At 38.9% G+C, this 57,671-nt stretch carries 59 protein-coding genes and 1 other annotated feature (2 of these 60 running past the window's edge); of the genes, 2 read left to right on the top strand and 57 right to left on the bottom strand.

Features of this window, described 5'->3' with window-relative positions; genetic code table 11:
• The 12 genes from smc to BANA01_RS03330 all read right to left on the bottom strand — a co-directional run.
• Positions 1-29, bottom strand: the 5' end (the start) of a protein-coding gene (smc, locus tag BANA01_RS03385; protein ID WP_063251647.1) for a chromosome segregation protein SMC. Its footprint begins 3,538 nt before the window's first position; 29 of the gene's 3,567 nt are visible here — the first part of the coding sequence; its start codon is at positions 27-29; its stop codon lies off the left edge, out of view.
• Between the two features lie 64 nt (positions 30-93).
• Positions 94-834 (bottom strand): ribonuclease III, encoded by a 741-nt coding sequence (gene rnc / locus BANA01_RS03380; RefSeq protein WP_063251646.1) that lies wholly within the window; start codon positions 832-834, stop codon positions 94-96.
• 164 nt (positions 835-998) lie between these two features.
• A complete protein-coding gene (gene acpP / locus BANA01_RS03375) occupies positions 999-1,232 on the bottom strand; it encodes an acyl carrier protein (RefSeq protein ID WP_045515275.1) in 234 nt (77 codons plus the stop codon).
• A 69-nt stretch (positions 1,233-1,301) separates the two neighbouring features.
• Positions 1,302-2,045, bottom strand: a complete 744-nt coding sequence (gene fabG / locus BANA01_RS03370; RefSeq protein WP_063251645.1) for a 3-oxoacyl-[acyl-carrier-protein] reductase — start codon at positions 2,043-2,045, stop codon at positions 1,302-1,304.
• Positions 2,042-2,989, bottom strand: coding sequence for an ACP S-malonyltransferase (gene fabD / locus BANA01_RS03365; protein WP_063251644.1), 948 nt, complete (start codon positions 2,987-2,989; stop codon positions 2,042-2,044). The genes fabG and fabD overlap by 4 nt, the downstream gene beginning before the upstream one ends.
• A 14-nt stretch (positions 2,990-3,003) precedes the next feature.
• Positions 3,004-4,008, bottom strand: coding sequence for a phosphate acyltransferase PlsX (gene plsX / locus BANA01_RS03360; RefSeq protein WP_063251643.1), 1,005 nt, complete (start codon positions 4,006-4,008; stop codon positions 3,004-3,006).
• Positions 4,005-4,589 (bottom strand): transcription factor FapR, encoded by a 585-nt coding sequence (fapR, locus tag BANA01_RS03355; protein ID WP_063251642.1) that lies wholly within the window; start codon positions 4,587-4,589, stop codon positions 4,005-4,007. The genes plsX and fapR overlap by 4 nt, the downstream gene beginning before the upstream one ends.
• A gap of 117 nt (positions 4,590-4,706) precedes the next feature.
• Positions 4,707-6,755, bottom strand: a complete 2,049-nt coding sequence (recG, locus tag BANA01_RS03350) for an ATP-dependent DNA helicase RecG (protein ID WP_063251641.1) — start codon at positions 6,753-6,755, stop codon at positions 4,707-4,709.
• Between the two features lies 1 nt (position 6,756).
• Positions 6,757-7,635, bottom strand: coding sequence for an L-serine ammonia-lyase, iron-sulfur-dependent, subunit alpha (gene sdaAA / locus BANA01_RS03345; RefSeq protein WP_063251640.1), 879 nt, complete (start codon positions 7,633-7,635; stop codon positions 6,757-6,759).
• Positions 7,636-7,673: 38 nt separating this feature from the next.
• Complete coding sequence (gene sdaAB / locus BANA01_RS03340; protein WP_063251639.1) at positions 7,674-8,336, bottom strand: L-serine ammonia-lyase, iron-sulfur-dependent subunit beta; 663 nt, start codon at positions 8,334-8,336, stop codon at positions 7,674-7,676.
• 102 nt (positions 8,337-8,438) lie between these two features.
• A complete protein-coding gene (locus BANA01_RS03335; RefSeq protein WP_063251638.1) occupies positions 8,439-10,121 on the bottom strand; it encodes a DAK2 domain-containing protein in 1,683 nt (560 codons plus the stop codon).
• A gap of 36 nt (positions 10,122-10,157) precedes the next feature.
• A complete protein-coding gene (locus BANA01_RS03330; RefSeq protein ID WP_063251637.1) occupies positions 10,158-10,520 on the bottom strand; it encodes an Asp23/Gls24 family envelope stress response protein in 363 nt (120 codons plus the stop codon).
• A gap of 247 nt (positions 10,521-10,767) precedes the next feature.
• On the opposite strand from BANA01_RS03330, the gene rpmB reads away from it, so the two are divergent.
• Positions 10,768-10,956, top strand: a complete 189-nt coding sequence (rpmB, locus tag BANA01_RS03325) for a 50S ribosomal protein L28 (RefSeq protein WP_045515302.1) — start codon at positions 10,768-10,770, stop codon at positions 10,954-10,956.
• Positions 10,957-11,057: 101 nt separating this feature from the next.
• On the opposite strand, the gene spoVM is transcribed toward rpmB, so the two are convergent.
• The 17 genes from spoVM to BANA01_RS03240 all read right to left on the bottom strand — a co-directional run bounded on the left by spoVM (position 11,058) and on the right by BANA01_RS03240 (position 28,830).
• Complete coding sequence (gene spoVM / locus BANA01_RS03320; RefSeq protein WP_035445740.1) at positions 11,058-11,141, bottom strand: stage V sporulation protein SpoVM; 84 nt, start codon at positions 11,139-11,141, stop codon at positions 11,058-11,060.
• A 96-nt stretch (positions 11,142-11,237) separates the two neighbouring features.
• Positions 11,238-11,885, bottom strand: coding sequence for a thiamine diphosphokinase (locus BANA01_RS03315; RefSeq protein WP_063251636.1), 648 nt, complete (start codon positions 11,883-11,885; stop codon positions 11,238-11,240).
• 57 nt (positions 11,886-11,942) lie between these two features.
• Positions 11,943-12,587: a ribulose-phosphate 3-epimerase gene (gene rpe / locus BANA01_RS03310; RefSeq protein WP_063251635.1), complete on the bottom strand. Its 645-nt coding sequence runs from the start codon at positions 12,585-12,587 to the stop codon at positions 11,943-11,945.
• A 1-nt stretch (position 12,588) separates the two neighbouring features.
• The gene (rsgA, locus tag BANA01_RS03305) at positions 12,589-13,470 is read right to left on the bottom strand and encodes a ribosome small subunit-dependent GTPase A (RefSeq protein WP_063251634.1); all 882 of its coding nucleotides are present in this window, start codon (positions 13,468-13,470) and stop codon (positions 12,589-12,591) included.
• Between the two features lie 18 nt (positions 13,471-13,488).
• Entirely contained in the window at positions 13,489-15,456 is a 1,968-nt protein-coding gene (gene pknB, locus BANA01_RS03300; RefSeq protein WP_063251633.1) for a Stk1 family PASTA domain-containing Ser/Thr kinase, read from the bottom strand.
• Positions 15,456-16,208: a Stp1/IreP family PP2C-type Ser/Thr phosphatase gene (locus tag BANA01_RS03295; protein ID WP_063251660.1), complete on the bottom strand. Its 753-nt coding sequence runs from the start codon at positions 16,206-16,208 to the stop codon at positions 15,456-15,458. Before BANA01_RS03295 ends, pknB begins: the two co-directional genes overlap by 1 nt.
• Before the next feature lie 5 nt (positions 16,209-16,213).
• Complete coding sequence (rlmN, locus tag BANA01_RS03290; protein ID WP_063251632.1) at positions 16,214-17,305, bottom strand: dual-specificity RNA methyltransferase RlmN; 1,092 nt, start codon at positions 17,303-17,305, stop codon at positions 16,214-16,216.
• Positions 17,306-17,308: 3 nt separating this feature from the next.
• Entirely contained in the window at positions 17,309-18,658 is a 1,350-nt protein-coding gene (gene rsmB, locus BANA01_RS03285) for a 16S rRNA (cytosine(967)-C(5))-methyltransferase RsmB (RefSeq protein WP_063251631.1), read from the bottom strand.
• A 1-nt stretch (position 18,659) separates the two neighbouring features.
• Positions 18,660-19,604 carry a methionyl-tRNA formyltransferase gene (gene fmt, locus BANA01_RS03280; RefSeq protein WP_063251630.1) on the bottom strand — a complete coding sequence of 315 codons (945 nt, stop codon included), beginning with the start codon at positions 19,602-19,604 and terminating at the stop codon, positions 18,660-18,662.
• On the bottom strand, positions 19,601-20,086 hold the full coding sequence (gene def / locus BANA01_RS03275) for a peptide deformylase (protein WP_063251629.1): 486 nt from the start codon (positions 20,084-20,086) through the stop codon (positions 19,601-19,603). The genes fmt and def overlap by 4 nt, the downstream gene beginning before the upstream one ends.
• A 116-nt stretch (positions 20,087-20,202) precedes the next feature.
• Positions 20,203-22,614, bottom strand: coding sequence for a primosomal protein N' (gene priA / locus BANA01_RS03270; protein ID WP_063251628.1), 2,412 nt, complete (start codon positions 22,612-22,614; stop codon positions 20,203-20,205).
• Entirely contained in the window at positions 22,601-23,821 is a 1,221-nt protein-coding gene (gene coaBC / locus BANA01_RS03265) for a bifunctional phosphopantothenoylcysteine decarboxylase/phosphopantothenate--cysteine ligase CoaBC (RefSeq protein ID WP_063251627.1), read from the bottom strand. Before coaBC ends, priA begins: the two co-directional genes overlap by 14 nt.
• A 140-nt stretch (positions 23,822-23,961) precedes the next feature.
• Positions 23,962-24,207 carry a DNA-directed RNA polymerase subunit omega gene (rpoZ, locus tag BANA01_RS03260; protein WP_063251626.1) on the bottom strand — a complete coding sequence of 82 codons (246 nt, stop codon included), beginning with the start codon at positions 24,205-24,207 and terminating at the stop codon, positions 23,962-23,964.
• A complete protein-coding gene (gene gmk / locus BANA01_RS03255; RefSeq protein ID WP_063251625.1) occupies positions 24,208-24,822 on the bottom strand; it encodes a guanylate kinase in 615 nt (204 codons plus the stop codon). It abuts the gene before it with no gap.
• A gap of 10 nt (positions 24,823-24,832) precedes the next feature.
• Positions 24,833-25,096 carry an extracellular matrix/biofilm regulator RemA gene (gene remA / locus BANA01_RS03250; RefSeq protein ID WP_063251624.1) on the bottom strand — a complete coding sequence of 88 codons (264 nt, stop codon included), beginning with the start codon at positions 25,094-25,096 and terminating at the stop codon, positions 24,833-24,835.
• A 59-nt stretch (positions 25,097-25,155) separates the two neighbouring features.
• On the bottom strand, positions 25,156-26,031 hold the full coding sequence (locus BANA01_RS03245) for a YicC/YloC family endoribonuclease (RefSeq protein ID WP_063251623.1): 876 nt from the start codon (positions 26,029-26,031) through the stop codon (positions 25,156-25,158).
• 120 nt (positions 26,032-26,151) lie between these two features.
• Positions 26,152-28,830, bottom strand: coding sequence for a calcium-translocating P-type ATPase, SERCA-type (locus BANA01_RS03240; protein ID WP_063251622.1), 2,679 nt, complete (start codon positions 28,828-28,830; stop codon positions 26,152-26,154).
• 192 nt (positions 28,831-29,022) lie between these two features.
• Between BANA01_RS03240 and BANA01_RS03235 the strand changes: the two genes are divergently transcribed.
• On the top strand, positions 29,023-30,732 hold the full coding sequence (locus BANA01_RS03235; protein ID WP_063251621.1) for an Rqc2 family fibronectin-binding protein: 1,710 nt from the start codon (positions 29,023-29,025) through the stop codon (positions 30,730-30,732).
• Positions 30,733-30,764: 32 nt separating this feature from the next.
• Here BANA01_RS03235 and pyrE read toward each other — a convergent pair whose 3' ends face one another.
• From pyrE to BANA01_RS03095, 28 genes are all read right to left on the bottom strand, one after another.
• Positions 30,765-31,397: an orotate phosphoribosyltransferase gene (gene pyrE / locus BANA01_RS03230; protein WP_063251620.1), complete on the bottom strand. Its 633-nt coding sequence runs from the start codon at positions 31,395-31,397 to the stop codon at positions 30,765-30,767.
• A complete protein-coding gene (pyrF, locus tag BANA01_RS03225) occupies positions 31,394-32,110 on the bottom strand; it encodes an orotidine-5'-phosphate decarboxylase (protein ID WP_063251619.1) in 717 nt (238 codons plus the stop codon). Before pyrF ends, pyrE begins: the two co-directional genes overlap by 4 nt.
• Positions 32,082-33,023, bottom strand: coding sequence for a dihydroorotate dehydrogenase (locus tag BANA01_RS03220; RefSeq protein WP_063251618.1), 942 nt, complete (start codon positions 33,021-33,023; stop codon positions 32,082-32,084). The genes pyrF and BANA01_RS03220 overlap by 29 nt, the downstream gene beginning before the upstream one ends.
• Entirely contained in the window at positions 33,020-33,793 is a 774-nt protein-coding gene (locus BANA01_RS03215) for a dihydroorotate dehydrogenase electron transfer subunit (RefSeq protein WP_063251617.1), read from the bottom strand. The genes BANA01_RS03220 and BANA01_RS03215 overlap by 4 nt, the downstream gene beginning before the upstream one ends.
• A complete protein-coding gene (carB, locus tag BANA01_RS03210; RefSeq protein WP_063251616.1) occupies positions 33,790-36,996 on the bottom strand; it encodes a carbamoyl-phosphate synthase large subunit in 3,207 nt (1,068 codons plus the stop codon). The genes BANA01_RS03215 and carB overlap by 4 nt, the downstream gene beginning before the upstream one ends.
• Complete coding sequence (locus BANA01_RS03205; protein ID WP_063251615.1) at positions 36,975-38,081, bottom strand: carbamoyl phosphate synthase small subunit; 1,107 nt, start codon at positions 38,079-38,081, stop codon at positions 36,975-36,977. Before BANA01_RS03205 ends, carB begins: the two co-directional genes overlap by 22 nt.
• Positions 38,078-39,367 (bottom strand): dihydroorotase, encoded by a 1,290-nt coding sequence (locus tag BANA01_RS03200; RefSeq protein WP_063251614.1) that lies wholly within the window; start codon positions 39,365-39,367, stop codon positions 38,078-38,080. The genes BANA01_RS03205 and BANA01_RS03200 overlap by 4 nt, the downstream gene beginning before the upstream one ends.
• Entirely contained in the window at positions 39,327-40,268 is a 942-nt protein-coding gene (locus BANA01_RS03195) for an aspartate carbamoyltransferase catalytic subunit (protein ID WP_063251659.1), read from the bottom strand. Before BANA01_RS03195 ends, BANA01_RS03200 begins: the two co-directional genes overlap by 41 nt.
• 158 nt (positions 40,269-40,426) lie before the next feature.
• The gene (locus BANA01_RS03190; RefSeq protein ID WP_063251613.1) at positions 40,427-41,737 is read right to left on the bottom strand and encodes a solute carrier family 23 protein; all 1,311 of its coding nucleotides are present in this window, start codon (positions 41,735-41,737) and stop codon (positions 40,427-40,429) included.
• Positions 41,738-41,903: 166 nt separating this feature from the next.
• Positions 41,904-42,446 carry a bifunctional pyr operon transcriptional regulator/uracil phosphoribosyltransferase PyrR gene (gene pyrR / locus BANA01_RS03185; protein ID WP_063251612.1) on the bottom strand — a complete coding sequence of 181 codons (543 nt, stop codon included), beginning with the start codon at positions 42,444-42,446 and terminating at the stop codon, positions 41,904-41,906.
• A gap of 178 nt (positions 42,447-42,624) precedes the next feature.
• A complete protein-coding gene (locus BANA01_RS03180) occupies positions 42,625-43,536 on the bottom strand; it encodes an RluA family pseudouridine synthase (RefSeq protein WP_063251611.1) in 912 nt (303 codons plus the stop codon).
• The gene (gene lspA, locus BANA01_RS03175; protein WP_063251610.1) at positions 43,508-43,999 is read right to left on the bottom strand and encodes a signal peptidase II; all 492 of its coding nucleotides are present in this window, start codon (positions 43,997-43,999) and stop codon (positions 43,508-43,510) included. Before lspA ends, BANA01_RS03180 begins: the two co-directional genes overlap by 29 nt.
• A 79-nt stretch (positions 44,000-44,078) precedes the next feature.
• A complete protein-coding gene (locus BANA01_RS03170; protein WP_157411708.1) occupies positions 44,079-44,405 on the bottom strand; it encodes a TraR/DksA family transcriptional regulator in 327 nt (108 codons plus the stop codon).
• Positions 44,406-44,521: 116 nt separating this feature from the next.
• Positions 44,522-47,293, bottom strand: a complete 2,772-nt coding sequence (ileS, locus tag BANA01_RS03165) for an isoleucine--tRNA ligase (RefSeq protein WP_063251608.1) — start codon at positions 47,291-47,293, stop codon at positions 44,522-44,524.
• 74 nt (positions 47,294-47,367) lie between these two features.
• Positions 47,368-47,609: a binding site (T-box leader), on the bottom strand.
• Between the two features lie 50 nt (positions 47,610-47,659).
• On the bottom strand, positions 47,660-48,175 hold the full coding sequence (locus tag BANA01_RS03160; RefSeq protein ID WP_063251607.1) for a DivIVA domain-containing protein: 516 nt from the start codon (positions 48,173-48,175) through the stop codon (positions 47,660-47,662).
• Between the two features lie 93 nt (positions 48,176-48,268).
• Positions 48,269-49,042: a YlmH family RNA-binding protein gene (locus tag BANA01_RS03155; protein ID WP_063251606.1), complete on the bottom strand. Its 774-nt coding sequence runs from the start codon at positions 49,040-49,042 to the stop codon at positions 48,269-48,271.
• 29 nt (positions 49,043-49,071) lie between these two features.
• Positions 49,072-49,335: a YggT family protein gene (locus tag BANA01_RS03150; RefSeq protein ID WP_063251605.1), complete on the bottom strand. Its 264-nt coding sequence runs from the start codon at positions 49,333-49,335 to the stop codon at positions 49,072-49,074.
• A gap of 6 nt (positions 49,336-49,341) precedes the next feature.
• A complete protein-coding gene (locus BANA01_RS03145; protein WP_063251604.1) occupies positions 49,342-49,779 on the bottom strand; it encodes a cell division protein SepF in 438 nt (145 codons plus the stop codon).
• Position 49,780: 1 nt separating this feature from the next.
• The gene (locus BANA01_RS03140; protein WP_063251603.1) at positions 49,781-50,467 is read right to left on the bottom strand and encodes a YggS family pyridoxal phosphate-dependent enzyme; all 687 of its coding nucleotides are present in this window, start codon (positions 50,465-50,467) and stop codon (positions 49,781-49,783) included.
• On the bottom strand, positions 50,464-51,288 hold the full coding sequence (gene pgeF, locus BANA01_RS03135) for a peptidoglycan editing factor PgeF (RefSeq protein WP_063251602.1): 825 nt from the start codon (positions 51,286-51,288) through the stop codon (positions 50,464-50,466). The genes BANA01_RS03140 and pgeF overlap by 4 nt, the downstream gene beginning before the upstream one ends.
• Positions 51,289-51,359: 71 nt before the next feature.
• Positions 51,360-51,629, bottom strand: a complete 270-nt coding sequence (locus BANA01_RS03130) for a YlmC/YmxH family sporulation protein (protein WP_063251601.1) — start codon at positions 51,627-51,629, stop codon at positions 51,360-51,362.
• Between the two features lie 196 nt (positions 51,630-51,825).
• Complete coding sequence (gene sigG / locus BANA01_RS03125) at positions 51,826-52,605, bottom strand: RNA polymerase sporulation sigma factor SigG (RefSeq protein ID WP_063251600.1); 780 nt, start codon at positions 52,603-52,605, stop codon at positions 51,826-51,828.
• A 169-nt stretch (positions 52,606-52,774) separates the two neighbouring features.
• Positions 52,775-53,494: an RNA polymerase sporulation sigma factor SigE gene (sigE, locus tag BANA01_RS03120; RefSeq protein ID WP_063251599.1), complete on the bottom strand. Its 720-nt coding sequence runs from the start codon at positions 53,492-53,494 to the stop codon at positions 52,775-52,777.
• A 44-nt stretch (positions 53,495-53,538) separates the two neighbouring features.
• A complete protein-coding gene (gene spoIIGA / locus BANA01_RS03115; protein ID WP_063251598.1) occupies positions 53,539-54,477 on the bottom strand; it encodes a sigma-E processing peptidase SpoIIGA in 939 nt (312 codons plus the stop codon).
• Between the two features lie 237 nt (positions 54,478-54,714).
• On the bottom strand, positions 54,715-55,848 hold the full coding sequence (gene ftsZ, locus BANA01_RS03110) for a cell division protein FtsZ (protein WP_063251597.1): 1,134 nt from the start codon (positions 55,846-55,848) through the stop codon (positions 54,715-54,717).
• 42 nt (positions 55,849-55,890) lie between these two features.
• A complete protein-coding gene (ftsA, locus tag BANA01_RS03105; protein WP_063251596.1) occupies positions 55,891-57,177 on the bottom strand; it encodes a cell division protein FtsA in 1,287 nt (428 codons plus the stop codon).
• A gap of 126 nt (positions 57,178-57,303) precedes the next feature.
• Positions 57,304-57,666: a small basic family protein gene (locus tag BANA01_RS03100; protein WP_063251595.1), complete on the bottom strand. Its 363-nt coding sequence runs from the start codon at positions 57,664-57,666 to the stop codon at positions 57,304-57,306.
• On the bottom strand, positions 57,666-57,671 hold the 3' end of the coding sequence (locus tag BANA01_RS03095; protein WP_063251594.1) for a DUF881 domain-containing protein. 732 nt of this gene lie beyond the right edge of the window; 6 of the gene's 738 nt are visible here — the last part of the coding sequence; its start codon lies beyond the right edge, outside the window; the stop codon is at positions 57,666-57,668. Before BANA01_RS03095 ends, BANA01_RS03100 begins: the two co-directional genes overlap by 1 nt.

Here is a 57,671-nt window from a genome sequence, read left to right as displayed (position 1 = left end):
CCAATGATGTCCAACCGTTTTAAAAACATATCCTTTTCCTCCCTAGAGCTTGGCCGGAATCTTTCCTTAGCTTAGCATTCTATGGTTGTTTTTCTATGATGTTTTAGCCTTTAAGACCTCCAATGCCATTTGGGCGGCATGCTGTTCAGCTTCTTTTTTTGATTTACCTGTACCGATACCTAATTCTTCACCATTTAATGAGACTCTTGAAACAAATTCTTTGCTATGAGCAGGGCCTTTTTCAATTAATACCTTATATTCAATTAAACCGGTCCCATCTCTTTGAATTAGTTCTTGAAGCTGGCTTTTGAAATCCATCACATGAGAAAAAGCACCCTCATTTATTTTAGGGAAGACCACTTTATCTAGAAATCCGTTTACTACCTCAAGTCCTTTATCCAAGTAAAGTGCACCAATAAATGCTTCGAATACATCCGCTAACAGTGCTGGGCGCTCCCTGCCCCCTGTCATTTCTTCACCCTTACCTAACAAGATCAACTTGCCAAAGCTAAGTTCGTTTGCCATGGTTACAAGTGAAGGCTCACAGACAATAGCAGCCCGGAGCTTTGTCAGCTCTCCCTCACTCATCATTGGATATTTTAAGAACAAGAACTTTGAAACCGTTAGTTCTAGTACGGCATCCCCTAAAAATTCAAGCCTTTCATTATCTTCATAAGGCTTTCTGCGATGCTCATTCACATAGGATGAATGAGTAAATGCTTGTTTTAATAGTTTTTCATTTTCAAAATGAATACCGATCCTCGTTTGAAAATCCTTAAATTGATTTTCTTTTGCGCGATTGTTCATTTCTTTTTCCTTACCTTTTCTGCGCATTAAAGTCTCCACCTTGCATATTTTTTACACATACCTATCAATAGTTTAAGTAAAATCAATTCAAAACGCAAAGAAACCTGGCAGTATTTTTTTAAGACTGCCAAGTCTTATAATACAGAAAGAAGCTCCGTTTGAAAACGGAGCTTTTGAAGAAATCCAACGAATTAATTTTTGCTATTTATGTAATTAACAGCATCACCAACTGTGCCGATTTTTTCAGCATCATCGTCAGAAATTTCCATATCAAACTCATCTTCCAATTCCATAACTAGTTCAACTACGTCAAGGGAATCAGCACCAAGATCATCTTTGAATGAAGCTTCAAGTTTAACTTGTGACTCATCTACACCTAAACGGTCAACGATGATTTTTGTTACACGCTCTAATACCTCTGCCATTCTAGTTCACCTCCCCTCAAGCTATTATAAAGTATATCAAAAAAATAATACACATACTTTAATAAAAAATTACATGACCATGCCGCCGTTAATGTGAAGAGTTTGTCCTGTAATGTATGAAGCGTCATCGGAAGCCAAGAATGCTGTCATTTTAGCAATATCCTTAGGCTCACCCAGTCGTGCAAGCGGGATCTGTTTTAACATCTCACCTTTTACTTCATCCGATAATTTATCTGTCATATCGGTTGTAATGAAGCCTGGAGCAATTGCATTTACTGTAATATTACGAGAAGCAAGCTCTTTCGCTGTCGTTTTTGTTAAACCAATAACACCTGATTTTGCGGCAACATAGTTTGCCTGACCTGGATTTCCACTTACACCAACAACTGAGGTGATATTAATAATACGGCCGACACGCTGCTTCATCATTTGACGAGTTACCGCTTTGGTACATAGAAAAACACCTTTGAGATTGATATTAATAACATCATCCCATTCTTCTTCTTTCATTCTCATTAATAAATTATCTTTTGTGATCCCTGCATTATTGACAAGTATATCCAATTTACCAAAGCGATCGACTGTTTCTTTTACCATTGCAGCTACTTCTTCGCTATTGGATACGTCACACTTAATTGCAAATGCTTCTTGACCTAATGCTTTTATTTCATCTACCACTTCATTGGCTTTACCTTCACTGCCAGCATAATTCACGGCGACATTGGCTCCCTGTCTAGCAAGCTCAAGGGCAATTTCTCTGCCAATCCCTCTTGATGCGCCGGTTACTAGGGCAACTTTGCCTTCTAGTGTCATAGATTTTCCTCCTTTAATGCCTCGATAACAGATTGACAGCTTTCCTCATCCGAAATCGAATATGTTTTAACACTGCGGTTAATTTTCTTAATTAACCCTGAAAGTACCTTTCCAGGACCAATTTCAATAAATGTATCAACACCTAAATCAATCATCTTCACAACAGAATCTTCCCATAAAACAGGTGAATAAAGCTGTTCAATTAAATTTTCCTTTATCTCTTCTGCCTTGGTCATTGGATTTGCTGAAACGTTAGCAATTACAGGAATGCCGGCATCTTTCATATCAAGTTCATCTAGAACCTGTCGAAGTTCACTGGCTGCTGGCTTCATTAAAGAAGAGTGGAATGGTCCACTGACCTCCAAAGGAATCGCTCTTTTTGCGCCGGCTTCTTTTGCACTTGCGCTAGCAAGCTCAACCCCTTTTCGAGAACCCGAGATAACAATTTGACCAGGACAATTTAAATTTGCCAGAGAAACTGGGAAACCAGTATCACTAACTTCAGCTGTTACCTTAGATAGAGGTTCACGGTCAAGTCCTAATATGGCTGCCATGGAACCTTCACCATTTGGTACAGCTCCCTCCATAAATTCCCCTCTTTTTCTTACAGCGTAGACACCATCTTCAAAGGTTAAAGCACCAGCTGCTACAAGTGCTGTGTACTCACCAAGACTATGTCCAGCGACAAAATCAGGCTTAATAGCTGCTTTTTGAAATCTTTCTAGAATAGCCAAACTCGTTGTTAATAAGGCCGGCTGTGTATTTACTGTTTTTGTCAATCCTTCTTGAGGTCCCTCAAAAATAAGCTTACTCAATTCAACTGAAAGTCTCTCGTCTGCTTTTTTAAAATATTGCATTACCTCAGGATACTGTTCAGCAAGTGAATGTCCCATACCAACTGTTTGTGAGCCCTGACCAGGAAATACAAACGCGATTTTCCCCATTTCCGCACCCCTTCTTACACTTCTATTTTAGATGTTTTCTCATCTTCAACAGATTTTTTGATGAGACCAACTACATTCTTTTCAACCATTTCCCTCGTTTGACGAATTGCACTAAAAATAGCTTGTCCGTTAGAGGAACCATGTGCTTTGATTACGGGCGCCTTTAAGCCAAATAGGCCTGCACCGCCATACTCTGAATAGTCCAATGTGTTCTTTAAAACTTTGAACTCTGGCTTTAAAACGGCTGCAGCAAGTTTACTTTTAAGACTGCTCATTAACGTAGTTTTTAGCATTTTAAACATGGAAAGTGCTGTACCCTCAACCGTTTTTAATACCATATTCCCAGTGAACCCATCCGTTACAACAACATCTGCTGCACCATCAAGCAAATCCCTGGCCTCTACATTGCCTACAAAATTTACATTTGCATTTTTTAAAAGTTCGAATGCCTGTTTTGTTAGGTCAGTCCCTTTCTTTTCTTCGGTTCCGATATTAAGAAGACCTACTCGCGGCTTCGCTATGCCTCTTACCTTTTCACTATAAATGGATCCCATTATCGCATATTGCAGCAAATGCTCAGGCTTGGCATCTACATTCGCCCCAACATCCAGTAATAGAAAACCCTCTCCACCAATCGTCGGTAAAGTTGGTGTAAGTGCTGGGCGATCAATGCCCTCAATCCTGCCAACTACAAATAATCCTGTAGCCATTAATGCACCTGTATTTCCTGCTGATATACAGGCGTCTGCATTTCCGTCAGCTACTTGCTGTGCAGCTAGTACCATAGAGGCAGTTTTTTTACGGCGAACAGCCCTAACAGGTTCGTCCGTACCAAGGATTACCTCGGATGTATGTAAAATGCTTATACGTTCTTGGTTCGTTAAGTATTCTTTAATTTTTGTTTCATCGCCCACTAGGGTAATATGTATATCTGAAAATGCTTCTACAGCTTTCATCGCACCGATTACGATTTCTTTAGGCGCATGGTCGCCGCCCATTGCATCGATCGCTATTTTCATCTTTTCTCATCCTTTAATGATTTTTCTGAACGGTACATTTCGAATTCGCCTTTAAAGACAAGTTCATTATTAACATAACTTGTTACTTCAACAATTGTTCTGCCAAGGCCGTCGTCTATTTTTAAAACTTTTGCTTTGGCAATCACTCGTTCACCTTGTTTGACAGAACGCTTAAATTGAATATTTGCCTTTGCCGTTAACGCCAATTCATCATTTATTACCGCTACTGCTAGTGAGTTTGCCTGGGCAAAAACATGGTGTCCCCGAGCAATCTTGTTTCGTATAAAAACATGCTCTTCTCTAACATCAAATATTGAAATCGCACTTTGATCGAGTTCAATATCAATTATTTCACCAATTACTTCTTCTAATGGCAGAGACCTGACCTCATCTTCAAATTTTTTCTCAGCAACATACTTTATCCTTTCCCGTAGTTCAGGAATTGATAATTCCAAACGATCTAGGCGAATCGTTTGTACACTAACTTGAAATTTTTCTGCAAGGTCTTCGTCAGTTATAAAAGGATTTTCCTTTATGGTTTCCTTTAGCATTTGTTGGCGTTCTTTTTTTGTTCTTCTCATATCATACACCGTCCGAGCTATTATGACTAGGTACTAATAGTAGTATAAAATTAGAAAAAGCAGATTGCAAGAATAAGTTTTTATTCTTGCAATCTGCTTCCAGGCAGTTTTTGTAAATTAGTCCAATTTTTCTCCTTCTAATACACCGGTGTCTTCTAACTGGTTTCTTAGGTATTGGTACTCGCTTCGTGTCCAGAAGGTTTTTGATTGGATCATTAGTGTTGCGTCATTTCTAGCGGTTTCGAGCGTACGGTAATCATGAACCATGTCTGCAAGCTTAAATTCTGGGACTCCACTTTGTTTTTTACCAAAAAAGTCTCCAGGTCCCCGTAATTCGAGATCCTTTTCACTTAAAACAAATCCGTCATTTGTTTCGGTCATGATTCGCATTCTCTCCTGACCTACTTCTGACTTTGGATCCGCTAATAAAATACAATAAGATTGGTCACTGCCTCGGCCAACCCTTCCGCGTAGCTGATGGAGCTGGGAAAGTCCAAATCTTTCGGCGTCATAGATCACCATCATCGTGGCATTCGGAACATTCACTCCAACTTCTACTACTGTGGTGGAAACTAACACCTGTACCTCATTTGTACTAAATGCCTTCATAATGGTATCTTTTTCATCTGAACTTAACCGCCCATGCATAAGTCCAACCTTATATCGATTTTGAAAATGGTGGGATAGTGTAGTATGAACGTCAATTGCATTTTGAACATCCAGCTTGTCGGATTCTTCAATCAATGGGCAAATCACATAGGCCTGATGACCCTTTATCAATTCCTTTTCGATGAAAGAAAGAACTCGTCCCAACATTTCCGGTTTTGCCCAGTAGGTTTCTATCGCTTTCCTCCCAGCTGGCATTTCATCAATAATCGATACATCCATCTCACCAAAAACGGTTATAGCAAGTGTTCTTGGTATCGGTGTCGCAGTCATGAATAGGACATCAGGATTTTCTCCTTTTTCTCGTAAAACCCTCCGCTGTTCAACCCCAAAGCGATGCTGTTCGTCGGTTATGACAAATCCCAGTCTTTTGAAGGTAACCTCATCTTGTATAAGTGCATGCGTCCCTATTAATATATCTACTGTTCCTTCAGATACATGTTGAAGAATCTCTCTTCTTCTTTTCCCTTTAACCGAACTCGTTAACAATTCACACCTAAGACCGAAGGGTTCTAATAACCCATTAAGCGATTCAGCATGCTGTTCTGCTAGGATTTCCGTTGGTACCATTAATGCTCCTTGGTAGCCAGCCGTAACACTTGCATATAATCCAATCGCTGCAACCACTGTTTTCCCAGAACCAACATCTCCTTGCAGAAGACGATTCATTCTCAAAGGAGATTTTAGGTCGTTAAGGATTTCCGATACAACACGACTCTGTGCATTGGTCAATGGAAAAGGCAATGATTGAATAAATTGCTCTACCTTTGTTTCTAGATATTTTTGCTCAATTCCAGGCGAATGCTCTCGTTCAAATTTCCGTAATGCCTGCATTTTTAATTGAAATAACAAAAATTCCTCATAAACCAAGCGGCGGCGGGCCTGTTTTACGTCCTCTTGATTAACTGGAAAATGCATGGCTCTGAGAGCCTCATTACGGTCTAACAAGCGATATTTTTTCACAAGTGATAAAGGTAAACTTTCCTCGATATATTGACCGAATTGTTGAAAAGCAATTGAAATAAATTTGCGCATTCCCTTGGTCGTGATTTTACCTTTTAGTGAGTATACTGGCTCAAAATCTTTTGTTTTTGTATTTAGTCCAACCTGCATTTCATTAGCAGTAATTGTTTGCCGATGGGCGTCCCATTTACCTGTAACCGTAATGGTTTCATTCATAATAATCTTCGATTTTAAATAAGGCTGATTAAAAAACACAACCTTAATTAAATAGTTTCCAACGAACATTCTAATCATCAGTTTAGATTTCTTCCTGCCATAATATGTAAGAGAAGGCTCACTATGAACCTTCCCTTCTACAGTAATTTTCTCATCATGCTTTACCTCTGAGAGCTCGCGCAGCCGATAATCTTCATACCGGTATGGAAAATACTCTAATAAATCTAAGACTGTATAAATTTTCATTTCTGCTAAACTCTCAGCCGTTTCTTCCCCGATTCCCTTTAAGACTGTAACTGGCTGTTTTAGATATTGATTCACCTTATACGCGCGGAATACCGAAGATCTTAGCCTCGAGTTCACGACCTGTCGGAGTTGCCGCCAACCCTCCCTGTGCGGTTTCTTTTAACGCTGTCGGCATTGATTGTCCGATTTTGTACATGGCATCAATGACTTCATCACATGGAATTCTGCTTGTAATGCCTGCTAAAGCCATATCTGCAGCCACCATCGCATTGGCTGCACCCATTGCATTTCTTTTTACACATGGTACTTCGACAAGGCCCGCAACAGGATCACAGACAAGACCAAGCATATTTTTTAATGTAATGGCCATAGCTTCAGCACATTGCTCTGGAGTGCCGCCTGCCATTTCAACAATAGCGGCTGCGGCCATACCTGAAGCAGAACCAACCTCTGCTTGACAACCGCCTGCTGCACCTGAAATCGAAGCATTGTTCGCAACAACAAAACCAAAAGCTCCTGCTGTAAAAAGAAATGCCACCATTTCCTCTCTAGACGGATTTAGTTTTTCTTTTACTGCAAATAGTGTGCCCGGTACAACACCAGCTGAACCTGCAGTTGGTGTAGCACAAATGGTACCCATTGCTGCATTTACTTCATTCGTAGCAACGGCTTTGCTCACAGCATCAAGTACGGTTTTACCTGAAAGGAAGTTGCCTTTTTCAATATATTTTTGCATAAGGACAGCGTCTCCTCCGGTTAAACCAGAGTGCGATTTTACTCCTTTTATCCCCCGCTCAACCGCTTCTTCCATAACCCTTAAATTACGGTCCATAAAAGCAAGCACTTCCTCCCGGGTACGTCCGGTTACTTCCATTTCTTGCTCAATCATAATTTCAGAGATTTTTTTATTTTTACTAATCGCAAGCTCAACTAACTCTGCAACATTTCGAAACAATTGCCTTCCCCCTTGTTGTTAATATGGTCAACGTCTAGCTAATCCACAATCTTTGTTACCTTCAGAATGTTTGGTAATTGTTCTAATTCTTGAATAACAATTTTATCTATGTTTTGGTCTACTTCAATGGTCATAAGAGCAAGCTTTCCAATTTCTTTTCTTGATACTTCCATATGACCAATATTAATTTCGTATTTTGCCAATACATTCGAAACACTCGCAATGGCACCAAAACGATCATTATGAACCACTAATATTGCTGGATGGTTTCCTGATAATTTCAATTCAAAACCGTTTAACTCGGTTATTTCAATTTTGCCTCCGCCAATCGAGATTCCTACCAGCTCTAATTCGCCTTTATCATCACCGATGATTACTCTCGCTGTATTTGGATGATCCGTAATGGCTTCTTCTTCTATAAATCGAAGTTTAATACCCCGTTCCTTCGCTATATCAATTGCATTTATGATTCTTACGTCATCGGTATCAAAATCTAACAAACCACCAATAATCGCAACATCCGTCCCATGTCCTTTATACGTCTTAGCAAACGAGCCGTATAATGATATATTTGCCCATTTTGGTTCCCTGCCAAATAAACTCCTTGCAACTCTGCCTATTCTGGCAGCACCAGCAGTATGCGAGCTAGATGGCCCAATCATAACGGGTCCAATTATGTCAAACACGCTTCTATATTTCATTCGTCTTCTCCCCCTAGGACAAATAAATCTTTTTCGTTATCCATTTATATTTATAACACAGAAAAAAGAAAAAAGAAGGGTTTCCCCTTCTAATTTTATCACTTATTCAATTGCAAAGATAAATGAATATAATGGTTGTTTTCCATTATGAAGTTCTACTTCTACGTCATCAAAATTCTCTTCTACAAACGCTGTTAGTGCATTAACCTCTTCCTGGGTTACGTCTTCACCATAAATGATGGTTAAAATTTCCGAATCACTATCCACCATCTCAGCAAGCAAATCTTCTGCAACTTTTGCTTTATCCTTGTTTTTTACAACAATTTTACCTTCTGCAATTCCCATGAAATCATCTTTTTCAATTTCTAACCCGTCGATTTGGGTATCGCGAACTGCAAATGTAATTTGACCCGTTTTCACATGCTGCATAGCTTCTGTCATAGCAGCTTCATTCGCCAATACACTTCCAGCTGGATTAAATGCTAAAAGTGCAGATAAACCTTGAGGGACTGTTTTAGACGGGATTACATAAATTTCTTCATCTGATACATCCGCCGCTTGCTGCGCCGCCATAATAATATTTTTATTATTCGGGAGAATAAATACTTTTTTCGCATTCACTTCTTTAACGGCTTTAACAATATCCTCTGTACTCGGATTCATCGTTTGTCCGCCTTCAATAACCGCATGTGCACCGATACTTTTGAATAAGTCAGCAATACCAGAACCCATTGACACAGTAACAATCCCATACTCCTGCTGTTCTTTAGGAACTTGAGGTTTATCAGAAACTAACGGTGTGTGTGTTTCTCCAACAATATTAGAATGCTGCTGTCTCATATTTTCAATTTTAATATTGATTAGGCTTCCGTATCGCTGTCCGTAGCTTAGGCAATCACCAGGCTGTTCAGAATGAATATGTACCTTCACAACCTCGTCATCGGCAATAACTAGTAAGGAATCACCAAGTTTACTAAGATCATTCCTGTAAACCTGTTCGTCAAACGGATGCTTTGCCAGCTTTGCGTCTTCAAACTTGACCATAAATTCTGTGCAATAGCCAAATACAATATCTTCCGTATTTATATGACCTTGAACACTTTTATGATGTTCCGCACTGACCATTTCGTCCATAGAAGGATAGGCTTCAGGCGAATCTGGCAGTTTCTCGCCTTTTAGTTCTGCTAGAAATCCTTCATAAACAAAAACTAGCCCTTGGCCACCGCTATCGACAACTCCAACTTCTTTTAAAACCGGAAGCAGGTCTGGTGTACGCTTTAGCGATGCTTTTGCTTCTTTTAAAACCTCTTCCATTATCTCGATAATATCGTTCGATTTTTGGGAAGCCTGAACACCTCTTTTTGCAGAATCCTTTGCAACCGTTAAAATCGTTCCTTCTACCGGCTTCATTACCGCTTTATAGGCTGTTTCGACACCTGTTTCTAATGCTGCTGCAAATTCTACACCAGAGATCGCTGCTTTGGTTTCAATTGCTTTTGAAAATCCACGAAATAATTGGGAAAGGATAACCCCGGAGTTGCCTCGAGCCCCCATAAGTAAACCCTTTGATAGAGCAACTCCTACCTTACCAATATGTTCCTGGACATTATTTTTTACTTCCTTTGCCCCTGAGGTCATTGATAAATTCATATTCGTTCCAGTATCACCATCGGGCACAGGAAAAACGTTTAATGCATCCACCATTTTCGCATTGGTTCCCAGGTGATTCGCACCTTGAATCACCATTTCTGCAAAACGTTTTCCATCTAAAGCTGTAATAGACACAAACTTTCCTCCTCTACTAGCGGTTCGTTACACCACTTATGGGTTCGTCACACGAACTCCCTGAACGTAAATATTTACCGAGTCAACGGCAAGTCCAACGGTCTTATCAAGTGTGTATTTCACCTTTGATTGCACGTTATGAGCAACCTCGGAAATCTTTGTTCCATAGCTGACAATTATATACATATCAATATGTACTTCTTCATTCTCTTGGCGAACAATAACTCCACGAGTAAAATTCTCTCTTCTTAAAATTTCTGTAAGACCGTCTTTTATTTGGCTCTTTGATGCCATACCGACAATACCATAACAATCGATAGCGGCACCTCCAGCGATGGTGGCGATTACTTCATTTGAAATATCAATTTGTCCGAACTTAGTTTTTAATTCGATGGACATGAATCGTTCCCCCTTTTGGAAATTGCTCCTTGACTAAAGTAATTTTACTATAGTGAAGAAAAATTTGAAAGCGATACTTTCTTCTTATAGTATTTACAAACAATAACATAGCATGTCAAGGTATTTTTCTTGAAAGGTTTATTAATCACTCTTGCATTCAAACTGGTTGTATGATAAATTATTAAAGTATCTTTAGACAATAACGTAAATGCTGTATAAAGCTTTGGGTATTAAGGAGGGAATCATTATGCCACGTAAATGTGTTGTAACTGGAAAGAAAACTACAACTGGTAACGCACGTTCTCACGCTATGAACGCTAACAAGCGTACATGGGGTGCTAACCTACAAAAAGTACGTATTCTTGTTGATGGAAAGCCTAAGCGTGTTTGGGTTTCTACAAGAGCGTTAAGAGCTGGTAAAGTAGAACGCGTTTAATATGTCAGGGCATCCTTCGAGAGGGTGCCCTTTCTTACTATCTTACCCCTATTTCCTCAAAATAAAAAAGCACCCATCAAATAGGTGCTTAAACAGATTCTCTATTCATTCTTTTTAAATGCACCGATCATCGCTCGGACAAGTCCACCTAAAAACTTTGGCAGTTTAATTGTATAAAACTTCATTTATGTCCCTCCTCACCATCTCACACATCTAACATCTCTCGTACGCCCTTACTATTTTATTCAAACGAACGAAATCAGTACCTCAAAAAAATTGTATTAATCATTACTTCTTATCACTAATAATATGCCTTCTGAAAATGAAAAAGTACCATAATCACTAATAAGTTCATTACTAATACATAGTGTAGAGCCGATGGAAATATGACGATTTTCCAATGGATATTTAAAGCCACGAAGAGTGAGACCTTTTATCTCAAGGGTAAGAGGAACAAAAGAAATATACTTTTTATCTACCCTCTTTTCAATTTTATAACGTCCCGGTCCTTTTAATGATAAAATATTTTGATTATCAATAAGAACAATATTTATCTCATGTTCTGCCATCATCGGTTTCACCAGCAAGTGAATATTCGCTAAAAGATGGTCTAATCTCCCTCCAGTCGCTCCAAAAATACGGATGGAAGCAGGCTTTTGTTCTATGGCCCAATTCAAAGCAAGCTCCATATCTGTTTCATTTTTTTCAGGCTTATACCTTTTCAGTTCTTTTACATGATTTTCAATTACCAGTAACTCGTCTTTGGAAACAGAATCGAAGTCGCCAAAAGCAATCGCAGGTGTAATATCCTTATTAATGAGAGTATATACCCCGCGGTCCACACCAACCCAAATGTCATTTTCACTAGTGTATGTATGTAAATTGGGAAGGAACTCTACAGGACCTCCTGCCAAGATATTTATATTCATTTTATGCCCCCTGTTTTTTCTACGCAAAAAGCCAGCATTTAGCCGGCTTTTCACTTTTTATCCTCTTAATAATGAGATGGCTGTTGCGTAGTCCTCTTGATCATAAATAGCAGATCCAGCCACAAGAACGGTAGCCCCTGCCTCTACACAAAGTTTCGCAGTCTCAGGATTTACTCCGCCATCTATTTCGATCTCAATTTCTTTTCCTATTGAGTCTGCCATTTCCTTTACTTTTTTAATTTTAGGCAGAACCTCAGGTATGAATTTTTGGCCCCCGAACCCTGGATTTACGGACATTAACAGCACCATATCAATATCATTCAAAATATGCTGAATGGTTTCAACAGGAGTAGCTGGATTCAAGACCACCCCTGCTTTAATCCCAAATGATTTAATATGATGAATCGTCCGGTGAAGGTGCCGGCATGCTTCAACATGTACTGTAATATAATCTGCTCCAGCTTTAGCAAAATTCTCTATATATTGGTCAGGGTTTTCAATCATTAAATGGACATCTAGAGGAAGCTTTGTCACAGGTCGAATCGCCTCCACAATTAATGGTCCTATCGTAATGTTTGGAACGAAATGACCATCCATAACATCAACATGAATATAGTCAGCCCCAGCCTTTTCAACTGCCATGATTTCATCACCTAATTTAGCAAAATCAGCAGAAAGGATGGAAGGTGCAATTTTCAGCATTTTAATACCTCGGCTTTCTTTCTTTTATTTCTTGAAGGAAATCAACATAATGTTGATAGCGATATTGAGTAATTGTTTGTGTCTCAACCGCTGCTTTCACTGCACATTTAGGCTCACTTATATGTAAACAGGCTCGAAATTTACATTTTTCGCTTTCTCTTGCGATCTCCGGAAAGCAATAGGTTAACTCTTCAGCTTCAATATCGGTGAATTCTAAAGAACTAAATCCCGGTGTATCAGCAATGAGGCCATTACCTATGCTAATTAATTCAACATGCCGGGTGGTGTGCTTTCCCCTGCCTAAATGTGAGGAAATATCGTTGGTTTTCAGTTCAAGTTCAGGTCGCAACACATTCAAAAGTGACGATTTTCCCACACCTGATTGACCTGCAAAAACGGATATTTTATCTTCTACATGCGGAGTTAAACCCTCAATACCCGCTTCTGTTTCAGATGAAGTTAGTAATACTTCATAACCAATATTTCTGTATTGTTCAGCATATTCTTTAATGGCCTCTTTTTCTTTCTCTTTGGTTAAATCCATTTTTGTAATGCAAATAAGTGGTTTAATATGATTATATTCTACAAGGACGAGAAAACGGTCTAATAAAACGGTACTAAAATCAGGTTCGACAGCGGAAAAGACAAGAATGGCCTGATCGACATTTGCAATAGGCGGCCGAACCAGTTCATTCTTCCTTTCCTTAACCTCCATAATATAACCATCACGTTCATTCTCAGCCTGAAAAATGACCTCATCACCGACTAGTGGTGTAATTTTGTTTTTCCGAAAAACACCTCTTCCCCGGCACTGAATCATTACTCCATCGTGCAGTACGTAATAAAAACCACTTAATGCTTTTACAATTTTCCCTTCAGGCATAGCCACACTCCTTGAAGTTTATTCTAACTCTTGATAATTCAACGTTTCTTGTGCAATAACTCTATCGTCAAGTTGAACTCTATAACCGCCTTTTCCATTGAATGGAATTTTCAATGTAATTGGAATTCTGGTTGTTGAAGTAATTTCAAAGTCTTCTGCAGGCTCAGTCATACTATGAGTCATATCCTCGATATAAATAAGGACTCTCTGTTTTTGCCCAGGTATTATAGGGTTGTACTCAATAGTGATATCTCTCGTTACATCTTTTGGCGGTTTTTCTTCCTTGCCTTTTGAAATAACAACAGAAACCTTGTCACCCATTTTCATTTCCGTATTAGGCAGAGGTGACTGAGAAATAATACTTCCCTTCGGAACCAACTCATCAAACTTTTCTTCTGAAATTTCAAATTTAAGTCCAACAGAATCTAAATATTCCTGTGCACCCTTTGTGCTGTATTGTGTTAAGTCTCTTAGGACGATTGGTTCGGGTCCCTTACTTACTTCCAATATTAATATTGTTTCATCAGGTATTATTTCTTGACCTGCTTCAGGTTCTTGGTTAAGAATGGTACCAGCTTCACTTTCATCAAATACTTCAGTAATAGTAATATCTTTAAAGTTCAGCTCATCCAATAAAGGACTTACATCCTTATAGTTTCTTTCAACATAATCTTCTAATTCTATCTTTTCCTTACCAGTACTTACAAATATTTTAACAGAAGTATTCTCTTTTACTGTACTTTCCGCTTCAGGACTGGTTTTTATAACTTTACCCTCTTCGATTTCATCATCAGGTATTTCTTCTTCCTCGCCAGCCTTTAGGCCTGCTGCTTCCAATTTGGCAATGGCTTCATCCAATTCCATCCCGCTGATATCAGGTATGCTTACATCTTTAGGGGATAATAAGTCTGGTAAAACTGTAATAGTGAATAATCCCAGCAATAATAACAATAAAAAGGTTGAAATTAATATAATAGGCCACTTTTTACGTTTTTTCTTGTCTTTCGTTGTATTTACTGAATCTTTTTTGACATTGTCTGAGATTTTATCACTATGTACTAAGGTTTCATCAAGATTTTGCAATGGACGGTCATTCGTTATAATAGGAATCGCTTTAGTTGCTTCATCATCAATAGGAATTACAAATTTAGCTTCATTTATTCTCTCTGAATCAAGTGCAGTCCTTAAATCGTCCTCCATTTCATCTACACTGTTATACCGATGAAAGGAATCCTTGGCAGTCGCCTTTAACACGATATTTTCAACACTTTGGGGGACGTTCGGATTCCACCTTCTTACGGAAGGAGTTTCTGATTGCAAATGTTTTAATGCAATCGAGACTGCAGATTCACCTGAAAAAGGAAGTCTGCCCGTTAATAATTCAAACATGACTATTCCAAGAGAATAAATATCCGATTTCCTATTTGCCATGCCTCCACGTGCTTGTTCTGGTGACAAATAGTGTACCGAACCCAAGACAGAGTTAGTTTGGGTAATACTTGTTGCACTAAGAGCCATCGCAATGCCAAAATCCGTTATTTTCACATTCCCAAAACGATCAACAAGAATATTTTGAGGCTTGATATCCCTGTGGATAATATGATTTTGATGAGCATGAGAAATAGCAGAGGTTAATTGTTTCATAATATCAATTGTTTCTTCAACTTGTAACGGTGAATTGTGTTGTATGTATTGTTTAAGTGTTTGACCTTCAACATATTCCATTACAATAAAATAAAGATCATCCTCTTCTCCCACATCATAAATACTTACGATACTTGGGTGAGCTAAGCTTGTCGCTGATTGTGCTTCCCTGCGAAACCTGCGAATAAATTCCTCATCATTGGCAAAATCAAGGCGAAGCATTTTCACGGCTACATCACGGTCAAGAATCATGTCGTGGGCTAAATAGACATTTGCCATTCCGCCGCCGCCAATCATTTCTAACACCTTATATCGACCGCTTAAACGTTTTCCAATCAACATTATAAACCACCCTCGCTGGTATCAGAAAACTCTACAATTGCTAGTGAAATGTTATCCTCGCCGCCACGCTCATTTGCAATCGAGATTAGCGTATTTGCTTTTCTCTCTAAATCATCTTTGTTCTTTAGAATATCAGCAATTTCGCTTTCACTTACTTTGTTCGAAAGTCCGTCAGAGCATAATAAGAGGTTGTCTCCTTCTTCAAAAGTAATGGTTTTAATATCTATTGATATATTCTGTTCAGTGCCGAGAGCCCTCATAATAACATTTTTTCTAGGATGATGTTCGGCATCCTCTTTCGATATTTGCCCGGTACGAACTAATTCATTCACTAGGGTATGATCTTCAGTCAATTGCTGAAATCCCGATTCATTTAAAATATAACAACGACTGTCTCCAACATGTGCAATGGTTGCAAATATATGTGTGGTAATGACAGCTTCAATCGTTGTACCCATTCCATCACATTCATCGTGACTGTTTGCATGGTCAAATAAAACCCTATTCACTTGAATAATCTTTGATTTTAACCATTCTTCTGCTTGTTCGGCCGTTTGAATCCCTTCGGATTCCTCCCACATCTCTTTTAATGTGGTTAATGTCATGCTGCTGGCAACGTCACCAGCACGGTGACCGCCCATACCATCAGCTACGATGGCAAGGCGCTGCCCGTCTCGATTTAAGAATATACCAACACTATCTTCGTTATTCTTTCGAATTCTCCCTACATCCGTCTTATACACAGCTTTCAACGCTGTCACCTCGTCTCTTCTTTTCGCTCCTTTGCACGAAGTTGTCCACATGCTGCGTCAATGTCGTGACCTTGCTCCCGGCGAATGGTTACATTAATACCACGGTTTTTGAGTGTTTTTTCAAATGCAAAGATTTTATCCTTAGGGGTACGTACATAGTCCCTTTCTGGCACATAATTGACCGGAATTAGATTTACATGGCATTTAAGACCTTTTAATAAGGACGCCAATTCTTCTGCATGTTCAACAGAATCATTAACACCGCCAAAGAGTCCGTATTCAAAACTAATTCGGCGCCCCGTCTTATCGATATAATACCTTACGGATTTCATTAAGTCATCTAGTTTATATGCTCTGTTAATAGGCATTAACCGAGACCTTAATTCAGTGTTAGGCGCATGAAGTGAAATCGCAAAATTAATTTGCATATTTTCATCTGCAAATTGATAAATCTTCGGTACAATACCGCTAGTTGATACTGTTATATGACGTGCACCAATCATCAATCCTTTGTCATGATTGATGATTTTTAGAAACGACATCATATTATCATAATTGTCGAAGGGTTCACCAATTCCCATAATAACAACGGAGCTGACACGCTCGTCTGTTTCGTCAAGAGCTTGCTGCACTGTTACAACCTGCGCAACAATTTCACCCGCTTCTAAATGACGCTTAAGCCCGCCAAGTGTTGAAGCACAGAATGTACAACCAATCCGGCACCCAACTTGCGTTGTTACACACACCGAATTTCCATAATCATGGCGCATTAAAACCGTCTCGATTGAGTATCCATCATGCAATTCAAACAGAAATTTAATGGTACCGTCAGAAGAAGATTGCTTTATAACCGTTTTTAATGTAGTAATCTGAAAATTGTCAGAAAGCTTGTCACGTAAACTTTTTGATAAATTATTCATATCCTCAAACGATGTAATTCTTTTTTTGTAGAGCCAGTCATAAATTTGCTCTGCTCGGAAAGGCTTTTCACCATTATTCGTCAGCCATTCCTTGAGCTCATGTAGCTGCAGGGAATAAATAGAAGTTTTTTTAATGTCCAATGTTGTATTGTTCTCAGTTGTATTTAGTTGTTCCAACTGTTACACCTTCTTTCTTAAGCATGCGATAAAGAATCCGTCAGAGCCAATATCCTGGGGAAGTATTTGTAAAAAACCATCTGTTACCAGGGGTTGGATTGCCTCAGGCATTCTTCCTTTTAATGAAGCATCTATTTCAAATTCAGGATGCTCTTGTAAAAATTTTAAGACTGTAACTTCGTTTTCTTCTTTATCTACTGTACACGTACTGTAGACAAGAATTCCACCTTTTTTCACTAAAGGTGAGACAGAGTTTAATAAATTTTGTTGGATGGTACTTAATTGATAAAGATCCTGTTCTTTTTTTGTATATTTCATGTCAGGTTTCCTTCTCATAACACCCAGCCCTGAACACGGGGCATCAAGAAGAATTCTATCAAAATATTCCTCTTGAAACTGTTCTCCTGCCTTACGTGAATCCATTGCAATTGTCCTTATATTGCCCAAACCTAAACGTTTAGCATTTTCATTAATTAATTTTACTTTATGTTCATGTAAATCAAGCGAGATCACTCCGCCAGTTAGTTTCATTTTTTCAGCAATATGCGTCGTTTTACCGCCAGGAGCGGCACATGCATCCAAAATTATTTCATTTTCATTAGGAGCTAGTGCATAGGCCGCTAGCATTGAACTTTCATCTTGTATCGTAATCATGCCTTTTTTAAATGCCCTTGAAAGTGCCAAATTTCCTTTCAATGCCCTAATGGCTTCGGGTATAATGGGACTTTTTTCAACTAGGAAGCCTTCTTCATCAAGATCCTCGATTACTTCACGGACGCTCGTTTTTGTTAGATTAACTCTTGCTGTCTGCAGTGGTGCCGTTAGATTGACCTCACACATTTCTTTCGTTCTTTCATAACCAAATTGGTCCACCCACCTCTTAACGAGCCATTCTGGGTGGCTCGTTTCAATTGATAGCTTTTCAATTGAATTACTAACCGCTTCTAACGATGGCAGTCCTTCACGCTGAATACTTCTAAGCACACCATTTACCATCCCTGAAATACCTTTGTGACCTCGTTTTTTGGCAATTTCTACCGCTTCAAATATAGCAGCTCTATCTGGAATTTTATCAAGGTATACCATTTGATAGAGGGTTATCCTTAGTAGCTGACGCACCCAATTTTCCAACTTTTTGCTATTTTTAATGAATGGTTTTAGAAAGTAATCTAATGCCATCCGTCTTTGTAATGTTCCATATGTTAACTCAGTTAGTAAACCGATATCAATAGGGGAAATTTTGTTTTTTTCAATGGTACTATTCAATAATAAATTACTATATGATTGGTTCTTTTCAATGTTTTCGAGTAACTCTACCGCTGCTTCACGGACATTTTTCTTTTTATTGGTCATTTTATTCTCCTAGTCTGCTGCCAACTAAGATTTTCGATCCTGCACCTCTGTAAAACTCTTCACATGACATTTTCTTTTTTCCAGATGGCTGCAGTTCTATAATCTTAATTGCAGTGTCATCACCCGTTGATACCGTTATACCATCAGGTTCGTTTTTTATGACTGTCCCAGGCTCCTCTATTTTTGTACCCGCGACCTTTTCTGAACGCCAGATTTTTAACGTTTGACCATCAAGAGTGGTAAAAGCAACTGGCCAGGGGTTTAAGCCACGGATATGATTATAAATTTCTTGGCCGGTTTTGGACCAATCAATCTTTTCCTCATCACGTTTAATATTATAAGCAAATGTTGCTCTCTCATTATCCTGAGGGATAGGTGTTAATTTTCCTTTTAGTAAATTTGGCAAAGTTTCAGATAATAAGTCTGCCCCAGCCTTGCTTAACTTTGTATGAAGGGTTCCCACATTATCTTCTTCGGCAATGTCTACTTCTACTTGAGTTAATATGTCACCTGCATCCAGCTTTTCAACCATATACATAATGGTTATCCCCGTTTTCTTCTTGCCTTGAATGATAGCATAATGTATAGGTGCACCTCCCCTGAGTTCAGGAAGAAGTGAGGCGTGGACGTTAATACAACCATGTGCTGGTGCTTCTAATATTTCTTTCGGAAGTATTTGTCCAAAGGCGGCTGTAATGATTAAATCGGGATTCAAAGAAAGGATTTTTTCCTGTTCCTCTTTTTGGCGAATTTTTTCAGGTTGAAAGACAGGGATTCCATGCTTCAATGCCTCAACTTTGACAGGCGGCGGTGTTAGTACTTTTTTTCTCCCCACCGGTCGATCTGGCTGGGTAACCACACCAATAACCTCATATCCATCATCTATAATTCTTTGCAGCACGGGTACTGAGAAGTCTGGGGTACCCATAAAAACAATCCTCGTCATTCACTTTCTACTCCTTTTAACTCATCTTCTTCGAGATATCGGCTTACCTTTGATGTGAATAATACCCCGTCTAAATGATCAATTTCGTGTTGTATCGCCCTTGCGAGAAATTCATCCGCTTCGAGCGTGTATTTTTTTCCTTTACGGTCAAATGCCTCGATTGTCACATGATTTGGTCTTGTAACTTCACCAAATAGATCTGGGAAGCTTAAACACCCTTCTGGACCGGTTTGCTCTCCTGATGTATGAATAACACGAGGATTAATCATCTCAATCGTCCCTGATTCATCATCAATATCGACGATTGCAATTCGTTCATCTATCCCAATCTGTGGGGCAGCCAGACCAACACCATCGTATTGAATCATAGTGTCATACATATCATCAAGCAATTTAGCAAGCTTTTTGTCAAACTTCTCTACAGGTCTGCATTCTTTTTCAAGTACCTCAGCTGGGTACATAACAATTTTTCGTATAGCCAAAGGTGTTCCTCCATCTAAATCGTAGTTGTCCGATTTTTATCTTTATACGTAATTACTAAACATTTTCACCCAAATCACTATATCATAACCTTGGATATCAAGGATATTTGTGTATCTTACATTAAAATAAATGGGTTTACATCGATAGAAACGAGTAACCCGCTCTTTGGGTCGCTTTGATACTGGTCGAGTATTGCTTTTAACGTTTTAGTAAGCTCCGGTTCACGCTTATATTTTATTAAGCAATGATAGCGGTATCGATTATTAATTCGTGGGATTGGCGACGCCGCTGGCCCTAAAACAACTGCCTGGTTGGAAATACGGGCTCGGACAAATGCAGCAATTTTTTCCGTTGCTGAGACGACAGTCATTAACTCTTCATGACTTATGGTTATTAAGGCCAAATAGTAAAATGGCGGGTAATGATGCGCTTTTCGTATCATCATTTCCCTGTGATAGAAGCGATCATAATCCTGTGTTCCGGCCAGTTCTACACTATAGTGCTCCGGAGTATAAGTTTGGATTACCACTTCCCCGGGTAATTCATGACGTCCCGCCCTGCCGCTGACTTGTGTTAATAGCTGAAAGGTCTTTTCAGAGGAGCGGAAATCCGGTAAATGGAGCATCGTATCTGCTGAAAGGACGCCAACAAGCGTAATATTGGGAAAATCGAGTCCTTTTGCAATCATTTGTGTTCCTAAGAGAATATCTGCTTTTCCTTCATGAAATTCCTTTAACAGTCTTTCATGGGCGCCCTTTTGTCCCGTTGTATCAACATCCATACGAATCACTTTTGCTTCAGGAAGAATTTTACCAAGTTCATCTTCAACCTTTTGCGTTCCCGTCCCAAAATAGCGAATGTAATCACTTGAGCACTCAGGGCACTGGTTCGGTACATAACTCTCAAATCCACAATAATGACATTTCATTTGTTCCTTAACCTTATGATAAGTCAAGGAGATATCACAATTAGGACAATTCATCACATACCCACAATCCCTGCACATAACGAATGATGAGTGACCGCGTTTATTTAGAAATAGTACAGACTGCTCTTTTCTTTCAATTCTATCCTTCAGTAAGTCAAACAACTTTCTTGAGAACATAGATCGATTGCCTTCTCTAAGCTCTTCACGCATATCAATAATTTCTACAGCTGGAAGTGCTCTTTTATTCATTCTGTTTGGCAGAGATAATAATGTGTATACTCCTTTTTGTGCTCTCGCAAATGACTCTAGTGCTGGAGTTGCACTTCCTAAAACAACTGGACAATTATTTTTTTGGGCTCGTTCAATTGCCACATCTCGAGCATGATAGCGTGGCATTTCTTCCTGCTTATAGCTTGTTTCATGTTCCTCATCAATAATGATGATTCCCAAATTCTCAAAAGGAGCAAAGATAGCTGATCTAGCACCTACAACAACTTTAACCTCTTTACGTTGGATCTTCCGCCATTCATCATACTTTTCACCAGCAGACAGTCCGCTGTGCAAAACCGCTACTAAATTTCCAAAACGTCCCTTAAAGCGATTTACCATTTGAGGAGTTAAAGCAATTTCTGGTACAAGTACAATCGCTTCTCTGCCTTTTTCAATGACATTCTGAATGGTTTGTAAGTAAATTTCAGTTTTCCCGCTTCCAGTTACTCCATAAAGTAAAAAAACCTCATGAAGTTTATTTTCAATACTATCTAGAATCGGAACGATTGCCCGCTGCTGGTCCTCCGTCAAGGGCAGCGGCTCGGTACGTGAGAAAGTCCGATTTTCATAGGGATCACGATAAACTTCCATGTTTCGTTCAGCAAGAAATCCCTTTTCAACGAGTGCTTTTACGGTTGACGCAGATATATTTAATAGTGATAATAATTGCCGTAATTCCACCGGATCACTGTGTTCAACAAAGTATTTTAGTACTTCTTTTTGTTTGTCTGCTTTTTGAGTCAGGCTCTTATGCGCTGTTTCCAGATCTGCAGAGGAAATTAGCGGTATTATATACTTTAACTTCTTTTTCTTAAGTCTTTCTTTCACTACATAAATAACTTCTAACAGACCTTTAGCAGCTTCTCTTTGAAGGATTGGAACAAGACCATTCTTTAAGGCGTCATCCCAATTAATCGTTTCTTCATTTTTAAATGCTTCTTGAAGTTTGTCAGGTAATTGATTTGGTTTTACTCCTGCAGAAAGCTTTACTTTCTTTTCATATTTCGCTTTTAAAGCAGCTGGGAGCATTGCCTGGAAGGCATATATCTTAAAGCACAACGTATTTTCAGTCAGCCAATTACCTAGATCTAGTAATTCCTGATTTAAAACAGGTTCTAGATCCATTGGTTCAATAATTTCACGGAGTTTCTTAAATTCTGAATCTGCTTTTATCTCAGTAACAAAACCTTGAATTTTCCTTGGACCGAAGGGGACGATTACCCTCATTCCGGGCTGAATAGTCTCATGCCATTGTGCTGGTATTAAATAATCAAACGCTCTATCGGTTTGTTTTGCAGGCACATCTACAATAACACTAGCGACTTTCATTTGGTTCCAAATCCTTTGGTAATACAACGATTTCTTCGATAATTTTATGTGCAACCTCAAGCTTTGACATTAGAGGTAACTCGATTTTACTTCCGTCACGCTTAAAAAGTGTCACTATGTTTGTATCCCTGCCAAATCCTGCACCTTCTGACTTAACATTATTGGCTACAATCATATCTGCATTTTTGGCCTTTAATTTTTTTACTGCGTACTCTTCGACATTTTCCGTTTCCGCTGCGAATCCAATTAGAACTTGGTTTCTTTTCTTGGCTCCGAGCTCAAATAAAATATCTTTCGTTCTTTCGAGTTCAATCACTTTGTCCCCTGGCTGCTTTTTCATTTTATGTTCATAAGAAACTTTCGGAGTGTAATCAGCAACCGCGGCTGTTTTTATAATAATATCAGCATGATCAAAGTTGTTCATGACTGCATGATACATTTCATCTGCACTCTCAACTTTCACTATATCCACACCCACGGGGGGAGATAAATGAACCGGTCCAGAAACCAAGATTACCTTTGCGCCCTCTTTCTTCGCTGCTTCCGCAAGAGCGTATCCCATTTTTCCTGTAGAATGGTTGGTAATAAAGCGGACGGGGTCAATCCTTTCTCTCGTTGGGCCTGCAGTAATTAAAACGGTTTTCCCTTTTAACTTCAACGAGCTTTTATTTAAAAAATGCTGGTGGATTAATTCAACAATTTTTTCAGGTTCCTCTAAACGTCCCTTGCCTACATAGCCACAAGCTAAATAGCCCTCACTTGGTTCGATAAATCGATAACCATAAGCTGCCAATATCTCTATGTTCTTTTTTACTGCCGGATGGTCATACATATGTACATTCATCGCCGGAGCAATCCATACTGGAGCAGTTGCAGCGAGTAAGGTGGTGGTAATCATATTATCAGCAATGCCATTTGCCAGCTTACCTATCGTATTGGCTGTCGCAGGTGCCACAAGTATTAAATCCGCCCAATCAGCTAAATCAATGTGTGCAATCACACCGGGATTTTTCTCTTCAAATGTATCGGTATACACATCATTTCGGGATAACGCCTGAAAAGTTAACGGGGAAACAAATTTTACTGCAGAGTCACTAAGGATTACTTTTACCTTAGCGCCAGCTTGGACAAGTTTGCTTGTAAGAGCTGCTGCTTTATATACCGCAATTCCACCTGACACACATAATAAAACCTTTTTATCTAACATCTCGTATCCCCCACTTCTCTATTCCACAAATATCTATTCTTTTATTATGCTAGAAACACTTTGTTTTTTCATCTTTTTCAACCGCTTTTCGACAAAAAACAAAAAAAGTCTGACATCCTGCCGTCAGACCTTCTCGTTTACTACTTGCCTATATTACTATCTTTACCGTAGACAGCACCTGTTTCTGATTTTTTGGGAATTCGGTATGTCAGCTCACCGCTGTAGATTTCCTCTAAGGCTTTTCCTACATGTTTATAGGAAACATATTTAGGTAATCTTTCATCATGTGTTTGCTGCATGGAACGAGCACGTTTTGCCGCAACAGAAACTAGTGAGTATTTTGAGTCAATTTTATTAAGTAATGAATCAATCGAAGGATATAACATTTATTCAACCTCCAGTAATTTTTTATATCGGTGTTCTACGCGTTCTCGGCGGCAATGTTCCGCAACAACGATTGCTTTTACACGTTCACATGCCAATTCTACCTGGTCATTTTCCACAACATAATCGTATAATTCCATCATTTCAATTTCTTCACGAGCAGATAACATCCGATTGTTGATTAACTCTTCTGTTTCGGTACCTCTTGTAACAATTCGATTCTTTAACTCGGAAAGACTAGGTGGCATTAAGAAAATAAATAAACCTTCTGGAAATTTTTCTCTAACCTGTCGGGCACCCTTTACTTCAATTTCTAAGAAAACATCTTTCCCGGCGTCTAAGGTCTCTCGTACATAATCTACAGGAGTGCCATAGTAGTTGCCAACAAATTCTGCATACTCTAAAAGTTTACCTTGCTGAATTAATTCTTCGAATTCTTGACGTGACTTAAAAAAATAATCTACTCCATTTACTTCCCCAGGGCGAGGCGCGCGCGTTGTTGCAGATATTGAGTATTCAAAAGCCGTGTCCGGATGGGAAAATATTTCTTTTCTAACCGTTCCTTTTCCGACACCAGATGGACCAGAAAATACGATAAGTAATCCTTTTTCCTGCATTTTCTATATCCTACCCTTCGTCTATAATTTCATCACGGTCGCCCAAACGATGGGCAACCGTTTCAGGTTGTACAGCTGATAAAATAACATGGTCACTATCCATGACTATTACCGCACGTGTACGTCTTCCATATGTAGCATCAATCAAAGAACCCCGATCACGGGCATCTTGGATTATCCTTTTTATCGGAGCTGATTCAGGGCTTACAATTGAAATTATCCGATTGGCAGATACGATATTTCCAAAGCCAATATTAATTAATTTAATCGACATGATTATCATCCAATCATCAATAATATATTTTGGTCGAGTCAACCAGTTTCTAAACACTATTATTCAATATTTTGAACTTGTTCCTTCAGTTTCTCAAGCAAACTTTTTATTTCAACTACTTTTTTAGTAATAGTTGAATCATTTGCTTTTGACCCAATTGTATTCGCTTCCCTATTCATCTCCTGCACAAGAAAATCAAGTTTTCTTCCAATCGGCTCAATCTCGTTTAATGTTTGCTTAAATTGCTGGACGTGACTATTTAACCTTGTCAATTCCTCGTTAATATCAATTTTATCAGAAAAGATTGCCACTTCGGTTAATACACGACTTTCATCAATTTGTCCTTGTACTAATTCCTCAATTCTTTTCATTAAACGTTCTTGATAGGCGGAGACAACTTGAGGAGCGTAATCTTTTAGTTCATCTAAATTTGTATCTAGCTGTAATAAAGAAGTGAGCAAATCCTTTTTTAGCTCTTCTCCTTCGGTAACTCGCATTTGCTTACATAGTAAAACTGCTTCTTCTGTTGCTCTTAGTACTAAATTTTCCAATTCTTCGTTGCCAGCATCATTTTCTTCGATATGTAAAAATTCGTTTCGTGTTAATAAATCCTGAAGTAACACTTTTCCTTCAATATTAAATTTATTACGTGCTTCTTTAATAAACAGGTAGTATTCTTCGAGGAGTTTCCAATCAACCTGAATTTTCCGAGTAACCGCACCTTCCCCTTCTATCATTATATAAACTTCAGCCCTGCCGCGTCGAAGGTGCTGATTCAACTTTTTCTTAATCTTATCTTCTACCTTTAATAACTGCCTCGGCATCCGAACATTTATTTCACAAAAACGATGGTTGACTGTTTTTACTTCCACATTTACAGAAAAAGAGGCAGAGGAAATGCTGCTCCTCCCAAAGCCCGTCATACTTGAAACCATTAAGGACACTCCAATCTTCTGAAGATGAGCGGTTAACCTACTATGTAAAGTATTGTTTTTTTTGAAAACTAACAAAAGGTAATAGAGTCATCTCTACTACCTTTTGGATTATAACACACTTTATTTTGTTTTTCTTAACAAAAATGATCCTGCTAGTAAAAAAGTTGGGATCGAAGATAGTCCGATAATCAAAAGCCAGTCTTTTGCTAAGATTGGTAAGGTGTGAAATATTGGCTGGAATGGCGGGTAGTAAATGACTGCAATCATCAATGCAAGGGATGACACAACCGCCCAAACCAGATATTGGTTCCCAAATGGATTTCTAGATAAAACAGACTTTTCACTTCTACAATCAAACACATGAATGAGCTGCGCTAACACTAGTGTTGCGAATGCAATTGTTTGTGCATATGGTAGATTTTCAGGATTCTGTTTATAGACAATCATAAAGGCTAATAAGGTGACGATTCCAATGAGAAAACCCCTTGAGACCACTTTCCAGCCTAATCCTCGAGAAAATACACCTTCATTAGGGCTGCGCGGTTTACGTTTCATTACATCCTCTTCAGGGCGGTCCAATCCTAATGCCATTGCTGGCAGTCCATCCGTCACTAAATTAACCCAAAGGATTTGAATCGGAACTAACGGCAGTGGCAGTGCTAAGATCATAGCAAACAACATGACCAAAATTTCACCTACATTCGAAGCCAGTAAGTATCGAACAAATTTCCTTATATTTTCATATATATTTCTGCCTTCTTCAATTGCAGACTTGATTGTTGCGAAATTATCATCCAATAGTACAAGTGAAGATGCTTCTTTTGCCACGTCTGTGCCTGTAATCCCCATGGCGACACCAATATCCGCGGCTTTAATAGCCGGTGCATCATTTACACCATCACCTGTCATGGCAACAATATGACCTCTATTTTGTAAAGCCTTAACAATTTTCAATTTATGCTCTGGTGAAACACGAGCAAATACTGAAACATCGTCAACTACTTCCTCAAGTTCCTCAACGGACATGTTTGATAGAGCATTTCCATCTAGAACCATACTCTTTTTCGTTAAAATTCCCAGTTGAGCAGCGATCGCTTTAGCCGTTATTACATGATCGCCGGTGATCATTACCGTTTTTATTCCTGCTTCTTTACATTCTTTTACTGCGTCTTTAACCTCAGGTCTAGGAGGGTCAATCATTCCCTGGACACCAATAAAGGTTAATTTATTTTCCGCTTCCTGTTCGCTAAGGATCATGGTATTGGCAGGTATAGGTTTAAAGGCAATGGCGATCGTTCTTAGGGCTTTTGAAGCAAGGTTATTGATAGCTTCTTGTACTTGGTTTTGGACACTCTGTCCAAGATATTGTGTCTTACCATCCCAAAGGATGGATTCACTCTTACCTATAATTACATCCGGAGCCCCTTTTGTTACTATAAAATTCCTGCCCTGCTTGTCTTTAACATGCATACTCATCATTTTTCTCGCAGAATCAAACGGGAATTCCTTTACAATGGTAAATTCATCTAATAAATTTGTACGGTCTAATCCCGCTTTCATCGCACTAACAAGCAACGCACCTTCTGTAGGATCTCCGTCAAGAATGTAATCTTCATCTTTGATTACTAGTTCTGAATGGTTACAGATCATCCCGAAGATGAGCATTTGCTGCAAGGCTTTTTCATCTTTTGGATGAACAACCGTATTATCACGGTAAAAATCACCTCGCGGCTGATAGCCGACACCATCGACTGTCCAAGTGTTACCTCCGCTCCATAAATGGGTAACAGTCATTTTGTTTTGTGTCATAGTACCTGTTTTATCAGAACAAATAACCGACGCACAGCCGAGTGTTTCTACTGCCGGCAGCTTTCTAACTATTGCATTTTTCTTAATCATTTTTTGAACTCCAAGAGACAATGCAACCGTAACAATGGCCGGTAATCCCTCAGGAATTGCTGCAACTGCAAGAGATACACCGGCTAGGAACATTTCATATAGTTCGTGTCCCTGTAAGACTCCAACCGCAACCACAAGCACGGTTAAAACTAAAGCGACTGTAATCAAAATTTTTCCCAACTGCTCTAAACGGCGCTGCAGCGGAGTTTCCTGCGTTTCTGCATTTTGGAGTAAGTCGGCAATTTGCCCCATCGCGGTTTTCATTCCTGTACCAATAACGACTCCTACACCACTCCCCCTAGTAATCATCGTGCCCATGAAGGCTATGTTCTCCATGTCACCAATCCCTGGGTTAATTGTCTTTAAAGGATCTATATGCTTAGATACCGGCACGGACTCTCCAGTAAGTGCGGACTCTTCGATTTCTAAACTTCTAGATTCAATAATCCGTACATCGGCACCTATTCTATCTCCGCTTGAAAACTTAATAATATCTCCGGGGACAATCTCTTTAGAAGGGATTTTCACCCATTGTCCTTCCCGTAAAACAGAAACCTGTGGAGCGGATAATTCCTTTAGTGCCTGCAAGGATTTCTCAGCTCTTCTTTCCTGATAGAATCCAAGGATACCGTTAATAATGACAATAGCAATAATCGCAACGGCATCAATATATTCACCAAGCAAACCCGATAAAAGCGTAGCTGCAAGAAGTACCAGCACCATAAAATCTTTAAACTGACTAAAAAACAAGAGCAAAGCAGATTGCTTTTCCCCTTCTTGCAATTCATTATGCCCATGCTGAGCTATTCGTTTCTTTACTGCTTCTGGTGATAACCCAGACGAAAAGTCGGTATCTAAGACCTTTTCTACTTGATTTATCTCCATCTCATGGAATTTCATCCGACCATCTCACTTCCCCCTAGTTTTCTTAGACATTACTCTAAAGACAGCTTATTCAGCCTCGTCCAAAAAAATGCTATGATAATTTAGACGAGTTATGAGAACTGCATGAACAAGATAAAATAAGACATACTCATACTTTGTAAGCTATACTTAAAGAAGTAAATATGTTTGAAGTAAAGGATGTTTTTCATGTCATTTGATGGTTTATTTACAAAAGCAATGGTTGATGAACTTTCGTGCACGTTAAAGGGCGGTAGAATTAACAAGGTGCACCAGCCTTATAAAAATGAAGTAATTCTTACAATCCGTGCAAATGGAGTGAACCAAAAGCTATTATTTTCAGCTCACCCCAGCTATGCACGAGTCCAGCTTACAAATGAAGCATACGAAAACCCCAGCGAACCGCCAATGTTCTGTATGCTGCTTAGAAAGCATATTGAGGGCTATATATTAGAGGATGTGTATCAAGTAGAAAATGATCGGATGATTATTTTTGAAATCAAAGGCAGAAATGAAATCGGTGATGTCAGCTACAAACAGCTAGTCATCGAAATCATGGGAAGACACAGTAATATTGTACTGGTTGATAAAACTAGGAATATCATTCTCGACAGTGTTAAGCACGTGTCATTTGCTGTAAATAGCCACAGAGCGATCTTGCCAGGGCAGCCATATATTTACCCGCCAGAACAAAACAAACAAAACCCATTTATGGTTGGTACTGATGATATCTTGAGAAAGATTGATTTTAATAGCGGTAAGCTTGATAAGCAAATTGTTGAGCATTTTGCTGGAACCTCACCGCTTTTTGCGAAAGAAGTGATTTTCCAAAGCGGTATTGCTAACCGAGCAACCGTACCAGCTTCGTTTCTTCAATTGATACAAAGAATTAAGAGTGGAGAGTTTTTACCTTCTATTATGTCAACAGGTAATAAGGAAGTGTTCTACCTCTTTCCGCTTGAACATATTAAAGGGGAAGTGAAAAACTTCTCCACCTTAAGTGAAATGCTTGACCGCTTTTATTTCGGAAAGGCTGAAAGGGACAGGGTTAAGCAGCAAGGAAATGATATTGAGCGGTTAATCATCAATGAGAAAGAAAAAAATGAGAAAAAAATCGAAAAGTTAGAGAGCACATTAAGAGAGGCTGAGAAATCAGACCAGCTCCAACGTTTTGGGGAATTATTAACTGCAAATCTCTATGCTGCAAAAAAAGGGATGAAAGAAATCGAGGTAATTGATTATTACGATGAAATGGGCGGAAAAGTTGTAATACCATTAGATCCGCGGAAGACGCCATCAGAAAACGCTCAAAAGTATTTTTCTAAATACCAGAAAGCGAAAAACTCTGTTTCCATTGTTATTGAACAAATCGAAAAAGCACGTGAGGAAGTTCTTTATTTTGAGAATTTATTGCAGCAGGTACAATCAGCGTCCCCTAAGGACATCCAGGAAATTCGCGAGGAACTGGTGGAAGGGGGATATATCCGCGACCGTCAAAAACGAAATGCTAAAAAGATATCCAACGCGAAACCGATATTGGACCATTACCGTTCTTCTGATGGCACTGAAATAATCGTTGGAAAAAATAATAAGCAAAATGATTATTTGACCAATAAACTAGCCGCGAGAGATGAGATTTGGCTTCATACCAAAGACATTCCTGGCTCCCATGTAATCATTCGCAGCAAAGAACCATCCGAAGAAACCATCCGTGAAGCAGCGAACTTGGCTGCCTATTTTAGCAAAGCTCGAAATTCCGGTTCCGTACCGGTAGATTATACAAAGGTGCGGTATGTAAAAAAACCTAGCGGTGCAAAGCCGGGCTTTGTTATTTATGATAATCAACAGACAGTATATGTTACCCCTGAGGAAGAATTGGTTCTTAAACTTAAGAAATAATAAATATGCCCCGGATTTCCGGGGCTATTGTTTTATTCGAATCTCTTACTCCATTCTGATGGGGCCGTGCTCCATGATAGTAAGCTTTCTTGATCGTTTTTGCTGATGTAGCCCATTTCAATTGCCACCTCGACTAGATTTGCAAAATCCGTAAGCGATTCACTTTGAATCTCTTCTTGTTGGAATGCCTCCTTCCCCTTTTCCAGCCCATATGTGAAAATGGAAACTACGCCAAGGACTTCACAGCCAGCTTCTCTTAGTGCTTGAACAGCTGTAATGACACTGCCGCCAGTAGAAATTAAATCCTCCACCACCACAACCTTTTGACCTTTTTCTACTTTTCCTTCTATTTGGTTCCCTTTTCCATGACCTTTTGCTTTCGAACGAACGTAACACATCGGTAAGTTTAATAAATCGCTAACCCAAGCGGCGTGTGGAATCCCTGCTGTTGCTGTCCCGGCAATTACTTCTGCAGCCGGATATTTCTCAAGAATTAAAGCTTGCAGACCTTGTGCGATTGCTTTTCTTACTTCTGGATAAGAAAGAGTTAGGCGGTTGTCACAATAGATTGGCGAGCGTAATCCTGAAGTCCAAGTAAATGGATCGTTAGGTTTCAAAGCTACCGCATTGATCGTTAATAATTTTTCTGCTATTACTTTTTTCATTGTTGAACTCTCCTCCATGCATCTAACCATTTTTCGTAGCTGTTTACTGGATCAGTTGATCTTGTGATGGAACGACCTACAACTATTGACGATACACCAGCGTCCCTCGCAAACTCTGGAGTTGCAATTCGTTTTTGATCACCCGTATTATCTTCTTCCATTCGTATACCTGGAGTAAATGTATAAAAACTGTCACCCAATTTTTTACGAATTGTTTTTGCCTCCCATGCTGAGCAAACGACTCCATCTAAACCAGCTTCTTTTGTGAGTGAGGCATAATGGAGAACCGAAGTTTCAAGTGGAACTGAAATCAACTGTTCTTTATTCATTTGCTCTTCCGATGTACTTGTCAGCTGGGTAACTGCTATACATGCTGGACGCTTTCTACCAGCTGCAGTCCCTGCTTCTAAACCTTCTAATGCCGCAATCATCATCTCTTTACCGCCTGCAGCATGGACGTTGACAAGGTCACATTCTAACCTTGCTAGACCCTTCATGGCACTTTTTACGGTATTCGGAATGTCATGAAGCTTTAAATCTAGAAAAATACGATGACCAATTCCTTTTAAATAATGAACAATTTCAGGACCTTCCTGATAAAACAGCTCCATTCCAACCTTTACAAACAGCTGCTTACCATTAAATGGCTGTAAAAATTGCTCTACCTCTTTACGATTCGCAAAATCAAGCGCGATGATAAGTGAGTTGTTCATGCTCCTGCCAGCTCCTTCCCCTGCATTCACTGATGTGTTCATAGCCCAATTGATCCAAAAGCATTGGTAATTCATCAATAATGGTTGGGCATACAAATGGGTCCACAAAATTTGCTGTCCCAACGGCAACGGCACTTGCCCCGGCATAAAAGAATTCAATCACATCTTCGGCAGACTCAATACCGCCCATTCCAATGATAGGGATATTTACTGCCTGACTCACTTCATAAATCATCCGTAGTGCGACCGGTTTAATCGCAGGTCCTGATAGACCGCCAGTACGATTAGCCAAGATTGGCTTACCTGTCTTTAAATCCAATCTCATTCCAACAAGCGTGTTAATCATCGTTAAGCCATCCGCACCACCATCTTCTACTGCTTTGGCCATTTCTACAATATTGGTTACATTCGGTGAAAGCTTGACGTAAACCGGAACTTCGGAGACTTCTTTTACTTTCCGAGTTAACTGCTTTGCTACCTCCGGAATCGTACCAAAAGCAATTCCTCCCGTTTTTACATTTGGGCAAGAAATGTTCAATTCTAATGCATGAACATTAGCAGCTTTCGAGATGTGTTCTGCCACCTCGATGTAGTCTTCTTCCAATGAACCTGCAACATTGGCAATAATCGGGACATCATACTGTGATAACCAAGGAAGTTCATTGCTTAATACTTTTTCCAAACCCGGATTTTGCAGTCCGATTGCGTTAAGCATTCCAGATGATGTTTCTGCAACTCTCGGTGTTGGATTGCCGAACCGAGGTTCCACCGTCGTGGCTTTAATCATAATCGCACCGAGTTTACTTAAGTCATAGAATTGGCTATATTCTCTGCCAAATCCAAAGCAGCCTGAAGCAGGCATAATTGGGTTCTTTAAGTTTAAACCAGGTAACTGTATGTTTAGTCTGCTCATATTAATACCTCCCCGGCACGGAAAACTGGACCATCACTGCAAACTTTTTTATAGGATATGTCTTTTGCCTCATTGCTTGTTTTACATACACACGCAAAGCATGCTCCTACCCCGCAGCCCATTCTTTCTTCTAACGATAGAAACACTTTCTTATGAGAATACTGTTTTTCAATTGCTTTCAGCATAGGTGTTGGGCCGCAAGTATATAAACAATCAAAATCTAACTCTTTAATAACATCGGTAACAAAACCTTTTTTTCCGTAAGAACCATCCACTGTTGTAATATAAGTGTCCCCATATTCTAAAAACTCTTTTTCATAGAATACAGCGGATTCTGTCTGGAAACCAAGGACATGAACCACCTTTACTCCTTTTGCGGTCAGTTGCTTAGAAAGTTCATATAACGGCGGGACACCGATTCCGCCGCCCACTAGCAGTGCCGTTTCACCCGCATTGACTTCATTGACTGGAAATCCATTGCCTAAAGGGCCGAGAATGTCTATCAGCATTCCCGGACCATTATCAGCAAGCAACGTAGTCCCTTTTCCTTCCTTACGATAAATCATCGTAAATTGTGAATTCTTTTTATCAAATGAAGAGATACTAATTGGTCGTCGCAGTAGAGGGTCTAACCCCTTAGCAACCCGGATATGCACGAACTGTCCAGGTGCGTTTATTTCATTTACAAAATCTGCTTCGACCGTTAGTTCAAAGATATCTTTAGCAACTTCTTCTTGGGAGATGATTTTGCATAGTTCCTTTTTTATCAAGCAAACACAACCTCCTTTTCCTCTACTGCCATAGCTTCTGCTGAAAAATTCATTGATTCGATTACTTTAAGAATGGCGTCAGCTGTATCTAATGAGGTTAAGCATGGAACCCCATTTTCAACTGCTTCACGACGAATTCTAAAGCCGTCACGTTCAGGCTGTTTTCCCTTTGTCAGCGTGTTAACAATGAACTGGGCCTCCCCATTATGAATAACGTCTAGCAGTGTTTTGCCTTCCGAGCCAATTTTCCCAATGACCTTTACAGGCAGACCAGCAGCCTCGAGAACAGCAGCTGTACCACCTGTTGCCATAATTCGATAACCGTTGGCAGCAAAACGTTTAGCAAGCTTTAATGATTCTTGTTTATCTTTATCTGCGACGGTAAACAATACAGTACCAAACTTTTGAATATTCATACCTGAGGCAATTAACCCTTTATAAAGTGCCTTTTCAAGGGTAATATCTTTACCCATTACTTCACCTGTTGATTTCATTTCAGGACCAAGCGTGATATCTACGCTTCGGAGTTTCGCAAAGGAAAATACTGGTACTTTTACATACACACCTTTCTTTTCAGGAACGATTCCTGGTGTGTAGCCTTGATCCACGATTGAAACACCTAAGATTGCTTTTGTGGCAATTTTAGCCATTGGAACATTAGTAATCTTGCTTAAGAATGGAACAGTACGACTTGAACGTGGATTGACTTCAAGGACATATACCTGATCTTTCGCAATGACATACTGAATATTCAACAGTCCAACAATGTTTAAACCCTTCGCCATTTTTTCGGTGTATTCAACGAGAGTTTGTTTGATACTAGCTGAAAGTGTCTGTGGCGGGTATACTGCAATCGAATCCCCAGAATGGACCCCTGCACGTTCAATATGCTCCATAATGCCAGGTATCAACACATTTTCGCCGTCACAAATGGCATCCACTTCAATTTCTTTTCCTGTTAAGTAGCGGTCAATCAAAACTGGATGTTCAGGATTAATTTTAACTGCATTTTCCATATAATGAAGCAGTTCTTCTTGGCGATAGACAATCTCCATTGCTCTGCCTCCTAGTACATAAGAAGGACGCACAAGAACTGGGTAACCAATTTCATTTGCAATTTCAACGGCCTCAGAAACTGATAATGCAGTTTTCCCAAGTGGCATTGGGATGTCGAGCTGTACAAGGGCTTGTTCAAATTTATCCCTGTTCTCTGCACGATCCAAATCCTCAAGGCTTGTTCCAAGAATTTTCACTCCATTTTCCTCTAATTTAGCAGCTAGATTAATCGCCGTTTGTCCGCCAAATTGTACAACTACACCTAGTGGACTTTCTAAATCAATAATACTCATTACATCTTCAATCGTTAGTGGTTCAAAATAAAGCTTATCCGAGATACTGAAATCAGTTGAAACCGTTTCAGGATTATTATTAATAATAATTGCTTCATAACCAGCTTCTTTTATTGCTTTAACAGAATGAACTGTTGCGTAATCAAACTCTATACCTTGGCCGATACGAATTGGACCAGAACCAAGAACAATAACACTTTGTCTGTCTGTTACCATCGATTCATTTTCTTCTTCGTATGTTCCGTAGTAGTAAGGTGTTTCTGATTCAAATTCAGCCGCACATGTATCTACCATTTTATAAACTGGGATTATACCCAAATCTTTGCGTAGATTGTAAATATCCTGTTCCTTACGATTCCAAAGTTTGGCAATCGCATTATCAGAAAAGCCTTTTTGTTTAACTTCCTTAAGTATATCCATATCCATTGGATTAGAAGCAATCTTTGTTTCTAATTCAATTATTCCTTGGAACTTGTTTAAGAAAAATAAGTCTATCTGGCTCCATTGATGAATGGTTTCTACCGTAATCCCCCGCTTAAGTGCTTCCGCGATATAAAAGAGCCTCTCATCTCCGGCTTTACAAATTCGTTTTTCTAATAATTCATCACTGATATCTTCTGCTCCATTTAATTCAAAATGGTATACACCAGCTTCTAACGAGCGGATAGCTTTTAATAAAGATTCCTCAAAGGTTCTTCCAATCGCCATTACTTCACCGGTAGCTTTCATTTGCGTTCCAAGTGAACGATTGCCTGATTCAAATTTATCAAATGGCCATCTTGGAATTTTTGTAACGATGTAGTCTAGAGCCGGTTCAAAGCTTGCATATGTTTTACCTGTTACAGGATTAAGCATTTCATCCAGCGTTAAACCTACTGCAATTTTGGCTGCAAGTTTAGCAATCGGATAACCTGTTGCTTTTGACGCTAAAGCGGACGAACGGCTTACCCTTGGGTTTACCTCAATGATATAGTAGTTAAAACTATAAGGGTCTAGGGCAAGCTGAACATTACATCCGCCTTCTATTCCCAGTGCACGAATTATTTTTAATGAAACGTTTCTTAATAGCTGATATTCTCTGTCACTCAACGTTTGGCTTGGCGCAACGACAATAGAGTCGCCTGTATGAACACCCACAGGATCAATGTTTTCCATATTACATACAACAATGGCATTATCATTTCCATCGCGCATTACTTCATATTCGATTTCTTTATAACCGGCAATGCTTTTCTCGAGTAAACATTGGGTTACGGGACTGTGCTTTAAACCGCTCGCAACGATTTCATCCAACTCTTCTGCATCATGACAGATTCCGCCGCCTGTTCCGCCAAGTGTATAAGCAGGGCGAACAATGACAGGAAATCCAATTTTTTCAACAAATGCATGTGCTTCGGCTAATTCATGGATAATCTCACTATCTGGAACAGGTTCACCAAGCTCATTCATTAGACTGCGGAATAAATCACGATCTTCTGCTTGTTTAATCGCGGATAACTTTGTTCCTAAGATCTCAACTTCACACTCTTCTAAAACTCCTGATTTTGACAACTCAACAGCTAAGTTTAGACCTGTTTGACCCCCAAGAGTAGCGAGCAGGGCGTCTGGACGTTCTTTGCGAATGATTCTGCTAACAAATTCCTCCGTTAATGGTTCAATATAAACGGCATCCGCAATTTCTGTATCTGTCATAATTGTGGCCGGATTGGAGTTTACAAGAATAACACGATAACCTTCTTCTTTAAGGGCAATACAAGCCTGGGTGCCTGCATAATCGAATTCTGCTGCCTGGCCAATGACAATTGGTCCTGAACCAATCACTAAAATGGAGTTTATATCAGTACGTTTTGGCATGTTGTGGAAACCTCCTGTTTTTGATCTTCAATCATCGCAAGAAACTGATCGAATAAATGGTTGGCGTCTTCAGGTCCTGGTGACGCTTCTGGGTGGTATTGAACAGTAAAGGCAGGATAATCTAAATGCTTTAAACCTTCGACTGTTCCATCATTTAGGGCAATATGGGTAACTGCCAGTCTAGTGTTCTGTAATGACTTTTCTTCAACCGTAAAACCATGATTTTGTGCTGTAATCGCGATTTTCCCTGTTGTTAAATCTTTAACAGGATGGTTAGAACCTCGATGTCCGAATTTCATTTTATCTGTATTGGCACCACATGCTAACGCAAATAATTGGTGGCCAAGGCAGATACCAAATATCGGAACTAAGCCTAATAGCTGTTTAATCATATGAATGGCTTCTGGAACATCCTTTGGATCCCCAGGTCCGTTGGAAAGCATAATTCCATCTGGTCGTAATTGCAGGATTTCATCCGCCGTTGTATGGTATGGAACCACAACAACATCACAATTGCGTTTATTTAATTCTCGTAAAATACCATGCTTCATCCCGAAATCAACAAGCACAATTCTTTTTCCTCTGCCTGGACTTGGATAAGAATTTTTTGTGGAGACTCTTCTCACTTGGTCGATCGGCAGCTTTGTCTGTCTAAGTTTACTAATTACTTCATTTGGATCACTTTCAATCGAGCAGATAGCTCCTTTTAATGTTCCGTATTGACGAATAATTCTTGTTAATTTACGTGTATCAATCCCTGCAATTCCAGGGATATTTTTCATTTTAAAATACTCATCCATCGTAAATTCGCTTCTCCAATTGGAAGGGAATTCTGCAGCTTCCTTGACGATAAAGCCTTTCACAGCAGGGTTAATGGTTTCAAAATCGTCTCGGTTGATACCATAATTTCCAATCAGTGGGTAAGTCAGCATAACAATTTGCCCGCAATAAGATGGGTCTGAAAGAATTTCTTGATAGCCTGTCATTCCTGTATTAAAGACGACTTCTCCGATTGTATCCATATGACTTCCAAAACCATCGCCGATAAAAATCGTTCCATCTTCTAAAATTAGTTGTGCTTTCATACTGTTACACGTCCTTTTTCCCAAACTACTTGCCCGTTACAAATGGTCATTTCTGGCCAACCCTTACAATTCCAGCCAGTAAATGGTGTGTTTTTCCCTTTAGATAGGAATTCTTGTGGATCAATTACCTTTTCTTCTTCAAGATTTACTAATACGATGTCTGCTGGCGCTCCTACTTTAATCGTTCCAGTAGGGAGAGAAAATGTTTCTGCAGGTTTTTTGGTCATAAAACCAATTAACTGCTCAAGACTTATAATGTTCTTTAAGACAAAATGTGTATAAAGAAGAGGAAACGCTGTTTCTAACCCGACAATCCCAAAAGGAGCAAGCTCTATTCCCTCATTTTTTTCTTCGCTTGTATGTGGTGCATGGTCAGTTGCAATAAAATCAATCGTTCCGTCCAATAGTCCCTCAATTAACGCTTCTCTGTCAGCCTTATCACGAAGCGGCGGATTCATTTTAAAATTAGGATCAAGATTATCTGGGATATCATCTTGAGTTAACAATAAATGGTGTGGTGTAACTTCAGCAGTGACTTTAATCCCTGCTCTTTTTGCATCCCTAATCACGCGAACCGATTCTTTTGTGCTAACATGGCAAACGTGATAATGACATCCTGCCGCCTCTGCAAGCAATACATCCCTTGCAATCTGGACAGACTCACAAATGGATGGAATCCCGTTTAATCCATTCCTTTTAGAAAAAGAACCCTCATGAACACACCCTTTATTAATTAATGTGTCTTCTTCACAATGGGCAACAATAGCCATGTTAACTTCTGCAGCTTTTTGCATTGCCTTTAACATCATGTCAGCTGATTGTACGCCGACACCATCATCTGTAAATGCGAATGCTCCAGCATTTTTCAGCCCTTCAAAATCTGTTAAATCCCTGCCAAGTTGTCTGACCGTAATGGAAGCATAAGGTAGTACACGAACACTTGCAGTTTCTTGTATTCTGTTTTGCACCCATTCCATTTGTTCCACTGAATCCGGAACAGGTCTTGTATTCGGCATTGCTGCCAGTGTTGTATAACCGCCTCTCGCTGCTGCAAGAGTTCCAGTAGCAATGGTTTCTTTCTTCTCGCCTCCTGGCTCTCGAAGATGGACGTGTAAATCGATAAATCCTGGAGAAACCAGTCTTCCGTCCGCATTAATTTTTCGATCGGCAGTTGTTTCTATCTTTTTATCAATCTTTACGATTGTTCCATCTTCTATTAAAATATCTGCTAGTTCCTTCTCACCGTTAAATGCTATGTAACTGGCGTTCTGAATAAGTAGTTTCATTTCCATACACTCCTTTTAAACTTTCTATTGATCTCTTTAAAACAGCCATCCTTACAAATACACCATTTTCCATTTGCTTAAAGATTCTTGAACGTTTGCATTCTACTAAGCTATCTGATATCTCAACATTTCGATTTACTGGTGCAGGGTGCATAATAATACTGTGAGGCTTCATTCTTTTTTCTCTTTCTAATGTAAGCCCAAACTGTCTATGGTAATCTGCCGCTGTGTAGCTTCCCTTTTTTTGGTGGCGTTCATGCTGCACGCGCAGGAGCATGACCACATCGGCCTCCTCCACAGCCTCATCAATAGGTCTAAATCTCGAAGCACTTAAGCTATGATGGTCAAACCATTCATTTGGTCCTGAGAAAATAACCTCAGCTCCTAATCTTGTTAGAGTATCAGCATTTGAACGTGCTACTCGGCTGTGCCGGATATCACCAATGATGGCGATTTTCAGGCCCGTAAAAGTGCCAAATTCCTGATAGATGGTTAAGAGGTCTAAAAGAGATTGAGTGGGATGATGACCACAGCCATCTCCTCCATTAATGATTGGAATATTTACTTTTTCAACGAGTTCATCAAAGTAACGATCTTGCCCATGACGAATGACGATTGCATTAACGCCAATTGATTCAAGTGTTTTTACGGTATCATATAGTGTTTCACCCTTTTGAACACTTGAAGTTTGGACTTCAAACGGAATGACCTTTAGCCCTAACCTTCTTTCAGCCACTTCAAAGCTCGATTTAGTCCTAGTACTTGCCTCAAAAAATAAGTTAGCAGAAAACATTTGCTCTTCTGGATTCCACTTCATTCCATCAGAAAATGCTTGCGCCTCTTTTAAAATTTGATATATCTCATCAACTTTAAGCTCATTTGTGGTTAGCAAGTGCTTCAACATGCTATTCCCCCATCTCTTTTTTTGGTAAAAAAACCCTGACCGTAAACGATCAGGGTGCAATAAAATCTAACCAAGTTCATTAATGTACTGAACATTAACACTTAGTATTACACCCTTATAGCCTCTCTGGACTACTTTTAAAAGGTTGATTCTCCTTATGCAGTTTTTGGATTATCCTTTTCTACCGTTTGTTCGAACATATCTTCATTTACTGGTTCTTTACCAGGCAGGATTAAGTGCAAAAGAACTCCGGCAATGGCTGCGAATGCCATTCCTTGAATCTGGAATGATTCTGATACTTTTACAAAGGCGCCGCCAATTCCGAAAACTAGGATGACAGATGAAATCACTAAGTTTCGCTTGTTCCCAAAATCAATTTTACTGTCTACGAGCATCCGTAGCCCTGATGAAGCGATGATTCCAAAAAGAAGTATGGATACGCCGCCCATAACAGGTGTGGGGATGGTACTAATTAATGCTGTTATCTTTCCGATAAATCCAAAGATTGTTGCAAGAACTGCTGCACCTGCAATAACATATACACTGTAAACTCTAGTTATTGCTAAGACACCGATATTCTCGCCGTATGTTGTTTTCGGAGGTCCGCCAATCAATGCAGAAATAATCGTTGCTGTTCCATCTCCCAAAATAGAGCGGTGCAGACCTGGTTCTTTAATGTAGTCACGGCCAACTACTTTACTAAGCACAAGCTGATGGCCTATATGTTCAGAAAGTGTTACGATTGCGACTGGCACCATTAGAAGCGCTAAGTCCCATGTTACTTTTACTTCGTAGCTCACAAAAGGAATGATAAATTCAGGCATTTCAAACCAACTTGCTTCCAAAACTGGTTTAAAATCAACTATACCGATTGCAAAAGAGTATAAGTATCCAATCACAATACCTGCCAGAATTGGGATAATACTCAACATGCCGCGCATGTAAATAGTACAAATAATGGTTACTGCTAACGTTACTAAAGCTGCGGAGAAATGTATTAAGCTATATTCTCCTGCAGGATTATTCATTGCCATACCAACCGCAGTACCTGCGAGCGCTAAACCAATTACAATAATTACCGGGCCGACTACAATAGGAGGCAGCAAATTCATAATCCAGCGGTGACCTGCTTTACTAATGATCAGTGCTACAATTCCGTAAACAAGACCTGCAAGGAATGATCCAATCATGGCACCCCCTGGACCGGCTGTTGCTTTTGCCGCAATCACTGGAGCTATAAAAGCAAACGAGGAACCAAGATATGCAGGAACCTGCCATTTTGTAATCATTAAGAAAGCGAGTGTTCCTAAACCACTTGATATCAATGCTATTGCTGGGCTTAACCCAACAAGATAGGGAACAAGAATGGTTGCTCCGAACATTGCGAATAAGTGTTGTAAGCTTAAAGTGATCCATTGCGCAGGAGTTGGAATCTCTTTTACGTCTAAGATGGGTTTATTATTCAATGGTTTCTCCTCCGAAATTCTTTTGTTATATAGTGTGTTTTTTCCAAATAAAAATACCCTCTTTGTCCATGAGTGTACAAAGAGGGTATGGAAATGCCATTTTAGCTAAATGATGGCATTTTCCCCTTTGTCAGCCTCACTGGACTGCTATTAAAAGGGTCACTATTTACTTTTCAAAGATACTTACTTGGTCAACCTTATCGACATCTTGTAATTCAACTACTACTTTTTCACTGCTGGAAGTTGGGATATTTTTACCGACATAGTCTGCTCGAATTGGCAGCTCGCGGTGACCTCGGTCAACTAGCACAGCTAATTGTATGGATGAGGGACGGCCAAGGTCCATAATTGCGTCTAGCCCTGCTCTAACCGTTCTGCCTGTGTATAAAACATCGTCAACAAGAATTACTTTTTTATCCTTCAATTCAACGGGAATATCCGACCCCTTCACAAGAGGTTCTTGATCATCGGTTTTCTTGGTTAAATCATCACGGTAAAGGGTAATATCCAATTCACCTACTGGGATTGGTTTACCTTCAATTTCTTCAATTTTTGCAGCAAGCCTTTCTGCAATGAATATCCCTCTAGTTCGGATACCCACAAGGACACAATTTTCAATCCCTTTATTTTTTTCAATAATTTGGTGGGCAATTCTTGTTAATGCTCTTCCTATTGCTTGCGTGTCTAATACAACTGCTTTTTGATTCACTAATCTCACCCGCCTAGTATAATAAAAAAACCTCTCACGCTTTGAGGTGAGAGGTACAAGAGTTTATTAGTATGGGCATAGGCATCCCAACTAAATTATCCGTTTCCTTCTCAGCCTCACTGGACTGATTTAAAGGCATATTCAACTGTTGTTATCGTACTTTAATTCGACAAATATGTCAATGATTATTTCGCAATTGCTCTAATAACTCTTCAAATTCTTTCGGCAGAGGCGCTTCGAATTCTAGGTATTCGTTCGTTCTAGGGTGATTAAACCCAAGGATTCCTGCATGCAAGGCCTGTCCATTAATATCCAATGTTTTCTTTGGACCATACTTGGGGTCCCCTGCAAGTGGATAGCCAATATATTTCATATGGACACGAATTTGGTGAGTCCTGCCTGTTTCTAGTTGACACTCCACAAATGTAAAATCCTTAAAACGCTCAAGCACATGGAAATGAGTCACAGCGTGTTTCCCATTATCCACCACCGTCATACTTTGACGATCTTTTGTATCTCTTCCAAGCGGCGCATCGATGGTTCCAAAATCATGCGGAATCACACCATGGACGATGGCTCTATACTTCCGTGTAACAGTCTTTTCCACTAATTGGTTTACAAGCTTTTCATGCGCCATATCATTTTTAGCAACCATTAAAAGACCAGATGTGTCCTTATCAATGCGATGAACAATACCAGGTCTCAAAACACCATTTATTCCTGATAAATCCTTACAATGGGCCATTAAACCATTAACAAGTGTTCCCGTTAAATGTCCAGGTGCAGGATGGACCACCATCCCGCTTGGTTTGTTAACCACTAAAACATCTTTATCTTCGAAATAAATATCTAAATCCATATCTTCGGGAATTACATCCAATAACTCTGGGTCTGGAATTGTAATCTCAATTTCATCATTTAGACTGCATTTGTAGTTCGTTTTAATTTTTTGCCCATTTACTAGGACATTTCCTTCTTTAATCCATTGCTGAACCTGTGTTCTAGACCATTCTTCATCTAAAGTTGAAATAACTTTATCAATTCGGTCTCCCTTTTGTTGTTCAAGAATGGTGTGTACCATTTTCTCCATATGATTTCTCCTTTGTTTCACGCTCATCGCGCAGCATTTGAATCATCAATAACACTACGCCAATGACCAAAGCCGAATCCGCAATATTAAATACTGGGAAGTTATAATTAAAAATATACGTATGAATAAAATCAACAACTTCTTTTCGAAGCAAGCGGTCGATAAAATTACCTATAGCTCCACCTAGCATAAATGCCAAGGAGACACCTAACAGCCACTTACCTTTTGCCTCTTTTTGAATGTAATAAATGATCGCAACGATTACTACAGCGGTAATCACATAGAAGAACCACATCTGTCCTTGTAATATTCCCCATGCCGCTCCCCGATTCCGGTGAGAAGTAATATACAAAAAGTCCTCAATAATTGGGATACTTTCACCAAGGTACATTTTTGTGACAATCATCCATTTTGTCACTTGGTCTAATAAAATAATAAAAATTGCGATTAAATAATAAAACACTAAGGAATACCTCCATCTCACGCGTTGACTTTACTCCTTAGCATTTTAGCACAATCTTTAGCTAAACTACAATGTAACGCTAGAAAATGGAGGAATTCATTGGTTTTCGATAAAAATGCTCTAAAATTTCTGTATCCCGTGATGTTTTTATCGTTGGCATAATTTTCAAAAAATATTCAGGTATCGGTTCACCTGATGATTCACATTGTCCAAAATTACCGTCTTCCAACTTTTGAATAGCAGTTGTTATGTCATCTAATTCTTCCTCTAAAACAGTAATCATCCATTCATTTTTATGCTTATTTTTTAATGATCTTAAAATTTCTAATTGAGTTTTACGGAGTTCCCAAAACAGCTCTTCCTGCATTGCATTCATAGTTGTAACCTCCGTTATCTTATTTCTCATATTATCTCCCGATAAATTGTACCGACCCGGGAAAACATTTGACATCAAAAACAACAATTAACGGAATAGGTTAAAAAATGAAAAAACCCCATGAAAATATCATGGGGTTTGTCTTATTAAGCTAAATGAGTATAGTTTTCTTTAACCACTTCTGCACAACGCGGGCAAAGTGTAGGGTGCTCCGGATCTTTACCAACTTCTGGTGTGACAACCCAACAGCGCTCACAAGTTTCACCTTCAGCTTTTGTTACAACTATAGCAGCTGTATCTAATTTAATCGCATTTTCAGGTGCTTGATCGTAACTTCCTGCGACCTCGAATCCTGAGATGATAAATAGTTGCTGCACATTCTCTTGAATAGAGTCTAATAAGGATTTCGTATTCTGATTCACATATAAAGAAACCTTAGCAGTTAATGATTTACCAATAACCTTTTGATTTCTTGCTTCTTCAAGTGCTTTTAATACATCATCACGAAGCTTCATAAATGCCGTCCATTTTTCCTCCAATGCAGCTGCATTATTAAGTTCCTGATATTCAGGCATATCGGTTAACTGGACACTTTCTTCTGTAACGGCAGGGATGAATTTCCAAACCTCGTCTGCAGTATGAGGAAGAATAGGCGTTACTAACTTTGTTAAAGCAACTAAAGAATCATAAAGAACGGTTTGAATTGCACGGCGTTCATGGTTATTAACGGACTCGATATAAAGAACATCCTTTGCAAAATCAAGATAGAATGCACTTAAATCAAGAGTACAGAAATTATTAACTGCATGGTAAATTCCAGCGAACTCGTAATTTTCATAGGCATTTAAAGAATATTTAATCAGTTTATTTAATTTTACAAGCATAAATTGATCCACTTCACGAAGGTTTTCATATGAAACCCTATCGGTTGCAGGATTGAAGTCGGACAAGTTACCAAGTAAGAAACGGAAGGTATTACGGATTTTCCGATAAACTTCTGCAACTTGTTTTAGGATAGCGTCGGATACACGAACATCCGCCTGATAATCAACAGAAGCTACCCAAAGCCTTAAAATATCGGCACCTAATTGTTTCATTACCTTCTCAGGAACTACAACATTTCCTAATGATTTACTCATCTTTCTTCCTTCACCATCTAAAGCAAATCCGTGACTTAATACTCCTTTGTAAGGTGCTTTACCAGTCACAGCTACCGCAGTTGATAACGAAGAGTTAAACCATCCGCGATATTGGTCTGAGCCCTCTAGATACAAATCTGCCGGGCGTACTAAGTCATCTCTTTCTAAGAGAACCGCTTGGTGTGAAGAACCAGAATCGAACCAAACATCCATGATATCCGTTTCTTTTGTAAACAATCCATTTGGACTGCCTGGATGGCTGAAGCCTTCTGGAAGAAGGTCCTTTGCTTCTCTTTCAAACCAAACATTTGATCCAGATTCACGGAACAAATCGGAAACATGGTTAATCGTTTCATCGGTGATTATTTCCTCGCCATTTTCAGCATAAAATACCGGGATTGGAACTCCCCATACACGCTGACGTGAAATACACCAATCGCCACGGTCACGGACCATATTAAATAGTCGTGTTTCACCCCATGCAGGCACCCACTTTGTTTCTTTAACAGCTTCTAGCAGGTCATCCCGGAAGTCTTTAATGGATGCAAACCATTGTGCTGTAGCTCTAAAGATTACAGGCTTTTTTGTTCTCCAATCGTGTGGATAGGAGTGAGTGATAAACGAAAGCTTTAAGAGAGCACCTGCTTGTTCCAAGGCTTCTCCAATTGCCTTGTTTGCGGTTTCGTAAAACAATCCTTCGAATCCTGGTGCTTCACTTGTCATCACACCTTTATCATCCACTGGGCAGAGTACTTCTAGTCCATACTTTTGTCCAACATAAAAGTCATCCTCCCCATGTCCTGGTGCTGTATGAACACAGCCTGTTCCAGCATCAGTTGTGACATGTTCTCCTAGCATTACTAGGGAGTCACGGCCATATAATGGATGTGTTGCAAGGATATTCTCTAATTCATTACCTTTTACCTTTTGAACAACAGCTACATCTTCCCAGCCAATTTCCTTCGTAACTGATTCTAGAAGAGCTTCCGCTACTAAATATTTGTTTCCGTTCACGTCAACAACCACATAGGTTAGGTCTGGGTGAACCGAAATGCCTAAGTTAGCAGGAATCGTCCAAGGTGTTGTCGTCCAGATGACAATTTGGACATCTGAATCAAGTACACCTTTTCCATCCTTAACTTTAAAGCCCACATAAATGGATGGTGATTTTTTATCTTGATATTCAATTTCTGCTTCCGCAAGTGCTGATTCACTTGATGGAGACCAATATACAGGTTTAAGACCTTTATAGATATAGCCTTTCTTCGCCATTTCTCCAAAGACTTTAATCTGCTGTGCCTCATATTCGGGCTTAAGAGTAATATATGGGTTTTCCCAATCACCACGAACCCCGATGCGTTTAAATTGTTCACGCTGATTGCTTACTTGTTCAAGGGCATATTTTGTACAAAGCTGCCGGAATTCCGCTACTGTCATCTCTTTACGCTTTACGCCCTTGTTTGTTAACGCCTGCTCGATTGGCAAACCATGTGTATCCCAGCCTGGAACATATGGTGCATTAAAGCCACTCATCGATTTAAAGCGAACAATCATATCCTTTAATACTTTGTTTAGGGCGTGACCCATATGAATATCGCCATTTGCATATGGAGGTCCATCATGAAGCACAAACATTGGACGTCCTGCTGTACGCTCCTGAACCTTTTTGTAGATATTCATTTCTTCCCACTTTGCCTGAATTTCAGGTTCTCTTTGTGGAAGGTTTCCCCGCATTGGAAATTCAGTTTTTGGCATTAATAACGTATCTTTATATTCCATTTTCTTATTCCTCCTGTAATACTCATCATAAACAGAATTGACAATAGACAAATAAAAAAACCCTCTCATCCCAAAAAAGGGACGAGAAGGTTTTATTCCCGCGGTACCACCCTGATAAATAGCACGTAAATCGTACTATCCTCTTTAAGATTCGTAACGTGAATAACCCGCCATAACTTACTCTTCTTTATATAAGAGTTTCAGTTTGGGACTCAAGGGTGATCTTCCAATCTTTCACTTTTCCCAGGCTTCCACCCTCCCCGGCTCGCTATCAAAAGTTTTCGAAAAATTGTACTGTCCCTCTCATTGTCATTACCATTCTTTATCTACCTGTTAAAAAATTATATGCGAAATAATACCAGTTCGTCAAGCTAAGGAATCTTCTTCTTCGTGAATTTTTAATTCTGTTGCATCCACTTCATACTCTAATAAATGATCCCAATCATCTGTATTAAGCATATCCAGCTGAGCTTCTATCAACATCTTAAAACGTGTACGAAAAACTTTTGATTGCTTCTTCAAATCCTCGATTTCAAGAGCAATTTTTCTAGCTTTTGAAAGCGACTCATTCACGATACGATCTGCATTCTTTTCTGCTTCCTTTATGATGAGTTTTGCTTCCTTTTGTGCATTTCGTTTAACATCTTCACCAGCCTCTTGAGCAATGATAATAGACTTGTTTAATGTTTCTTCAATATTTACAAAATGACCTAGACGGTCTTTCATTTCATTTAATTTTTCTTCCATTTCTTTTTTTTCACGAAGGACTAATTCATAATCCTTAATTACTTGATCTAAAAATTCATTTACCTCGTCTTCATCATAACCACGAAAACCTTTATTAAATTCTTTATTGTGAATATCTAACGGCGTTAACGGCATTGATGCCACCTCCAAGAATCTTTCTTCTGTATGTATATAGTGTATAAGCAATTATTCGACAATGTTTTCGGAAATTCCTGCTGATAATAAAATTTATTTTTGTTTTCCGACAACAATTCGCCACTTATCTTTTTTTGTTTTTCCTTCAACAGACAAAATCTTCACTCTGCCATAGCCTCTAACTGACAACAAATCACCTTCTCCACATTCGAAAGAAACATTTTCAATTGTGGTCCAGTTTACTTTTACCAATCCTTGTTGAATAAAAAGCTGTGATTTTTGCCTTGAGATATTATGTATACCGGAAATAATGGTATCGAGCCTTAAGGAGGAAACAGTAATTACCTGTTCTATCCAAAAGTCATCTGTATTGATTGCCTCATCCAGTGCCAGCTCTTTTAATCGTATAGAGGCTTTGCCAATTGATTCTATATTATTTCTGATGTAGTCACTAATTTCTGCAGCAGCGAAAAACTGAACTCTTCCATCTTTTATCAATATGTCACCAAATTTTCCTCGTTTTAATCCAAGTGACATGAGTGAACCCAGTACTTGGGGGTGTTCGATTGTAACAAATTTAACAGGATAGTCGATTTCAAAAAGATTAATTTGAAATTCATCTTCCGTCGGAATCAAGTAGTCCGGCATAATTAATGCCCTTTTTCTTTCACTAGATAAAATCCCGCCAAAAAGCTGATACTTTATATTTCCATTTTCACCTATTAAGACTTTTAAAATATGCTGCTCTCTTGGATCAAGAAAATCGGTAAGCTTAGCAGTATAGCTGGTATCCACATAATCTTTCCAATGTAATACTTGATCAATAAATTCCCGTTCCTCCGGGCGAAAATGCTGATAAATATTCATGTTTAACTCCTCAGACCGGATAGGTTAATTTAAGAAATTAAGTTTTGTATTACTCTTAAGCCATGCGGGGCAAAAGATAAAACAAAGAAAGCCGCTAAAGGAGAAAGATCCATCATACCAAATGGTGGAATAATTCTTCTAAAAGGTTCTAGAAATGGCTCACATAATTTACCAAGAATTGCTCCAATCTGAGAGTCTCTCATATTTGGAAACCAAGATAGAAGGATATAGATGATGAGCATCCATTTATATATTCCAAGTAGTTGGATTAAAACGTTAAAGATAATATCCATTTCTTTTTACCACCTCGTATCTTGAAATTCTTGTTCTTTTACTAATTCAGATATATTACCAGAAATCTCAACATTATCAGGAGTACATAAAAAGATACTAGATCCTATTTTTTGTATATCTCCACCCAATGCATAAACAGCCCCACTCAAAAAATCAACGATTTGTCTGCCTTCATCATGGCCAATACGCTGAAGATTCACGACTACAGCCCGGCGGTTTTTTAAATGGTCGGTGATATCCTGGGCTTCAGCATATACTCTTGGTTCCACTAAAATTACTTTTGAAGCCTTTTGGACACTCTGTAAACTAACAATATTTTGCGGTTTCATAGTCGGTTTTTGAGGTTTTATAGGTGGTTCAACCTTTTCATAATCATCCTGATTATTATCATCGTAATCATCATCTAAAAAGAAAAATGTTTTTAATTTCGATTTAATCGTCATTTTATTCCTCCTCACCAGCCGCACCGACAAGTGCAGTTCCAATTCTAATCATTGTTGCTCCCTCTTCAATGGCTATTTCAAAATCGTTTGACATCCCCATTGAGAGTTCATTACAAGGGGCATAATCCAGATTACAATTTTTTATTTCGTCACGGAGCTCCTTTAACTTTCGAAAACAGGTTCGAAGCTGTTCTTCATCATCCGTGAATGGAGCCATTGTCATTAAACCTTCAATGCTAATATTCTCATACGGACGAAGATCCTTGATAAAATCTAAAACAGCATGAGGAGCTAGACCATGCTTTGTTTCTTCTTGTGAAACATTCACTTGGACAAGGCATTTCATCTTTTTCACTGCACGTTTATTAATTTCCTCTGCCAAAGAAATGCGATCTAAAGAGTGTATATATTCTACCTTATCAATAATATTTTTAACTTTGCGAGTCTGCAGACTGCCGATAAAATGCCAAAAAGGCTTGTCCCCTAATACTTCCCATTTATTCAAAAGCCCGTCATCTCGATTTTCACCCAGATTTATGATTCCAGCTTCCAAAGCCTCATTCGCTCTATCAATACTAACATACTTGGTAACTGCAATAAGTTTCACTTCATCAGGAGTCCGATTTACCTTTTGACATGCCTCGCTAATTTGCTGACTGATATGTAAGAGATTTTCTGCAACCCTCATTCGGAGGTCTCCTTCCATCCTATATAACTTAACATCCTTCCCGTCTTACCTTGGTCTCGGCGATGAGAAAAAAATTCTGATTTGTCACAACTAGTGCATAGTTTAGTCATTTGAATATTCTTTTCTGGGACACCAGCTTTGAGAAGAATGATTTTATTTAGTTCACGTAAATCTAATGTATATTGACCTTCTTTTATTGTATTATATGGTTTTTTTTCGACATCTTCTAGGGTATTTTCAACAAAGTTCATTACATAATCATTAACAATATAACATTTTCCACAAATAGATGGACCAATTACTGCAAAAATTTGATTCGGAGGTATTCCTTCCTCTCCCCACTTCTCTACCATCTTCTTCGCAATTTCATTCACGGTTCCCTTCCACCCTGCATGTGCTGCACCAATCATCTTGTGTTTTGGGGAAATAAAAAAAAGAGGGACACAATCAGCATAGCAAAGAGTTAGTAAGATTCCCTCTTCATTCGTATAAAATCCATCGGTCCCTTTAAATCCACTTTCGTAAGAATCCGAACCTTTACCACGGTCCTCCAAGATAATTCTTCTAATTACCGTGTCATGTGTCTGTTCAGCACCTACCCAGGAATTCAGTGGAAATTCAATAAGGTTAGCCAACTGGCCCCTGTTAGAGCATACAGCTTCGAGTTGATCCCCTACATGAAAGCCGAGATTAAAATTTTCATAAACTCCTGTACTGCTGCCGCCTTTCTTAGTTGTTATTCCAGCAACGAGCCCAGGATACTGTTCCATCCAATTTTTAATTAAAAAATATGATTGATCCTCATATGCAAAGGGTTCCATACTAAACCTCATTTGTTTTTATCTAGTTTAACACGAATCGTTTAAATGGTCACCGTCGATATTACTGAGTTCTAGGCTTCGATTTCTTCTGCAGGTCTTTCTTCAATTGCCTTGAATCGTACCAGTATTACATCTTGACCTATTTTTATAATATTTTTCCACGGGATCACGATATCTTCTTCCCTGCCAAAAAAACCTAAAACTTTGCCATTTCCGGTAACGATGACTGCTTCAATTTTGCCAGTAGTAAGATTAATTTCAATATCGCCAATATTACCCAGCTTTTTTCCATCAGCTACATTCACTACATCTTTAATCTGAAATTCAGATATTTTTACCATATCTCTCACTCCCACCTTTTTATCCTATTGAGAATATATGATTTGTTTGGTTATTTTATCTGTTATTATCATAAAAAATAAAGCTGCCCTTTCTAAGGAGACTGCCAGCATAAAATAAAAAAGGGTGAGCCGCTACTTATAGTAGCGTTCACCCTTTTTACCGTCCCAACTATTTGCAGTTTCCTCTTGGACAGCTTCAGCTTTGGATATTTTTATTCATTTGTTTGATAGCAGCTTTTTCTAAACGTGAGACTTGTGCTTGTGAGATCCCAATTTCGTCAGCTACTTCCATTTGTGTTTTACCTTGGAAGAATCGCTTTCTTAAAATTAACTTTTCCCGCTCATTTAAGCGGCGCATACCTTCTTTTAATGCGATCTCTTCGATCCAGTTGATATCTTTATTTCGTTCATCGCTTAACTGGTCCATCACATAGATAGGATCCCCGCCATCGTTATAAATCGGTTCAAACAGCGATACTGGATCTTGAATAGCATCTAATGCGAAAACTATTTCTTCATGAGGGACTTCTAATACTTTGGCAATCTCCTCAGCAGTTGGTTCCCGTGAAGTTTCACTCATTAATCGTTCTCTTACTTGAAGAGCCTTATAGGCGATATCTCTTAAGGACCTAGAAACGCGAATAGGATTGTTATCGCGCAGGTACCTGCGTATTTCGCCGATAATCATTGGTACGGCATAAGTGGAAAACTTAACGTTTTGACCTAAATCAAAGTTATCAATCGATTTCATAAGTCCAATACAGCCAACCTGAAACAGATCATCAACAAACTCGCCTCGGTTGTTAAACCGCTGAATGACACTTAGAACGAGTCGTAAATTTCCGTTGACGAGTTTTTCTCGTGCTGTAATATCGCCCTCTTGCATTTGCTTGAAGAGTAATCTCATTTCTTCATTTTTTAATACAGGAAGTTTTGATGTATCTACGCCACAAATTTCAACTTTATTTCGAGTCAATCCCTTTTCCCTCCTCATAGGAGTTGCTGTACAAAAAACAGTATTTCCTTGAGCAGGAAAAATATGCACTTGTACTTTTTAAGGGATTGCCCGAGATTGTCGAAAAACACCATTATTTCTTTAGTTTAAAAGGTCTTTTCAGAAAGAAAAAAATTCTTTTTTTGTTATATCAAACCATTTTATTGAATTCTTTCCTTAATCTTTTAATAATTCTTTTTTCCAGGCGTGATATATACGATTGGGAAATACCAAGCATATCGGCTACATCCTTCTGTGTCTTTTCTTCACCATTGGTTAGTCCGAAGCGCAGTTCCATAATTTGTTTTTCCCTATCAGACAATTGGTGTAATGCTTTAGTTAATAATTTTCTATCTACATTTGCTTCTAAATCCTTTGTAATAATATCATCATCTGTTCCTAAAACATCGGATAATAATAATTCATTACCGTCCCAATCGATATTTAACGGTTCATCAAAGGAAACTTCTGATCTGATTTTATTGTTTCTACGCAAATACATCAGGATTTCATTTTCAATACACCTGGAAGCATATGTAGCCAGTTTGATTTTTTTCTCCGGATTAAAGGTATTTACCGCTTTAATTAAACCAATTGTTCCAATACTAATTAAGTCTTCAATATTGATTCCGGTATTTTCAAATTTTCTCGCGATATACACAACAAGTCTAAGGTTGCGTTCTATTAATATCGATCTAGCTGCCTTATCTCCACCTGGAAGCTTATTTAAAAGCAGCTCTTCTTCATCTTTACTTAAAGGAGGCGGTAAGGCTTCGCTGCCGCCAATATAATAAACTTCATCACTTTTTATTCCTAATTTGATTAGTATCTTATACCAGTAGTAGGATAAGCGAAGTCTCCATTTTTTCACGCAAGTTCCTCCTTCTAAAATATGTTTTTCTGAGTATAGTAATATTAGCTTACTTTCACCGAATCATTATGCTTCCTAGGTCCGGTGAGCATTTTTGGATGAACGATGCATTGAAAGGCATCATCAGCAGATAATTGCTGCATAGTAAACGATACGAGACCTTTTTCGCATAAATAATTTTCTCCTTTTGTATTAATAATAATTGTGTCAGGCTTTACAGCAACGATAAGCTGGTGCTCTTGTCCTACCACCCGGCAAGGAACTATCCTAAGCTTATTTTGCCAATCATCCGGAAACTCTTGATTTCCTAGAATCAGAGATTCTGGATCAGCTGCCATTTTTTTTATTGGTTCGGCCATGCCTTCTAGCATATTCCTAATTGAAACAAACATAACAGGAAGTTTTGATAATGGATCATAAAGCTGATTTCCGCTGTCGACTAGACCCTTAAAAGTAAAAGTTTCGTTATTTATTTTTAAGGTGACATTAACAATCTGATCAAATTGAATCTTGGTCATTTCCATGCCCTCTATATTCCGTTTTGAAAAATGCCATGCAATTGGAAAACCTAACAGAACAAAAAGCCAGCTAATTGGATCACCAAACCCAGTAACACTTGCAATCATAACCTTTGTCGACATTTCAGAATCAAATTGGACAAAATAGTGTGCTCCTATTAGTGCTCCTCCAATGAGAAATGTTGTTACATAAAGAGTCATTAAAGCCTTAATGAAAAAGGAAAATCGTTTATAACCAAATACAACTAACACCATAAACACAGAAAATAGCAGTTTTGAAATTGGATGGTTAGAGTAGGTATGTATTGGTGTAAACGACAATACTATGATTAACGAACCAATAAAGCCGCCTGCTATTATCCTCCAAATACGAATTTGTCTTTTTAGAAAAATGGCAGATAGATACAGGAGAAGGCTATCAAATAACAGATTAAGGGCCCAAATAACATCTAAATATACAGACAATCAAGCCTTACCCCCTTTTAATGTCAAAAGCATTTAATAGCTTTATGGATTTACATAAGGGTGTATTACCAATCTTTTCTATTATTCTGTTTAGGAAAAAGTATAACCTACTTTATGGGCTAAAGTGTGTCACTTTCTGTAATCAAAAAAACAGAAATTTTCACTATTAACAACGTATTTTGTCTAATTAAATTTAAACAAAAAAAGCATGGTCCTTTTGGACCATGCCTTTTTGTATTATCTTCTACGATTCCTGTTTCGTAGGAATGTAGGAATATCTAATGTTTCTTCTTGTGCTGCATTGTTTTGACGAACTGGTTCTTGTGGTGCTTCTTCACGCTTTTGTTCCCGCTTTACTGCACTTAGCTGCGGTTTGGCTTGTCCAAATGCTGGACGACTTGCCTTAGGCTGAATCACTTCTTCATTAAAGCCAGTAGCAATAACGGTAACAATAATTTCATCCTTGTGGTTCTCATTGATTACAGATCCAAAAATCATATTTACTTCTTGGTCTGATGCAGTTGCCACAATATCAGCAGCTTCTTGAACTTCATATAAACTCAAGTTACTGCCGCCTGTAATATTCATCAGAACTCCTTGTGCACCATCAATAGATGTTTCTAACAAAGGAGAACTTATCGCCTTTTTAGCTGCTTCAGTTGCACGATTTTCACCTGTTGCCATACCGATTCCCATTAGTGCGGAACCTTTGTTTGACATAATAGTCTTCACATCTGCAAAATCCAAGTTAATAAGACCAGGAACTGCGATTAAGTCTGAAATACCCTGAACCCCTTGTCGAAGAACATTATCTGCTTCACGGAATGCCTCGAGCATTGGGGTACTTTTATCTACTATTTCAAGAAGGCGGTCGTTTGGAATCACAATCAATGTATCCACGGCCTCTTTCATAGCGCCAATACCACCTGCAGCTTGATTTGAACGCTTTTTACCTTCAAATGTAAATGGACGTGTTACAACACCCACTGTTAAGGCACCTAAATCACGGGCGATTTGTGCAATAACAGGAGCAGCCCCTGTACCCGTTCCGCCGCCCATACCTGCAGTAACAAAAACCATATCTGCACCACGTAATGCGTCTTCTAATTGTTCTTTACTCTCTTCTGCCGCTTTCTTACCTACTTCAGGATTAGCCCCTGCACCAAGACCTCTTGTTAATTTTGAGCCAATTTGCATTTTTACCTCTGCTTTTGAAAGGTTTAGTGCCTGTGCATCAGTATTAACAGCGATAAATTCTACTCCTTGAACACCATGTTCGATCATTCGATTTACTGCGTTGTTTCCACCGCCGCCAACCCCAATTACTTTTATTGTAGCAAGAGAATCTAAATTTGTATCAAACTCTAACATGACAAATCCTCCTAATTCGTCGATAATCCTTTTCGTGTCTGTCTATTCGAAAAAGAGACCAAGGAATTTTTTTACTTTTGATGACATCTTATCTTCCGGATGTTTTTCTGGTTTTGCTTTTGGCTGTTGTTGTTGTTTTTGAACTTTCTTCTCGATTGGTTCAGTAACAGGTGCTGAAGCGACGGGTGTTCCACCTGGTAATCTAGCATTCTTGTAAGCATATTTAATCAAACCAACCGCAGTTGTATACTGAGGTTCTCTTACTCCAATATAGTTGGGAACGGCTTTTCGAACTGGACTTTGGAAAATCGTTTGAGCTAGTTCTAATATGCCTTGCATATTTGCAGTACCACCTGTGAATACAAACCCTCCAGGTAAGTCATTGATACCTAATCGTTTCAGTTCATGCGCAATCAATTCAAAAATTTCTTCCATTCTAGCTTCTATAATTTCAGAAACATATAATTGATTAAATTGTTGATGCTGGTCGCTTCCTATGATTGGAACACTAAAGAACTCGTCTTCTGAAGCGTCATCGTAAAAAGCATGTCCATATTTCACTTTAATTTTTTCAGCGTCCTCGGTTGAAGTGTGTAATACCTTAGAAAGGTCATTTGTAATGAGGTCTCCGCCAACTGGTATTACACTTGTGGCAGCCAAGAATCCTCCTTCAAAATAAGCTATGGTAGTGGAACCGCCGCCTAGGTCGATTAAAGCAACGCCTAGGTTTTTCTCATCCTTTGAAAGTGCGTACTCTCCAGCTGCAAGCGGCTGTAGAATGATATCGGTAATTTCTAAACCTGCACGCTCGACGCAGCGCAGCGTATTCGTTATGATAGCGTTGGAACCTGTAATAAGAGTTCCTTCAACTTCCAAACGGACACCAATCATACCACATGGGTTATTAATTTCATCCTTGCCATCAAGGATAAATTGTTTACGGATAACCCCAATAATTTCTCTATCCTGAGAGATCGATACAACTTGTGCCTCGTCTATAACACGTCTCACATCTTCATTCGTGATTTCACGATTCTGACTGGAAACTCCTACAATTCCACGACATGGTTCAAGAGCAACCTGATTGCCAGAAATCCCAACAATCACTTGTCTTATTTCCATTCCTATCATTCTTTCAGCTTCTTCAATAGCACGTTTAATAGAATGAACGGTATCATTGATGTCAATGATAGATCCCTTACGAAGTCCTTCAGACTTTACATTTCCAACACCAATTATATTTATCGAGTCGTTGACAATTTCACCAATGATTACTTTTACACTGGATGTACCGATGTCAAGACTTACATATATTTCATTGCTGTTCATTCTTTGGCACCTCCTTAGCATTCCTTCAGTCGAACAACAATTCTATTTCATAAGATTTAATATACAAGTACATACCTATATCTTATAAAATTATTCGTCACAACTAAATAATTCCCTTTAAAAAAATCAATTTTTTTCTAATTTTTCTTTTGACTTTGACCATTTTGTCAATAATATTCGCCTAATTACTGCAATATTTTGAAATAGGCGGACACCAAAGGCAAAAACAGCTGCTAAATACAAGTCTACACCAAGATGAACGCCTAGAAAAGCTAAACTTGCGGCAAGTAAAATATTAAAAAAGAATCCAGAAACGAATACTTTTTCGTCATAAATATTTTGAAGGTGCGCCCTTATTCCTCCGAATAATGTATCTAGAGCTGCCAAAACTGCAATAGACAGATAATTTGAGTACTCTTCAGGAATCCTAATATCTGTTAATAAACCTAGAAGGATTCCGACTATTAATCCTAATAACGGAAGCCACATTATGT

The organism is Neobacillus niacini NBRC 15566, assembly GCF_001591505.1.
GTDB classification, from domain to species: domain Bacteria; phylum Bacillota; class Bacilli; order Bacillales; family Cytobacillaceae; genus Neobacillus; species Neobacillus niacini.
This window is presented reverse-complemented; position numbering and strand designations above follow the sequence as displayed.

What these genes read in the sequence shown, in the direction of transcription:
- rnc (WP_063251646.1), bottom strand. Translation starts at nt 834, where the DNA reads ATGCGCAGAAAAGGTAAGGAAAAAGAAATGAACAATCGCGCAAAAGAA.
- acpP (WP_045515275.1), bottom strand. Translation starts at nt 1,232, where the DNA reads ATGGCAGAGGTATTAGAGCGTGTAACAAAAATCATCGTTGACCGTTTA.
- fabG (WP_063251645.1), bottom strand. Translation starts at nt 2,045, where the DNA reads ATGACACTAGAAGGCAAAGTTGCCCTAGTAACCGGCGCATCAAGAGGG.
- fabD (WP_063251644.1), bottom strand. Translation starts at nt 2,989, where the DNA reads ATGGGGAAAATCGCGTTTGTATTTCCTGGTCAGGGCTCACAAACAGTT.
- plsX (WP_063251643.1), bottom strand. Translation starts at nt 4,008, where the DNA reads ATGAAAATAGCGATCGATGCAATGGGCGGCGACCATGCGCCTAAAGAA.
- fapR (WP_063251642.1), bottom strand. Translation starts at nt 4,589, where the DNA reads ATGAGAAGAACAAAAAAAGAACGCCAACAAATGCTAAAGGAAACCATA.
- sdaAB (WP_063251639.1), bottom strand. Translation starts at nt 8,336, where the DNA reads ATGAAATATAGAAGCGTGTTTGACATAATTGGACCCGTTATGATTGGG.
- BANA01_RS03330 (WP_063251637.1), bottom strand. Translation starts at nt 10,520, where the DNA reads ATGTCCATCGAATTAAAAACTAAGTTCGGACAAATTGATATTTCAAAT.
- rpmB (WP_045515302.1), top strand. Translation starts at nt 10,768, where the DNA reads ATGCCACGTAAATGTGTTGTAACTGGAAAGAAAACTACAACTGGTAAC.
- spoVM (WP_035445740.1), bottom strand. Translation starts at nt 11,141, where the DNA reads ATGAAGTTTTATACAATTAAACTGCCAAAGTTTTTAGGTGGACTTGTC.
- BANA01_RS03315 (WP_063251636.1), bottom strand. Translation starts at nt 11,885, where the DNA reads ATGAATATAAATATCTTGGCAGGAGGTCCTGTAGAGTTCCTTCCCAAT.
- rpe (WP_063251635.1), bottom strand. Translation starts at nt 12,587, where the DNA reads ATGCTGAAAATTGCACCTTCCATCCTTTCTGCTGATTTTGCTAAATTA.
- rsgA (WP_063251634.1), bottom strand. Translation starts at nt 13,470, where the DNA reads ATGCCTGAAGGGAAAATTGTAAAAGCATTAAGTGGTTTTTATTACGTA.
- pknB (WP_063251633.1), bottom strand. Translation starts at nt 15,456, where the DNA reads ATGTTGATTGGAAAACGTTTAAGCGGTCGATATAAGGTGTTAGAAATG.
- rsmB (WP_063251631.1), bottom strand. Translation starts at nt 18,658, where the DNA reads ATGACCAATAAAAAGAAAAATGTCCGTGAAGCAGCGGTAGAGTTACTC.
- fmt (WP_063251630.1), bottom strand. Translation starts at nt 19,604, where the DNA reads ATGACGAGGATTGTTTTTATGGGTACCCCAGACTTCTCAGTACCCGTG.
- priA (WP_063251628.1), bottom strand. Translation starts at nt 22,614, where the DNA reads ATGAAAGTCGCTAGTGTTATTGTAGATGTGCCTGCAAAACAAACCGAT.
- coaBC (WP_063251627.1), bottom strand. Translation starts at nt 23,821, where the DNA reads ATGTTAGATAAAAAGGTTTTATTATGTGTGTCAGGTGGAATTGCGGTA.
- rpoZ (WP_063251626.1), bottom strand. Translation starts at nt 24,207, where the DNA reads ATGTTATATCCTTCGATTGATTCATTACTTAATAAAATTGACTCAAAA.
- gmk (WP_063251625.1), bottom strand. Translation starts at nt 24,822, where the DNA reads ATGCAGGAAAAAGGATTACTTATCGTATTTTCTGGTCCATCTGGTGTC.
- remA (WP_063251624.1), bottom strand. Translation starts at nt 25,096, where the DNA reads ATGTCGATTAAATTAATTAATATTGGCTTTGGAAATATCGTATCTGCC.
- BANA01_RS03245 (WP_063251623.1), bottom strand. Translation starts at nt 26,031, where the DNA reads ATGGTTTCAAGTATGACGGGCTTTGGGAGGAGCAGCATTTCCTCTGCC.
- BANA01_RS03240 (WP_063251622.1), bottom strand. Translation starts at nt 28,830, where the DNA reads ATGAAATTCCATGAGATGGAGATAAATCAAGTAGAAAAGGTCTTAGAT.
- BANA01_RS03235 (WP_063251621.1), top strand. Translation starts at nt 29,023, where the DNA reads ATGTCATTTGATGGTTTATTTACAAAAGCAATGGTTGATGAACTTTCG.
- pyrE (WP_063251620.1), bottom strand. Translation starts at nt 31,397, where the DNA reads ATGAAAAAAGTAATAGCAGAAAAATTATTAACGATCAATGCGGTAGCT.
- pyrF (WP_063251619.1), bottom strand. Translation starts at nt 32,110, where the DNA reads ATGAACAACTCACTTATCATCGCGCTTGATTTTGCGAATCGTAAAGAG.
- BANA01_RS03220 (WP_063251618.1), bottom strand. Translation starts at nt 33,023, where the DNA reads ATGAGCAGACTAAACATACAGTTACCTGGTTTAAACTTAAAGAACCCA.
- carB (WP_063251616.1), bottom strand. Translation starts at nt 36,996, where the DNA reads ATGCCAAAACGTACTGATATAAACTCCATTTTAGTGATTGGTTCAGGA.
- BANA01_RS03205 (WP_063251615.1), bottom strand. Translation starts at nt 38,081, where the DNA reads ATGAAAGCACAACTAATTTTAGAAGATGGAACGATTTTTATCGGCGAT.
- BANA01_RS03200 (WP_063251614.1), bottom strand. Translation starts at nt 39,367, where the DNA reads ATGAAACTACTTATTCAGAACGCCAGTTACATAGCATTTAACGGTGAG.
- BANA01_RS03180 (WP_063251611.1), bottom strand. Translation starts at nt 43,536, where the DNA reads ATGGAGAAAATGGTACACACCATTCTTGAACAACAAAAGGGAGACCGA.
- BANA01_RS03170 (WP_157411708.1), bottom strand. Translation starts at nt 44,405, where the DNA reads ATGAGAAATAAGATAACGGAGGTTACAACTATGAATGCAATGCAGGAA.
- ileS (WP_063251608.1), bottom strand. Translation starts at nt 47,293, where the DNA reads ATGGAATATAAAGATACGTTATTAATGCCAAAAACTGAATTTCCAATG.
- BANA01_RS03160 (WP_063251607.1), bottom strand. Translation starts at nt 48,175, where the DNA reads ATGCCGTTAACGCCGTTAGATATTCACAATAAAGAATTTAATAAAGGT.
- BANA01_RS03155 (WP_063251606.1), bottom strand. Translation starts at nt 49,042, where the DNA reads ATGAATATTTATCAGCATTTTCGCCCGGAGGAACGGGAATTTATTGAT.
- BANA01_RS03150 (WP_063251605.1), bottom strand. Translation starts at nt 49,335, where the DNA reads ATGGATATTATCTTTAACGTTTTAATCCAACTACTTGGAATATATAAA.
- BANA01_RS03145 (WP_063251604.1), bottom strand. Translation starts at nt 49,779, where the DNA reads ATGACGATTAAATCGAAATTAAAAACATTTTTCTTTTTAGATGATGAT.
- BANA01_RS03140 (WP_063251603.1), bottom strand. Translation starts at nt 50,467, where the DNA reads ATGAGGGTTGCAGAAAATCTCTTACATATCAGTCAGCAAATTAGCGAG.
- pgeF (WP_063251602.1), bottom strand. Translation starts at nt 51,288, where the DNA reads ATGGAACCCTTTGCATATGAGGATCAATCATATTTTTTAATTAAAAAT.
- BANA01_RS03130 (WP_063251601.1), bottom strand. Translation starts at nt 51,629, where the DNA reads ATGGTAAAAATATCTGAATTTCAGATTAAAGATGTAGTGAATGTAGCT.
- ftsZ (WP_063251597.1), bottom strand. Translation starts at nt 55,848, where the DNA reads ATGTTAGAGTTTGATACAAATTTAGATTCTCTTGCTACAATAAAAGTA.
- ftsA (WP_063251596.1), bottom strand. Translation starts at nt 57,177, where the DNA reads ATGAACAGCAATGAAATATATGTAAGTCTTGACATCGGTACATCCAGT.
- BANA01_RS03100 (WP_063251595.1), bottom strand. Translation starts at nt 57,666, where the DNA reads ATGTGGCTTCCGTTATTAGGATTAATAGTCGGAATCCTTCTAGGTTTA.